This is a genomic window from Staphylococcus coagulans (assembly GCF_022557135.1).
GTDB lineage: Bacteria > Bacillota > Bacilli > Staphylococcales > Staphylococcaceae > Staphylococcus > Staphylococcus coagulans.
In genome coordinates this window covers 1,655,342-1,710,990 of record NZ_CP092966.1, presented here as the reverse complement: position 1 = coordinate 1,710,990, position 55,649 = coordinate 1,655,342, and the positions used below count along the sequence as shown (strand labels likewise).

Genomic DNA, 55,649 nt, shown 5'->3' with positions numbered 1-55,649 from the left:
TCTTACGCAAGATATTGAACCGCCGAGTACGGAACCGTACGCTCGGTGGTGTGAGAGGACGAATAGTCAATTAATGGCTATTCTCCTACTCGATTTTATCGATTCGTTATGGTATCGCTATTATATTCGATACTATAAGGATTGATGGGTTGTATTCATGTATATAAGGAGAGGTATAATTATTTTAAATACCAACGTAAAAATAACCAGCCACCCACAATAATTAAAAGCATTACTAAAAGTGGTATTAATAAATTCATGCTAATCATAAAATGACCTCCAAAAATGATTTAACCTTATTGTAACGGGTTATAATATAGAGTGAAAGTCAAAAGAAATAATCAAGCAAAGTCATAAAGAGCAAATAGTTGTAAAAAGCTATTATCTCATAGGGGAGAGAAAAGGAAAACAGAGTTCGAACAAATTAAGGGTGACAAAGCTCAAATTTAAATGAAAGACGTTGTTACCATTTTAAAATACTAAATTTCCATTTCTCAAATATTGCATGAAGGAGACGATCAAAATGAAAATACCTAAAATTACTACATTTTTAATGTTTAATGGGGATGCTGAAGAAGCCATACAGCGTTATACATCATTATTTCAAGATAGTGAAATTATTACAATGGTGAAATATGATGATACAATCCCTGAGCAGGCAGGAAAGGTACAACATTCTATTTTTACACTCAATGGTCAAGTGTTCATGGCGATTGACAATATGAATGGTGCAGAGATTGAAATGAATCCAGCAATGTCATTGTATGTGACGGTTAAAGATCAATTTGAAATGGATACATTATATAATGGTTTAAAAGATGGTGGGGCTATTCTAATGCCTAAAACAGAAATGCCACCACAATATCGTGAGTTTGCATGGGTTCAAGATAAGTTTGGTGTGAATTTCCAACTTGTACTTCCTGAATCGACACGCTAGAAGTTAGAAGGGTGGAGTTAAACACCATGTGAATGAAAAAGAAAAGTGGCTGAGGCTGCCTCTCGTAAATCAAAGTCATATCATACGTATTTTTCATAAAAAAGAAGCGCTAAGACGATTTTCTATTAAAAGTCATCTTAGCGCTAGTTATTTTGTGATATATGTCAGAGTTTCTTTTAAAATGTCATTGCATTTTTTAACATAAATTATTCTTCGTTTTTAAACCAAGACTTAATTTTTTCAGTAATTTCATCAAGCTTTTTGTTCACTTTTTCTAATTCTTTTTCCATAGCGTCGTTATTACCGTTTTGTCTTTCTTCTTCAGCGTTTTGTAAATTGTCCACGGTATCATCATATTGATTAGCTACTTTATTGGCTTGTTTGTCATTTGTATGATTTTTTAAGTTTTCAATCTCTTGCTTTAATTGATCAATTTTAGATTGTGTATCGCTGTGGTTATTTTTAATACTATCTTTCGTATCTTGAATTTGTTGTTGTAATTCTTTATCTTTTTGTTCCACATATTGATTTTCTGATTTGTTATTGTCAGGTGTTTGTTGAGAATTTGTCGTCGCGTTATTTTGATCAGATGTCTCATTCTGTGTATCGTCACTACTGCAAGACTTTACAATAAAAACAACTAACAGTAATAAAATAATGATAAAGCCGAATAAGAGCCATTTGTTTCTACTTTTACTTTGGTTGAGTGCTTCTCGTTGTTCTTGTTCATAGCGATAATCACGATCAGTATAATATTTATTTTGTTGATCTGCCGTGTTAATCAATATGCCACCAAAAACTTGATGTTGTTGGGCATCTGTTAATGTATGAACATTTAAATCCGTATTCAGTTGATTATACTTATCATAAGCAATAATCGTTCCATCATCTAATATTTTTTCTACTCTAGGATAATCTAAACGCTTATCTTGTCTTTTCATGTATATCCTCCTTCAAAACCGTGGTTACAGTTTCAAGTATGACCGCATTCTTTACTCTTATCTTAACATAACCACGTCCGTCGCATAGCTTCTATGTCGCTGTAACTTGTTTTTACCATTTTATTGATAGCCTATGCAACTGTTTTTGTCTTCAATCCTACTAAGGTCTTACATTAAAGGTGTTTTAAAAGGTGATGAATTAGACTTAACTTAATTCAGTAAGCGTGCATATTTATTTAACTGATATCAAAATCGTGACTTGTTGCAGACGATACATACTGTACAAATAATATAAATTAACTAATGTAATATATTTATACTATTAAAATAAATTTAACTACACATGTAATATTTTTTAGAATGATTGGGTATATAAAATTATAAATTATTTTACTGATATGAAGCATATCATGTGAAATAAATAAAAAACTAAAAAAGGAGCGTGTGTCATGAAGAAAAAACCATTTTTAGTCAGTACTGTTTTAGTCACAGGGTTACTTTTGGAAACGAGTTTTGCAGGATTTGCGCAAGCAGAAACATACAATCATCAAACTCAACAAGCCGAAATCCCAAGTCAAAAGCCAACTGAACCTCCAACAACGGGTCATCTTGAATTAGATCAAAGTAAACTTAAAAGTATCGATGAGAAAAAAGGGAATGTACCTGAAAGAGTTTTTGGTAAAGATGACCGTGTGCGTGTTTCGAACTACAAAGATAGTCCATATCGTCAAGTCGTTCTACTCAATATGACCTTCCCTGATGGTAAAACGTACATTGGTTCAGGTACGATGGTTGGCGATAACGCTGTATTAACTGCTGGTCATAATGTGTATTCAAAAGGCGTAGGTTTTGCGACTAAAATTACTGTTTATGCAGGTGTAAACGGTCAAAATTATGAAATTGGTAAAGCAGAGTCTAAAAAATTAATGACGTTGAAACAATGGCAAGACTCAGAGGATTCGAATTATGATATGGCATTAATAACATTGGATTCGGATTTAGGTAAAAAAACGGGAACACTTTCTGTGACTTCAAACATGAATGTCAATGAACCGATTGAAACATCTGGCTTTCCTGGAGATAAAGGTGGAAATGTGCAATATCGTGCAAATGGTGTGATTAAAGATTTAACTGAACATAATATTCATTATTTAATGGATACAAATCCAGGTCAAAGTGGAAGTAGTGTGAGAAATACGAACCAACAAGTGATTGGTGTACACACTTATGGTAATGTGGACTTTAACGGAGCGACACGTTTAACTGCGCTAAACATTGATTATATTAAACATTGGATGGGTCAACCTGCAGCACATCCGTATCAAAAAAATGTGAAACTGCTAAATTCAAATAGTACGCTCTGGAAAGACTTAAACTTTAAAAATAAAGTGACTGAAAAACATTTGAAACTAAATGGCACATATAAAGCTAAATACTTATATCATCATCCAAATGGAAAAACTTATTTATCTATTTACGATGCTAACAATAAATGGCTAGGTTATTTGGATAGTAAAGATGTCAAAATCTTAAAATAAGTGAGGTTTGAAACATCAAAAGTGGGTCCATACTTGTAAAGTGTCAGTAACCACACCTTAAGATAGTAGATGACTAGGTTGCGCAAATGCTTTTGTGTATTTTGCGCAACCCTAGTCATCTCCGCATGACAATCAATGTACAGATTGAGGACCGCTCAATAAGGTGTTTAAGTTTACAACGATTAAATTTTTTCTGATTCGAGTTGACGAATCATATCATAATCTGGCGTTGCATAAAGCGTCTTTTGACTATCATACGTGACAAATCCAGGCTTGCTGCCACTCGGTTTGTGCACGTTTCGAATCGCAGTATAATCAACTGGAATTTGTCCGGATTGACCTGCTTTAGAATAATAGGCCGCGATCATTGCAGCTTCCTCTATCGTTTTTTGGGAAGGGTCATCATTTAATATGACTACATGACTGCCAGGAATATCTTTAGTATGAAACCACAAATGCTTATTATGAGCCCGTTTATTCGTTAAATAATCATTTTGTTTATTATTTTTACCAACTAAAATCGTATCTCCGTCAGTTGAAAGGTAAGATTGTAACTGAATCTTCTGTTGTTTTTTCTTTCTTTGAAGTTTTTTCTGTTTTAAATAGCCTTGCTCTACTAACTCTTCTCTAATATCATCTATTTCTTGCACTTGAATATGTGCTAGCTGTTGCTCTATATTTTCAAAATAATTGATGTTATCTTTGGTCAATTGGATTTGAAGAGTTAATTCTCTTTCACGCGTTTTTAAACGGTTATATTGTTTATAGTAATATTGTGCATTTTCCGCAGGGGAACGTGTTGGATCTAATGGAATGGTCACGTTTTCACCTGTATAGTAATTCAATGCCTCTAAAGAACTGTCTCCATTTTGAAGTCGATATATATTGGCTGTAATCAGCTCGCCATATAATTGTTGGGTTTCTTTATTTTGTGTGCCAGCTTGTTCGTCAATTAGCTTAGCGAGCTTATTTTGATATTTTTGTAATAATTGTTGGACTAGCTTAACGAGGTCATTTGCACGTTGTTTTACACGCTCGCGCTCGCCTCTTGCATCATAGAAGCGATCAAGCAATTCGTGAAGCGAATCAAATGTCACGATATCATCGTAAAATTGGTGTAACTTCATAAAGTAGAATTCTTCTTTTCCTGTCTCATGATTTTTGTGGAAAACAGGTTGCGACGGCATCGTTGTTTCTGATATCACTTCATCATAAGCTTCTGGTAATGTTTCAGAAGTCATGAAGTGGCGTCTCATCGTAATTTCTTTAGTGATGAGCGGTGAGAATCCTTCAAAAGTTTGTAGCAGCTGTCGATCAATTTTTCCGGCATTAAAATCGATATAAGATAAAACCTGCTGACCTGTAACGTCGTATGGATTGTGCTTGTTTTGACTTGGTGGTGCTTCATATTGGAACCCAGGCATAACAGTACGGTACTGATTTGTATTAGGCGTTAAATGTTTAAAGCCTTCTAAAATTTTTCTATCTTCATTCACTAAAATTAGATTACTATGTTTCCCCATAATTTCTAATATAATTGTGCGATAAATCGTATCGCCAATTTCATCTTTACTTTCAACATCAATTTCAACACGACGGTCATTTCCGATTTGTCGAATGGCATTAATGCGTCCACCTTCTAAATGTTTACGGAATACACGTGCAAACATAGGCGGTTCAAAAGGATTGTCATATTTTTTAGTCGTAATATGAAGGCGTGCGAAATTAGGGTGAATAGATAACAATAATTGATGGTTTTTTCGTTGTTGTCTCACGACCATAATAATTGTATCGTTTTCCGGTTGATTAATTTTATGAATACGCCCAGATACAAGAAATTGTAACGCGTCTACCATTTTCTTTGTAAATAAACCATCAAATGCCATAATCATCTGCCACCTTTAAAATTTTTCGTTACACTATTATAACATGTGCCAACAATGACGTCAGACGTAAAGTTTTTAATTTAACGACTCTATACAATATAACAAAAACTGTGGTAAGATATGTAAATAAATAGAAGAATAGCGAAGAAAGGTCGTACGGCATGGATACTGAAAAAGGCTTACTCATAGTTCTCTCGGGCCCTTCTGGCGTTGGTAAGGGCACAGTCAGGAAACGTATTTTTGATGATCCTCACACATCTTATAAATATTCAATCTCAATGACGACACGTGAAATGCGTGAAGGCGAAGCGGATGGGGTGGATTACTTTTTCAAAACAAGAGAGGCATTTGAAAAATTAATTGAAGAAGATGAATTTATTGAATACGCGGAGTATGTCGGAAATTACTACGGGACACCGGTTCAATATGTAAAAGATACAATGAATGCAGGACATGATGTATTTTTAGAAATCGAAGTTGAAGGGGCAAAACAAGTTCGTAAAAAATTTCCAGATGCATTGTTTATCTTTTTAGCACCACCAAGTCTTGACCACTTGACTGAACGTCTGATTGGTCGTGGTACAGAATCAACTGAAAAGATTCAAAGTCGTGTCAATGAAGCAAAAAAAGAAGTTGAAATGATGAATTTATATGATTACGTTGTAGTGAATGATGAAGTTGATTTGGCAAAAGACCGAATTCAATGTATTGTCGCAGCTGAACATTTAAAACGTGAACGTATAGAAGCTAAATATAGAAAAATGTTATTGGAGGCAAAAAAATAATGTTATACCCATCGCTACATCAATTACAAGATAAAATCAATTCTAAATATTTAATTGCTACAACAGCGGCTAAGCGTGCACGAGAAATCCAAGCCGACCCTGAGCATCTATTACTAGACAGTTACAGCAGTAAAAAAACTGTAGGACGAGCACTTGAAGAAATTGCTGCAAGTAAAATTCATCCACATGTTGATGAGAAAAACTTTTAATTAAGACTTAAATCTCAATATCAAATTATGCGCTTTTCAATAGTCTTCGATAAAGAAGTCATTATTGAAAAGCGTATTTATTATGGAAGTCATATTTGAACGATGCATAGATAAGCTTTGAAAGTGGCGTTAATGAAAGGGAAGGCTAAATATATTATAATGCCTTTAAGAGTGAAAAAACGGGAGTGGAAATGATGAAAAATATTTTGTTAGCTGTAACAGGTGGTATTGCCGCATATAAAGCCATTGACTTAACGAGTAAGCTTACACAGGTGGGTTTTGATGTACGCGTCATGTTGACTGAGCACGCATTACAATTTGTCACGCCACTATCGTTTCAAGCGATTAGTCGCAATGCGGTATATACCAATACCTTTATTGAAGAGAATCCCGAAGAAATTCAACATATTGCACTAGGGGATTGGGCGGATGCAATCGTTGTTGCACCTGCTACTGCCAATATTATTTCAAAATTGAGCCATGGTATCGCTGATGATATGGTCACAACAACTTTGCTCGCAACGAAGACACCAAAATTTATCGCACCGGCGATGAATGTCAATATGTATGAAAATCCACGCATACAAGACAATATCAAAACTTTGACGGCTGACGGCTATCATTTTATTGAACCGGGAGAAGGATTTTTAGCATGTGGGTATGTAGCAAAAGGTCGCATGGCAGAACCATTAGAAATCAAAAATGTTCTTGAAAGAGAGAGGGCAGAGACACCTACATCAACAGAAAAGAACTATTTTAAAGATAAACGTATACTGATAACGGCAGGTCCAACGGTTGAAATCATTGATCCTGTCCGCTTTGTTTCAAATCGTGCTTCAGGAAAAATGGGTTACGCAATAGCTGAAGCATTGGTATCTTTAGGTTCAAAAGTGACATTGGTATCAGGACCCACAACACTAGACGTACCTAACGGTGTTGAGTTTGTGTCAGTGACAACAGCAGATGAAATGTTTCATGCGGTAGTAGAACGCTATGAGACACAAGATATTGTATTTAAATCTGCGGCCGTTTCAGACTATACGCCTGTGACACCTTTACCCCATAAAATGAAAAAACAAGACGGCAATGTGACTGTAGAATTTAAAAGAACACAAGATATTCTAAAGTATTTAGGGGAACATAAAAAAACACAAAAATTGGTTGGCTTTGCAGCGGAAACACAAAATGTAGCGCATTATGCAAAGGAAAAATTAAAAAATAAAAATGCTGATGTCATCATTGCGAATAATGTTGGAGATCAGTCAATTGGATTTAGTTCAGATGATAACGAAGTGACATTGTTCTTTAAAGAAGGTTCAAGCTACCGGATACAAAAAGGACCTAAAAAAGCACTCGCAACAAAGATTTTATCAGCATTAGAAAGTAGTTGGCATCAATGATTGCTCAAGTTGTTGTTGATATCGCTTCAAAAAGCGTAGATAAAACTTTCGATTATCAAATTCCGAAAGACTTAGAAGGGACTATTCAACCTGGTATACGTGTTATCGTTCCATTTGGACCTCGAAAAATACAAGGCTATGTCATGAAATGTGTATCTGAAGCTGAAGCCAACTACGATTTATCTCGGCTCAAATCAATTATCGAAGTTAAAGATATTCAACCTGAACTTACTGATGAATTAGTGCAATTAAGTGAATGGTACAGCCATTATTTTATTTCAAAGCGAATATCGATACTTGAGGCGATGTTACCGAGTGCAATTAAAGCGAAATATTCTAAAGCCTTTAAAATAAAAGACCGCACGCAGCTACCAGATAGGCTAGCACAATGTTTTAATAACGATGGAGTCTACTTTTATAAACAAGCACAAGCGGACCAAAATATTACTGAAATGTGGTCTTATATGAAAAAAGATGTCGTTGAAGGTGTGACGATTTTATCTCAAAACACGTCAAAGAAAACACAGCGTGCAGTACGCGTAAATGATTTTGAAGCAGCAGAAGCGCATTTAGAAACACTCACTAAAAGCCCAAAACAATATGAATTGCTCGCTTTTTTATTAGATGAACATCATAGAGATGTGAGTCTAAAAGAACTAAAGGCAATGACTTTCTCAGAGTCAGCAATCAATACTTTAGAGAAGCAAGGTGTAATTGAAAAATACGATGCCATTGTCGAAAGAGACCCGTATGAAGGACGTATATTTGAGCAAGATCAAAAGCGTATTTTAACCTCTGAGCAACAAGCAGCTTTTGTGAAGTTAGAAGATGCTGTCACAAATCAACGTTCAGAGACGTTTTTACTGCACGGTGTTACTGGCTCAGGCAAAACAGAGGTCTATTTACAAATTATTGAGCAAGTTTTAGCACATAATCAAGAAGCAATGATGCTTGTACCAGAAATTGCACTCACACCGCAAATGGTTATCCGCTTCAAACGTCGCTTTGGGGATGAGGTGGCAGTGCTGCATTCTGGTTTATCTAAAGGAGAACGTTATGACGAGTGGCAAAAAATAAGAGACGGTCGTGCAAAAGTAAGCGTAGGGGCACGTTCAAGTGTTTTTGCGCCATTCAAAAATTTAGGTATTATTATTATTGATGAAGAGCATGAGTCCACATATAAACAAGAAGATTATCCTAGATATCATGCGAAAGATATTGCGGAATGGCGTAGTCGATATCATCATTGTCCACTTGTTTTAGGCAGTGCAACACCAAGTTTAGAAAGTTATGCAAGAGCAGAAAAAGGCGTATATACATTACTTGCCATGCCTACACGTGTAAATCAACAGCCTTTACCTGAAATCGAAATTTTAGATATGCGTGAAGAACTTGCGAATGGCAATCGCTCATTATTTTCAAATGCACTGTCAGATGCGATTGAAGACCGCTTGAATAAAAAAGAACAAGTCGTACTGTTTTTAAATCGTCGGGGTTATGCCTCATTTATGTTATGTCGAGATTGTGGTCATGTGCCTCAATGTCCTAATTGTGATATCTCACTGACATATCATAAATCCTCTGATCAGTTGAAATGTCATTATTGTGGTCACCAAGAACCAGCGCCTACTCAATGTCCAAATTGTGGAAGTGAACATATTCGTCAAATGGGGACGGGGACACAGCGCGTCGAAGAAATTCTCAATCAACGTTTTCCTGAGGCGCGTATTATACGCATGGACGTTGATACAACGACTAAAAAAGGAAGTCATGAAAAGCTGTTGAAACAGTTTGGAGAGGGAAAAGGTGACATTTTATTAGGAACACAGATGATAGCGAAAGGTTTGGATTTTCCGAATATCACATTAGTCGGTGTTTTGAATGCAGATACGATGCTTAATTTGCCAGATTTTCGCTCGAGTGAACGGACTTTCCAAATATTAACACAAGTTGCAGGTCGTGCAGGACGACATGATAAAAAAGGAGAAGTAATTATTCAAACTTATAATCCTGATCATTATGCCGTGTATGATGTCCAACAAAATGATTATGTCAGCTTTTATCAAAAAGAGATGCAGTATCGAAAGCTTGCTCAATATCCACCGTATTACTATCTCATCAATTTTACAATTACCCATGAAAAAATGAAGGAAGTATTACAAGCTGCATCACATGTTCATCAAATTTTGTTACAACATCTTACAGATAAAGCGTTTGTATTAGGTCCATCACCATCAGCATTGTCACGCATCAATAATGAATATCGGTTTCAAGTTTTAGTTAAATATAAAAGTGAACCTGCTTTAATCGATGCCTTACGTTATTTAGACGACTATTATCATGAAATGTTTATTAAAAAGAAATTGGCATTAAAAATCGATATCAACCCTCATATGATGATGTAAGGATTTATATAAAGTGCCTAAACGCAAGGTTTTCAGTGAGTTTGATAATTATTTTAAGATAACTAAAGACAGAAAAAGGGCAAATGGTTACACAAGATATAATTTATCGGTAAGCTGTTTGTCCATTTTTTCTGTTATATGGGTGAATATCGTTTTTATGGAGATGTAACTATTAACTAACGAATACGAGAGTGTATAATCTTTATCACTATTGTAAGTTTATGAAAGTTAATCTTTAATCTTTTATTACATAAGTATATATTTCTAATTCTTATTAAATTATTCAAATTGAGTATATTTTCACCTATATTAGTATAAAAAGGCAAAAAATAATAAGGGTACGCTTGTACCCCTAGAAATTAGTCAATGGGCTGAACTTGGTCTAAAATTTCCTCTTGCCTTTTTTCCATATCTTTATATTCTTCCTCGCTAACATTATCCTCAGCCATTTTATCTGAAAGCTCAAAATACTCTTTTTGCAATGCGGCTTCTTTTTTCTCCTGAGCTAGTTCTTCTTCTTTCATTAATCTATTATACTCATCATAATCTATCAATCCAGCGTCAGTGCCCCCAGAAATTTTTTGTTTGTCCCATTCATAAATTTCTTCTTTAGTAGGCTCATGGTCAAAACTCTGTTGTTGTGAGGGTTGCGGCTGTTGATTATTTTGATTTGTATTTAGTTGTGCTTGCTCGTTAGTTTTATTATCCGTTGTAGTAATTTGTTCTTCATCGTCTTTCTCTAAATCAGCAGGCTTTGTCTCTTTATGTTCATTATTGTTACTCGATTTTTTATTGGATTGAGTATGGGTTTTCTTATCTTCTTTTTTCTCGTTATATCCACATGCAGATAAAAGTAATAAACTTGTTAACAACAAACACACTAACTTTTTCATATAGTTCACTCCTTTAAATAATATAAAACTTACCTGAGAAAATGATTAATGGAATTTCATGCTTAAAACAATGCTGTGCTGATGATCTTAACCTCATTAATGATGGTACATAATTGATATAGAAAACAATTTTTATTTGATTTAGGTAGTTAAACAATTTTGTCATCGCTATTATTAACAAGTTATACTATGCGTTGTGCTATGGTCATTCACTTTTACCACACCAATTTGTAAGTTTTAAATAACATTATCTTTTTTGACAATTACAATAACATCTTCTCCTAATTCCTTATTACATGAACCTTCAGTAAACTTTAATTTTCAATAACTGTTTGTCCCCCTTATCATTTTTATGTTTCAAATACTTCAATTTGACAATTTTAAAGTTTGTACAACGTTGTTAAACACAATATTAATATTATTGCTCGAAATATAGATTGGCGCAATCTTTTTTGAATAGTTTAAAAATGCTAAGATAGTTTTTTAATGGTATCAAAAGTAATTATAATTTTTTTCATCATTTGTCATTAAAAAAGGTTAGATTGTTGTAACATAAGTTAAAATTGAGGATTGTGTTTCATTACCATGTATCGCTTCATTATTTTTGTTATGATGAAAGCGGATAGTTATCGCAATTTTTGACGTAATAAGCTATAATATAATGATAAATTTTTTATGAGGAGCTGGAGCTTCATATGATAAAAAAGATAAGAACGAATATTCATCCAAGTCTCAGAAAAAAGTCAGCCCCTGTGACGAAATTTGACAGCCACGTTGAACGTGTTCTACAAGATCTTGAAGATACGATGTATGATGCAGGGGGACAAGCATTGGCAGCGCCTCAAATTGGTGTGGAGGAACAAATTGCACTGGTCGATATGGAGCAAGATGGTCTTTTACAATTGATTAACCCAGAAGTCATCAGTCAATCTGATGAAAAGACGACAGAACTAGAAGGTTGTTTAAGTGTTCCTGGACGTTTTGGTGAAGTGACGAGAAGTCAAATGATTAAAGTAAAGAGTTTTGATATTAACGGTAATGAAGTCGAGTTAACAGCGTATGATGATATCGCTCGTATGATCTTACATGTGATTGATAATTTAAACGGGATATTATTTGTAGATGTGATGGATCGTGAAATTTCTGATGCAGAATTGGAGGCATATTTAGAAGATGAGTAAAATAATTTTTATGGGTACACCTGATTTTTCAACATCAATTTTAGAAATGCTAATTGAAAAAGAAGAGGTCATTGCGGTGGTTACGCAACCGGATAGACCCGTCGGACGTAAGCGTGTTTTAACACCGCCACCTGTAAAACAAGTGGCCGTTGCACATCAAATTCCTGTTTATCAACCTGAAAAGTTAGTGCATTCAGGCGAATTGGAACAGTTACTAGAAATGGAGTGTGACCTCATTGTGACTGCGGCATTTGGTCAGTTATTACCTGAACAATTGTTGGAACATCCGCGTTTTGGTGCTGTAAACGTACACGCCTCCTTATTACCTAAATACCGTGGCGGTGCACCCATTCATCAATCGATTATTGATGGTGAAGCTGAAACAGGTGTAACGATCATGTATATGGTCAAAAAACTAGATGCCGGTGACATTATCTCTCAACGTGCGATTCCAATTGAAGCGGAAGACAATGTAGGGACGATGCATGATAAATTGAGTCAACTCGGTACAGAATTATTAGAAGAAACGCTTCCATCTCTGTTAAATGGTACAAATTCACGTACACCTCAAGATGAGGCGCATGTATCATTCGCTTCGAATATACAACGTGAAGATGAACGCATACACTGGGATCGTGATGCATCGACAATTTATAACCATATTAGAGGTTTGTCCCCATGGCCAGTCGCATATACGCAATTTGAGGATAAAACAATGAAAATATACGCCGCTGAAATTGTAAAAAATCAAAGTGGCAAAGCAGGTCAAATTATTGGAACGACAAAAAGACAAATCATTGTCGGAACTGGCTCTGAGGATAGCATTGCGTTAACTGAAATACAGTTATCAGGGAAAAAACGTATGCCAGTGTCGCAATTCCTGAGTGGTTATCAAGAAGAGCTTGTAGGAAAGGAATTTATGTAAATGGCAACGGTACGTGAACTGAGTTTGAGGACGATTGAAGCTGTCATTAAAGATGGGGCTTATAGTAACTTAAAAATGAATGAAACATTGCAGTCTTATGCTTTAAATCCAGCAGACCGTGCATTATATACTGAACTTGTTTATGGGACGATTAAACGAAAACTAACTTTAGATTTTTATTTGAAACCTTTTGTTAAAACGAAAATTAAAGGCTGGGTGCGTCGACTTTTATGGATGAGTCTGTACCAACATCTCTATTTGGATAAAATTCCAACACATGCAATTATTCATGAAGCAGTGAACATTGCTAAACAACGTGGAGGTCAACAGACAGGAAACGTGGTCAATGCGATTTTAAGACAAGTGACGACGCAAAATCTTCCTGATATCGATGCGATAAAGAAGAAAGAAATACGTCTCTCTGTAAAATACAGTATTCCTGTCTGGATTATAAAGCATTGGTTAACCCATTTTGGAGAAGCAGTGACGACCTCTATTGCTGAAAACTTATTATTACCTGCTGCGCAAACGGTACGTGTGAATCAAACTCGAATCGCCATTGATGAGGCAAAAGAAGCTCTAGAAAAAGAAGGATTACGCGTTGAAAAGGATGACCATTTGCCTGAATGTTTACATGTATCAGGTCATGGCGTGATGCATACGTCTCTTTTTAAAAATGGGTATGTGAGTATTCAAGACAAAAGTTCAATGTTTGTTGCGCATATGTTAAATCCTCAATCAGGAGATTCGGTCTTAGATAGTTGTAGTGCGCCAGGGGGTAAAGCATGTCATATTGCGGAATTATTAAATGGGACAGGTCAGGTGTTAGCTACAGATTTGCATGACCATAAAATTACGTTAATAGAAAATAATATTCATAAGTTGGGGCTTACGCATATTAAAGCGATGCAACATGATGCAACAAAACCTTACGATCAGATGTTTGACAAGATACTTTTAGATGCACCTTGTAGTGGTTTAGGGGTAATTCGACATAAACCAGAAATCAAGTATACGATGACACCTGAAGTTATAGATGAATTAGTGACAATTCAACTTAAGTTATTAAATAATGTTGCTCAGAATTTGAAACCAGGGGGTACACTTGTCTATTCAACTTGTACAATTGAGCAACTAGAAAATGAAAATGTGATTTATACATTTTTAAAGTCAAATCATGGTTTTGAATTTGATCCTGTGATTGACCCGCGCAATGGAGAATATACTAAGACATTACAACTCTTACCACAAGATATGAATACAGATGGTTTCTTTATCACGAGAGTAAAAAAGAAAGGATAATGGAGAATGATTACGGCTGAAAAAAAGAAGAAAAATAAATTTCTTCCTGATTTTGAAAAGCAATCGATTTATTCGTTACGATTTGATGAAATGAAGGATTGGTTGAAAGAACAAGGGCAACAAAGTTTTAGAGCAAAGCAAATATTTGAATGGTTATATGAGAAAAGAGTCAATAGCTTTGAAGAGATGACAAATCTTTCAAAAGATTTAAGACACTTATTAGACGCTCATTTTTCAATTACCACATTACAAACCGTAGTTAAACAAGAAAGCCGAGACGGTACGATTAAGTTTTTATTTGAATTACAAGATGGCTACACAATTGAAACAGTATTAATGCGTCATGATTATGGAAATTCAGTTTGTGTGACTACACAAGTTGGTTGCCGTATAGGATGTACGTTTTGTGCTTCTACACTTGGAGGGTTGAAGCGAAATCTTGAGGCTGGCGAAATCGTGTCTCAAGTTTTAACTGTTCAAAAAGCATTAGATGAAACAGATGAGCGTGTCTCTTCTATTGTAATTATGGGCATAGGTGAACCATTTGAAAACTATGATGAGATGATGGATTTCTTAAAAATTGTAAATGATGATAATGGTTTGAATATTGGTGCACGTCATATTACAGTATCAACTTCAGGTATTGTACCTAGAATTTATGACTTTGCTGATGAATCATTACAAATTAATTTTGCGGTGAGTTTGCATGCAGCAAATAACGAAATTCGTTCAAAACTAATGCCGATTAATAGAGCATACGATGTCAACAAATTGATGGATGCTATTCAATACTACCAAGAAAAAACAAATCGTCGTATCACGTTTGAATATGGCTTGTTTGGCGGCGTGAACGATCAAATCGAGCATGCACGTGAACTTGCACAACTGATTAAACCTCTCAACTGTCACGTGAATTTAATTCCTGTTAACCATGTTCCTGAGAGAAATTATGTTAAAACACCGAAAGATGATATTTTTAAATTTGAAAAGGAATTAAAAAAATTAGGAATCAATGCTACAATTAGACGTGAACAAGGTTCGGATATTGATGCTGCGTGTGGACAGCTAAGAGCAAAGGAACGACAAGCAGAAACGAGGTAGAACATAATGTTAAATGCAGAATTTTTTTCAGTGACAGGGAATTTTCGTGAAAACAATGAAGATGCAGGTGGTGTGTTTTATAACAAAACAGATCAACAACTTTTAGTCATGTGTGATGGGATGGGCGGACATCAAGCAGGTGAGGTCGCATCTCAATTTGTCGTAGAAGGTTTACAAACACGATTTGAAGCAGAAAATTATATTGAGCCAGAACAAGCAGAACATTGGTTGAAACATACTTTACAAGTTGTGAATCGTGATCTATATGATACAGCACAACAAAATCCTGCTTATCAAGGTATGGGAACAACATGCGTCTGTGCACTTGTGTTTGACCATCATATTGTGGTCGCAAACGTAGGGGATTCCCGTGCTTATCTTACGAATGGAAGACGTATGGATCAAATTACAATCGATCATACATTTGTAAATCAATTGGTGATGCTAGGAGAAATAACTGAGGAAGAAGCTTTTCTACACCCAAGAAGACATATTATCACTAAAGTCATGGGAACAAATCGTTTTGTTACACCAGATATCTTTACGAAGCGAACACAATTTTATCAATATCTGATTTTAAATTCTGACGGTTTAACTGATTATGTCAAATCTCATAAAATACATGATGTTTTAAAACAAGAGCAAGATATTCATGCGACAGGTCAAGCGATTCTTGGTCTTGCTGTCAAACATGAAGCGAAAGATAATATTTCTTTTGTTCTTGCAGAAATTGCAGGTGAGCCTGTATGATAGGGCGTTTGATAGATGATCGCTATGAATTAACCCAAATTCTTGGCGGCGGTGGTATGTCGAATGTCTACGTTGCAATGGACACCATTTTAAATCGTAAAGTGGCAGTCAAGTTGATTCATATTTTGCCGAATGAAAAACAAGCAACAGTGCAACGCTTTGAAAGAGAAGTGCAAAATACGACACGGTTATCACATAAAAATATTGTGAGCGTACTCGATGTTGGTGAAGAAGATGATTGTTTCTTTTTAGTGATGGAATATATTGAGGGACCGACTTTATCAGATTATATAAAAGCACACGGCCCCTTACAGCCACAAAAAGCACTACAATTTATGGAGCAAATTTTAAGTGGTATCCGTCATGCACATGAACAAGGGATTATCCATCGGGATATTAAGCCGCAAAATATGATTATTGATCGTAATCAAACATTAAAAATTGTAGATTTTGGAATCGCCAAAGCGTTAAGTGAAACAGCGATGACACAGACGAATCATGTGGTCGGAACAGTGCAATATCTTTCGCCAGAACAAGCAAAAGGTGAGAAAACCGGAGAGCGCTCTGATATTTATTCTTTAGGTATCGTTTTGTATGAAATGTTAACTGGACAACCGCCATTTAATGGTGAAACGCCTGTTAGTATTGCGATTAAGCAGATACAAGAGACAGTCCCTAATGTAAGTGATAAAAGAAGGGATATTCCGCAAGCATTAAGTAATGTCATTTTAAAAGCGACAGAAAAAGAGCAAAGTAATAGATATCGCTCTGTCTCAGAGATGGCCAGTGATGTCATGTCTACACTAGATCCTAGTCGTAAAAATGAACCCCTTTATGAATCGGATACATCTAAAACGAAAACAGTGCCTATTGATAAAAATGCGCTAAAGATAGAACAAGATAAACAAAATAAATCTGTAAAAGAAACAACACAAATTCCAATCGTTCAAACTGAAAAACAAGCTGAACCTAAACAGTCTAAGAAGGCCTCTTATTATGTGCCAACACAGAAACGCTCTGTCCGCAAAAAAGTGGTCTTTGGTTTTATCCTAGTCCTGTTAGTCGCAAGTTTGTTTGTTTTTATGGCCGCAGCTATGATTGGCAATAAATATAGCCAAGTCCCTGATGTACTTGGTAAATCAGAACAACAAACCGAAAAGTTATTAAAAGATAACAAGCTTAAAATTGGCCACATTTCACACGAATATAGTGACCATTATGATAAAGAACGTGTTATGGCGACTAAACCTGAAGCTGGTTCAAAAGTAGAACAAAACAGTCAGGTTGATATTATTATTTCTAAAGGCCAACATATTGAGAAAATGCCGAATCTCATTGGTATGACTAAACGTGATGCTGAAAATAAATTGAAGTCATTAGGCTTTAGTCATGTGACTTTTACAACTGCATACACACAAAACGATATTGAAAAAGGAAGCATAGAAGCACAAAGTATTACACCAGGGGAAAATGTTGTCGTTACTAAAGATGCAGTACAGATTACTGAGTCACTTGGAAAGCGACAAATCTATGTCGATGATTACACAAATCAAGATTATGATAAGGTCAAACAAGAGTTGGAAGAAAAAGGTTTAAATGTTGAAATAGAAAAAGAGCGTGCAGATCATCATGTGAAAGAAAATCATATCATTAACCACACCCCTAAAAAGACGAACGTCGATGAAGGAGACACTGTAAGATTTATCATCTCTACCGGCAAAGAAGAAGATGATGACAGTGAGGATAAAGCAGATCGTGATTCTAAAACTGTGCGGGAGAAACCTTATTCTGAAAATGTGACAATTCCATATAGTGGCAAAAACAAAAAAGCACAAAAAGTAGAAGTGTATATCCAAGATAAAAATAATGATAGTGATTCACCGGCTGAAACTTTCACTATTTCCAAAAGCATTTCTTATCCTTTAAATTTAACAATACCTAAAGATGATTCAGGTCATTATGAAATTAAAGTAGATGGGAAAACGGTTGACAGAAAAACAATTCATTACGATGATTTATAACTAATCAATACGCCATATGATTCAAATGTTGTTTGAGCATTCGAAATCATATGGCGTATTCTCATATTGTATATATTTAAATAGAGATGACGGATGCGTTCCGCACTTTATAATGTCTTTGTGTGCTTGGCTTTGATATAATAACTAAGGAATCTAAAGGAAAAAATGAGGTGTGAATTTGAAAACAGGTAGAATTATCAGATCATTAAGTGGTGTTTATCGAGTCGATGTTGAAGGTGAAATATATGATGCAAAAGCGCGAGGACTTTTTAGAAAAAAACAAATTTCACCGATTGTTGGTGATATTGTCGATATCGATATTGAAACCCATTCATCAGGCTATATTCAGCATGTACATCCTCGGAAGAATGAATTAAAACGCCCACCTGTGAGTAATATTGACTTGTTGATTGTTGTGATGAGTGCGGTGTCACCAAATTTTTCTAGTCAACTCTTAGATCGTTTTCTCGTCATCGGACATTCATATGGCCTACATCCTAACATCTTAATTACTAAAAAAGATCTTGCGTCTAAAGATGAGCAAATTAAAATTCAAGACACATTAGATTATTATGAGAAAATAGGGTATCAAACACAATTTATTGGTAAAGATGACGATGTGAAAAGTGTCTTTAAAGATTGGGCACCTGGTTTGGCTGTATTGAGCGGTCAGTCTGGTGTAGGGAAATCAACGCTTCTAAATCGCTATGCGCCAGATTTAGCGTTGGCAACGAATGAAATATCACAATCTTTAAATAGAGGTAAGCATACAACAAGACATGTTGAATTATATAAGCGTGAAAATGGGCATATCGCGGATACACCAGGATTTAGCGCTTTAGATTTTGAGCATATCGGAAAGGAAGAGCTTCGAGACTATTTTATAGACATCGCACAATTGGGTGAACTGTGTAAGTTTAGAAACTGTTACCATATTAATGAACCCAAATGTCATGTCAAAGAAAAAGTAGCACAAAATGAGCTACCTGAATTCCGTTATCAGCATTATGTTCAACTTTTTAATGAAATTTCTAATCGAAAGGTAAGGTACTAATGACAAAAATATTTCCTTCTTTATTATCGGCAGACTTTCTGAACTTAAAACAGGAAATGATTGAACTTGAGCGCGCAGGGGTCGATGCGCTGCATTTTGATGTGATGGATGGTCAATTCGTTCCAAACATTTCAATTGGTTTTCCAATCCTTGAAGCTGTCCGATCTGCGACATCTTTACCGATTGACGTTCATTTAATGATTAACAATCCGGAGCAGTATATTGATACTTTTATCGATAAAGGTGCCAATAAACTTTCTGTACATTATGAAGCTACCCCGCATATCCACAGAATTGTTCAAAGAATTAAAAATAGAGGCGTTGAAGCGGGTGTTGTTATTAATCCAGGTACACCCATCAGTGCATTAGATACGCTTTTAGATGAAGTGGATTATGTTCTTATTATGTCCGTAAACCCTGGATTTGGTGGCCAAAAATTTATTCCATCATCATTAAGAAAGATAGCGCAATTAAAAGAACAAAGAAACCAACGTGAACTTGATTTTAAAATCGAAGTTGATGGCGGTGTCAATGCCGAAACAGCAACCCAAGTGATTGAAGCGGGTGCGGATTGGTTAGTGGCAGGTTCTTATTTCTTTAATCAACAAAATTATCAGCAAGCAACACAAATTTTAAAAGGTGAGGCATAAACCATGACAAAAAGCATCTGTTTGTTATGTAGTTCTCGTGATTTACCTGAACAAGTATTAGAATACCATCATAATAAGCAGTGGGCGGGTGTTGATAGAGGCACACTTCTTTTACTTCAACATCAAATCACACCTGTTTTTGCTGTAGGTGATTTTGATTCGATTTCATCTTCTGAACGTGAATGGATAAAATCACATATTACAATTGAACCTGTGCCTGCAGAAAAAGCAGATACAGATTTAGCGCTAGCGGTCCATCAAGCAGTTGCTTTAGGTTACGATGAAATTAAAATCTATGGTGCTACAGGTGGGCGACTAGATCACTTTATGGGCGCGATGGCTTTGCTCCAAAATCCAGATTTTAAAAACAAGAAAATGGTATTAATTGATAAAATCAACGAGGTTGAATATTTAACAGAGGGTCGCTACACTATCGAGAATAACGAGCGTTTTAAATATGTATCTTTTCCTTTAGGAGTAGATCAGGTGAAGTTATCTTTAAAAGGTTTTAAGTATGAATTAGATGAAGTGACTTTACAACGCGGATCCACACTGACGATTTCAAATGAATTTATAGAGGATAAGAGCGAAGTGATTGTCCATGAAGGGGCGGTTTTTCTTATGAGAAGCCGTGACGAATAAAAATTAAAGCAACAAAAAACGAGTCTTCCACATAAAGACTCGTTTTATTTTAATCTATTATGTTAATTATACGCGAGTGACTTTACCTGATTTTAAAGCACGAGCTGAAACCCAAACTTTTTTAGGTTTGCCATCAACAAGGATTCTAACTTTTTGTAAATTAGCATTCCAACGACGTTTTGAAGCGTTTAACGCGTGTGAACGGTTGTTTCCTGTTGAAGCTTTACGTCCTGTAACGAAACATTCTTTACCCATCATCGTACCTCCTTTAAGAAATACAAATACACTTTGCTACTACATACTAACGTAATATACCACATTAAACATTGACATGCAATATTAAATTAGGGTATATTTTCAGATATTACTTTTTGTAGTGGTCGATTTCTGATATAATTTACTGTTGTGATTAAGCGTTGTTTGCTAAGAATGACGAACAAGGAACATCTCCATTGGCATAAGACTTATATGTATAGTAATATAAGGTTTACTAGAAATTGATTTTCTTTACATTTTGTTCATGTAAGTTTTGAAATTGAAAAATGGATGATGACATAAAGCGGACTGATTGAGAATAGGAGGCGTATGATATGGCATTAGAAATTACGAATGATTATGGTAGTATTGACATTTCAAACGAAGTGATAGCATCTATTGTAGGCGGAAAAGCTGTGGAATGTTACGGTATTGTGGGTATGGCATCTCGTCAGCAAGTGAGAGATGGTATTGCAGAAATTCTCGGACATGAAAATTATGCTAAAGGTATTGTTGTGAGAGAAAATGAAGGTATATTAGATGTTGATATGCATATCATTGTTAGCTATGGCGTTAAAATCTCAGAAGTTGCGCAAAATGTGCAATCAACAGTGAAATATACTTTAGAGCATACATTAAAACTAAAAGTAAACTCTGTGAATATTTTTGTACAGGGTGTACGTTTTAATAATGACGGGAATGACAAATAGGAGGATATTTGCATGATTACTAAGATCAACGGCAATTTATTTGCCGAAATGATTATACAAGGGGCTCAAAACTTATCGAATAATGCGGATATGGTTGATGCGTTAAATGTTTATCCAGTACCTGACGGGGACACAGGGACGAATATGAACTTATCTATGACTTCAGGGCGTGAAGAAGTTCAAAGCCATCTCACAAGTCATATTGGTGACTTAGGGAAAGCTTTTTCAAAAGGTTTGTTGATGGGCGCACGTGGTAATTCAGGTGTGATTTTATCTCAAATTTTTAGAGGTTTCTCTAAAGCATTAGAAGATGAAAAAGATATCGATGCCAAGCAGTTTGCGCACAGTTTTGATGCAGGTGTTAAAACGGCGTATAAGGCAGTGATGAAACCTGTTGAAGGAACAATTTTAACTGTTGCCAAAGATGCAGCACAAGCAGCAATTGATATAGCTGAAGAAACAGAAGACTGTTTGGAAATGATGACGCGCGTTTATGAGGCAGCGCAAAAATCACTTGAAAATACACCTAATCTTTTACCTGTCTTAAAGGAAGTCGGTGTTGTTGATAGCGGTGGTAAAGGGTTAACACTTGTTTATGAAGGTTTCTTAAAAGCAATGAAAGGTGAAAAAGTAGAAGCGCACGCGCCTAAAGTGGATACAGAAACTTTCTTTAATGACGATCATGATTTTCATGGTGTAATTAATACAGAAGATATTGTTTACGGCTACTGTACTGAAATGATGGTTCGTTTTCAACCTGGAAAAGAAAAATTTGATGAAACGACTTTCCGTTCAGATATGAGTGAATTTGGTGATTCTTTACTTGTGATTAGTGACGATGAAATTGTTAAAGTTCATGTTCACACTGAGACGCCAGGTGAAGTATTCACGTTTGGTCAAAAATACGGTGAACTGATTAAAGTTAAAGCTGAAAATATGCGTGAACAACATCGTGAGGTATTACGTAAAGAAGCATCGAATGAAAGTGCAAAACAAAAGCAAGAACCTGCTCAAAATGTTGAAACGGCAATCGTTACGATTTCTATGGGTGAAGGCATTACGGAGTTATTTAAATCCATGGGTGCAACACATGTCATTAATGGTGGTCAAACGATGAATCCGTCTACGGAGGATATCGTCAATGTGATTAATGAAAGTGGTTGTAAACGTGCAATTATCTTGCCTAATAATAAAAATATACAAATGGCAAGTCAACAAGCAGCTGAAATTGTTGACGTAGAAGCTGTTGTCATTCCAACACGTACTGTTCCTCAAGGTATCGTAGCCATGTTCCATTATGATGAAAGTGTTGAACTTGATGAAAATGAAACTGCGATGACTGCAGCTTTAGAAAATGTAAAGTCTGGTTCAATTACATATGCTGTTCGAGATACAAAAATTGACGGCATTAAAATTGAAAAAGATGCATATATGGGATTAGTGGAAGATAAAATCATTGCGAGTGATCGTGATGAACAACAAGTCATTCAAAAAACTTTGGAGACTATGTTGGATGAAGATAGTGAAATTCTAACCATTATTACTGGTGATGAAGCAAATTCAGCAACAACTGAATGGATTGAATCATTTGTTGAAACACATTATGAAGATGTTGAGATTGAAGTTCAAAATGGTCAACAACCTATTTATCCTTATTTGTTTGCTGTCGAATAAACCATGGATTCAGTAGCTTAGTGAGAGGTCATTTTATGCATGACTTAGAGTGGTGATAACTATGGTGAAGAGGCGCAATGAAATAGATGGATTACTTTCATATACGATCACGCCTCATAGGGGTGAAATAGTCATTTCTTGCTTAATGTGAGATGACTGTTTTACTCCTATTTTTAATGAGAAATAACATCAACTAGGGGCGTTAAAGAATGATATTGAGTGTTTACATGTAATTAAGAAGATGTTTTAAATATTTATGAAACTTTCTATTTTATATGTTTACAATGTCAAATTTTTAATCAATATGGAAGATTGTTATAATAAAGTTACACTTTATGTGGTCTAAAACGGGGGGAGCAAAAAATGAAATATAAAAGCGTATTTGATATTATAGGGCCAACAATGGTGGGTCCTTCATCATCACATACAGCAGGTGCAGTCAGAATCGGATTGGTTGCTAGAGATTTGTTTGGAAAACAACCGAGTCGTGCCGATATATATTTATATGGTTCATTTATGGAAACGTACAAAGGACACGGTACAGACGTAGCATTGGTCGGCGGTTTGTTAGGTTACGATACAGATGATGATCGAATTGAATCTAGTTTGGAAACTGCAGAATCACAAGGAATGCGGGTACATTTTATAGAAATGACTGAGGAACGCTCGCACCCGAATACGGCAATTATAGATATGACGGATGACGATAAAAATATATCAGTTGAAGGTGTTTCAATCGGTGGTGGCAAAATAGAAATTGTGGCGATTAATGGTTTTCCACTTGCGATTAGTGGTAATTATCCAACCTTACTCGTCTTCCACCAAGACACATTCGGTACGATTGGTAAAGTAGCTAATATTTTAGGTGATTACAGCATTAATGTTGGGAGTATGCAAGTCGCGCGTAAAGAAAAAGGCGACGAAGCATTAATGACCTGTGAATTAGATGATGATATTAGTGAAGATGTGTTAGCGTTGATTAGAAAAGTACCTGGTGTTGTGACAGTATCGTTAATGGGGGATGCGTAAAATGGAAAGCATTAAAATGTTTAAAAGTGTAAAAGAATTAATAGCGAAATGTGAAGCTGAGAATAAAGCGATATATGAAGTGATGCTCGAACAAGAGATGGCTGTTACAGGTTTGTCTGCTGAAGCAGTCTATACACAGATGAATCACAACTTGGAAACAATGGAAAAAGCATTAGAAGAAGGACTCGCTGGCGTAACATCTAAAACAGGCCTAACAGGTGGCGATGCTGTTTTAATGAAAGCGTATATTGAAAAAGGTCAAACGCTTGCTGGAGATCTCGTTTTAGATGCTGTGAGTAAAGCAGTGGCAACAAATGAAGTCAATGCAGCAATGGGGAAAATTTGTGCGACACCGACTGCTGGCTCAGCAGGTGTTGTACCTGGTGTTTTATTTTCGCTTAAAAATCGATTACAATTAACTCGACAAGATATGCTGAATTTTTTACTTACATCAGGCGCATTTGGTTTCGTGGTAGCCAATAACGCTTCTATCTCAGGGGCGGCAGGCGGATGCCAAGCTGAAGTAGGTTCAGCAAGTGCTATGGCAGCGGCTGCTATTGTAGAAGCGGCAGGTGGTACGCCGCAACAATCAGCAGAAGGATTTGCAATCTGTCTTAAAAATATGCTCGGCTTAGTTTGTGACCCAGTCGCAGGTTTAGTGGAGGTCCCTTGTGTTAAAAGAAATGCTGCAGGTGCGTCAAATGCGATTGTTTCTGCTGATATGGCTTTAGCAGGAATTGAATCACGTATTCCTACCGACGAAGTGATTGATGCGATGTACAAAATTGGACAAACGATGCCTTCTGCTCTACGTGAAACGGGTCGTGGTGGCTTGGCAGGTACACCGACCGGTCAACGATTAAAACAACAAATTTTTGGTGATTAAATATGACAAACATCAATCTTATCAATAATCCTTATAGTTTAAAGGAAATTAAAGGCTTAGGTCCAAAGCGACTCGCCATTTTAAATGAAATGAATATTTATACCATTCAAGATCTTGTGCTTTATTTGCCAACGCGTTATGAAGATAATACGTTGGTAGATATCACAACTGCGGAAGATGAAGCCAATGTGACAGTTCGAGGAGAAGTTTATTCGACTCCAACTGTCGCTTTTTTTGGACGTAACCGTTCTAAGCTAACTGTGCATGTAATGGTAAATGGCGTTGCAGTGAAAGCGATATATTTTAATCAGCCATATTTGACGAATAAAATCCAATTACATGAAACAGTTATTATAAAAGGGAAGTGGTCACGACGAAAGCAAGAAATAAATGGAAATAAAATGTTTTTTAGCGCAGATTCTATTTCCGATGCACAGTACACACCCGTCTATCGTGTAAAGGAGGGAATCAAACAAAAACAACTTAGAGATATGATTCGAGAAACATTAAATCATATTACGATTGAAGAATGGTTACCTGAAGCGTTGCGTACTAAATATAAATTAGAAACATTGAGTGATACATTACACGCTTTACATGAAGCAAAAGACCAGCAGTCTCTCATTAAAGCAAGACGAACGTTTGCATTTACAGAATTTTTTATGTTTGAATTACGGATGCAATGGTTGAACAGAATTGAAAAATCAACTGATGATGCGATTGAAGTGGATTATGATTTACAACAAGTCAAAGCTTTTATACAAACGTTACCATTTGAATTAACAGAAGGTCAAAAGCAGAGTGTGAATGAAATATTTAGAGATTTGAAAGCACCGATACGGATGCATCGTCTGCTACAAGGGGATGTTGGGTCAGGTAAAACGGTTGTAGCGGCGATTTGTATGTATGCGATGAAGACTGCGAGTTTTCAATCTGCTTTAATGGTACCGACAGAAATTCTTGCAGAACAACATGCTGATAGCCTTGCACAACTATTTGGGGCGCATATGAATGTGGCGCTTCTGACAGGTTCGGTCAAAGGGAAAAGACGAAAATTGCTTTTAGAACAGCTGGAAAATGGAGAGATTGATTGTGTAGTAGGAACACATGCATTAATTCAAGATGACGTTAATTTTAAAGATGTGGGTTTAGTTATTACAGACGAACAACACCGCTTTGGCGTTCAACAAAGACAGAAGCTGCGTGAAAAAGGGGCTTTGTCCAATGTGTTGTTTATGACAGCGACCCCTATACCTAGAACGTTGGCGATTTCAGTTTTTGGCGAAATGGATGTTTCATCAATAAAGAGTTTACCTAAAGGACGCAAGCCTATACAAACACATTGGATCAAACATGAAAGATATGATCTAGCCATTGAAAAAATGAATAATGAGTTGAAAAAAGGACGCCAGGCTTATGTTATTTCACCTTTAATAGAAAGCTCTGAGCATTTGGAAGATGTGCAAAACGCAATTGCTTTATATGAAAATCTGCAAGTTGCCTTTCCTGATCAACGGATTGGACTATTGCATGGAAGAATGACTTCTGATGAGAAAGATCAAGTGATGCATCAGTTTAGTGCTCATGAACTTGATGTGCTCGTTGCAACAACTGTTGTCGAAGTAGGGGTCAATGTGCCTAACGCAACATTTATGATGATATATGATGCAGACCGCTTCGGATTATCCACCTTACACCAACTCCGTGGACGAGTCGGCCGAAGTAATCATCAAAGTTATTGTGTGCTGATTGCTTCACCTAAAACTGAGACCGGTATCGAGCGTATGCAAATTATGACGCAGACCACGGATGGATTCGAACTGAGTGAGAGAGATTTAGAAATGCGTGGACCGGGAGATTTTTTTGGTGTAAAACAAAGTGGCTTGCCTGACTTTTTGGTCGGAAATCTTGTTGAAGATTATCGAATGTTAGAAGTCGCTAGGGATGAAGCAGCACAACTCATTCAATCGGGTGACTTTTTCACGCCAGCATACGAACGTTTGCGTACATTTATTGAAGATAAAATACTCTATCAAAGTTTTGATTAATCATGACACTTAAAAATAAAAGAGAAAATCGCTGTGTCATCGCACTATACAAGCATATTAAATTGTTTTGAAACTAAGGTTGAACGTGTTAAAATAATGTGGAGTCAATTGAGACTTGGTACTAAATTTTGGGTGGCGATGATGTGAAAAAGACTAAGGATGAGAGACGCACGCTAATTGAAACAACCATCCAACAAAATCCGTTTATTACGGATCAAGCATTAAGCGAGATGTTTGAAGTGAGTATACAAACGATTCGTCTTGATCGTAATCAACTTAAGATACCTGAACTACGTGAACGTGTGAAAAGTGTCGCAAAAGATCAATACCAAAATATTAGTGCTTTGGAGGATCAAGATATTATAGGTGATATCGTTTCGCTTGAACCGAATCATTATGGTAAATCTATTTTGACAATCACAAAGAAGGACGTTTTTTCTAGAAATGAAATAGCGCGTGGACATGTTTTGTTTGCACAAGCGAATTCGTTATGTGTCGCAATGGTTAAACATATCGCTGTATTAACAAAAGAAAGTCATATTCACTTTGTAAAGCCTGTTCATTTAGGTGATGTTGTCATGGCAACAGCAGAGGTTGAATTTCATGATGACAAGTATTATGAAATGAGTGTCACTTCTTATGTTGAAAAAGAAAGAGTCTTTGAAGGAATATTTAAAATGTATTACATAAGTGAGGATGAATAAGATGGTAAAATTAGCTGTAGATATGATGGGTGGCGACGATGCACCGAATATCGTTCTCGAAGGTGTTGAAAAAGCAGTTAATGAATTTGAGGACTTGGAAATCATTTTATTTGGAGATGAAAAGCAGTGTCATATTCAGCACCCTAGAGTAGAAGTCAGACATACGACTGAAGAAATTACGATGGAAGATGAACCAGTTCGCGCGATTAAGCGTAAGAAAGATAGTTCAATGGTGCGTATGGCAGAGGCGGTAAAAAATGGTGAGGCAGATGCATGTGTATCAGCTGGGAATACGGGTGCACTTATGTCATCAGGTCTATTCATCGTAGGCCGTTTGCCGGGTGTTGCACGTCCAGCACTAGTGGTGACGTTACCAACAGTAAGTGGTAAAGGTGTTGTACTCCTAGATGTGGGCGCAAATGCAGATGCGAAAGCTGAGCATTTATATCAAAATGCTGTGCTCGGACATATTTATGCACAAAAGCTAAGAGGTATTGAAACGCCTAAAGTTGCGTTGTTAAATATCGGTACCGAAGCTAAAAAAGGAAATAGCTTAACAAAAGAAGCTTTTAATTTAATGTCAAAAACTGAACAGTTTCATTTTGTCGGTAATATTGAAGCGAAGTCAATCATGGAAGACGAAGCAGATGTCATTGTGACAGACGGTTATACAGGTAATATGATTTTGAAAAATTTAGAAGGTATTGCCAAATCGTTTGGTAAAATCATTAAAAATGATTTATTACATAATATGAAAAATAAACTGGCAGCTTTAATTATGAAAAAAGATATTAAGCATATCGCGAAACAATTAGATTACACTGAGTATGGCGGCTCGGTGTTACTTGGGCTTGACGGAATTGTAGTAAAAGCACATGGAAGTTCAAATGCCAAAGCATTTTATTCAGCGATTCGCCAAGCAAAAATTGCAGCGGATACGCGAATTGTTGAAAACATGAGAGAAAAGGTGGCTGAATAAAGTGGGTAAAACTGTTTTAATGTTTCCGGGACAAGGTGCCCAAAAAGTCGGAATGGCACAAGATTTGTATCAACAAGATCAAGCTGCCACACATATTCTTAATCAAGCACAATCACAAATGCCTTTTGATTTATTAGAAACGATGTTTGAGGATCCAGAGGCGATTTTAGGTCAAACTGAAAATACCCAACCTGCGCTACTCACACACAGTATGGCGCTATATGCGGCTATGGGACAACCTAAAAGTGACTTTACTTTAGGCCATAGTCTTGGTGAATATGCGAGTTTAGTAATGAGTGGTGTTTTAAAATTTGAAGATGCCGTTCAAATCGTTCGCAAACGTGGGGAACTCATGGCACAAGCTTTTCCTAAAGGTGTCGGAAGTATGGCAGCGGTATTAGGTTTGTCTTTGGAGGAAGTCAAAACGATTTGTGATCAAATTTCAACGGAACAGTACGTCGTTGAACCTGCGAATATCAATTGTCCTGGTCAAATTGTTGTTTCAGGTCATAAGGAAGCCATCGATCGCTTTGTAGCTGAAGGTAAAAGTTTAGGTGCCAAACGTGTTTTACCGTTAGACGTGTCAGGGCCATTTCATTCGTCGATGATGCAAGTCATTGAATCAGAATTTACAACTTATATTAATCAGTTTGAATGGCATTCAGCGACAACACCAGTCGTTCAAAATGTGAATGCATCATCTGAAGTAGATGCGACACAAATCAAGCAAAATATGAATAAACAGTTGTATGCTCCTGTTCAATTTATTGATTCTGTAGAATGGTTAATCGAACAAGGTGCAGACCACTTTATAGAAGTAGGGCCAGGCAAAGTTCTATCCGGTTTAGTTAAAAAGATCAACAGAAATGTAAAAATAACTTCGATCCAAACACTCGAAGATGTAAAGGAATGGAAAGCAGATGAGTAAAGTAGCATTAGTCACAGGCGCTTCTCGCGGTATCGGTCGTAGTATTGCTTTGCAATTAGCAGAAGAAGGTTATCATGTTGTTGTTAACTATGCAGGCAATCAAGAAAAAGCAGAAGAAGTTGTTGAACAAATTAAACAAAAAGGCGTTGATGCAGTAGCCATTCAAGCTAATGTTTCAAACGGCGATGAAGTGAAAGCGATGATTAAAGAAGTCGTTAAAACATTTGGTTCAATCGATGTACTTGTAAACAACGCAGGGATTACAAGAGATAATTTATTGATGAGAATGAAAGAGCGCGAATGGGACGAAGTCATTGATACAAACTTAAAAGGTGTCTTTAATTGTATTCAAAAAGTGACGCCACAAATGTTAAAACAACGTCATGGTCGCATTATCAACTTAACAAGTATCGTCGGTGCGGTAGGTAATCCTGGACAAATTAATTATGTCGCGTCTAAAGCGGGAGTCATTGGTATGACAAAAACAGCGGCAAGAGAACTCGCATCACGTAACATTACGGTTAATGCAGTAGCCCCTGGTTTTATCGTTTCTGATATGACAGATGCATTAAATGATGAGTTGAAAGAAACGATGAAATCACAAATTCCGCTAGGTCGCTTTGGACAAGATACAGATATTGCGCATACAGTTGCATTTCTTGCTTCTGATAAAGCGGAATATATCACAGGACAAACGTTACATGTAAATGGCGGCATGCATATGGAATAAAGTTTGAGACATGACTTTGTTTCAGACTAAAAAAGTGCGAAATGATTGTGACAAATAAATGTGAAATAAATATTTTAATGTGTATTAATCAAATATCGATTTCATATGATTTGAATCATGGTATAATAGTTCTCGTAAACGGATGAGTCTTCTCGGAAATGGGTTGTATTTAGGCCAATAAAATGGCAAAATATAACAGTCGAGTGTTTCAATTCGATACGAAGAATCATGCAAAGTGTTGAACTACAGCACAAGCTTTTAAAGGAGGTGAAGGGCTGTGGAAAACTTCGATAAAGTAAAAGACATCATTGTTGATCGTTTAGGCGTAGACGCTGATAAAGTAACTGAAGGTGCATCTTTCAAAGAAGATTTAGGTGCAGATTCACTTGATATTGCTGAATTAGTGATGGAATTAGAGGATGAATTTGGTACTGAAATTCCAGATGAAGAAGCGGAAAAAATCAACACAGTTGGAGACGCTGTTAATTACATTAATACACTTGAAAAATAATTGTTTTCATCTGAGTCGATGTTTCGGCTCAGATTTTTTACTAATCTGATAGGTTTCAAGTGTAACATCACGTATAATAGAAGAGCAATTGTGATTGAAGTGTCAATTGAACGATGAGTCCCACTTTTAGTGAACAACATGACAACGTGTGATGTGCTCACTAAAAGTTTGGGAGCGTGTTCATATTCATATATCACCTCTTGGTACACTTGTGGTGAATGTTGTGTCGAACGGAGAAGACTGTGAAGACGTCATCATGTACTTCATAAACACTTAATACAAGGAGGTCAACTCATGGCGAAGGTGAGAAAGGAAGAACTAGTATTACAATTTGAAAAAAACTTTAAAAATAAAATGAAAGAACTTCATTTAACATATCATGATATTTCGATATATCAACAGGCATTTTCTCATTCAAGTTTTATAAACGATTACAATATGGAACGAATCGAGCATAATGAGCGATTGGAATTTTTAGGGGATGCTGTATTAGAACTAACCGTCTCGCGTTATTTGTTTGATGAATATCCGCAATTGCCGGAAGGGGATTTAACAAAGATGAGGGCAACAATGGTTTGTGAACCTTCACTCGTCATTTTTGCACAGCAAATTGACCTGATGCCATTGATCTTGTTAGGAAAAGGCGAAGAAAAAACGGGTGGCCGAACTCGCCCTTCATTAGTGGCTGATGTGTTTGAAGCATTTGTCGGTGCAATATATTTGGATCAAGGGTTAGAGACAGTTTGGAAATTTGCAGAAGCTGTTATTTTTCCTCATGTGAAAGACCAGCAACATTTAGGTGTGATTGATTTCAAAACGAAATTGCAAGAGTATGTACATCAGAATTATCTTGGTGTGATTACGTATCGTATCGCTAAAGAGGATGGGCCTGCACATAATAAAACTTTTACCTCTGAAATTATAATCAATGGGAAGCCTGTATCTCAAGGTGAAGGACGTACTAAAAAAGAATCTGAACAAAAAGCAGCTGAACAGGCATATTTGCAAATGACACATAAGGAGTAGACAATGGTGTATTTAAAGTCAATTGATGCATATGGATTTAAATCATTTGCTGAGTCAACGCAGATTGAATTTGATGAAGGTGTAACTGCAATTGTAGGACCCAATGGGAGTGGTAAAAGTAATATTACCGATGCAATTAAATGGGTGCTCGGTGAACAATCTGCACGTGTATTGCGTGGGAGTAAGATGGAGGATGTTATTTTCTCCGGCTCAAAACATCGTCATGCACAGAATTTTGCAGAGGTTCAGTTGAAATTAGATAACAGCAAAGGCATTTTGAATATCGATGCCGCAGAAGTTGTTGTAACAAGACGACTTTACCGTAACGGAGATAGCGCTTTTTATCTTAATAATGAAAGACAGCGCCTCAAAGATATTAGAGAGTTATTTTTAGATTCAGGTTTGGGAAAAGAAGCATTTAGCATTATTTCTCAAGGTAAAGTGGATGAGGTTTTGAATGCCAAACCGATTGATCGACGTCAAATTATCGAAGAGTCAGCAGGAGTTCTAAAATATAAAAAGAGAAAAGAAGCGTCACTAGAAAAACTCGATGATACAGAAAGCAATCTGACACGTGTTGAGGATATTTTGTATGATTTAGAGGGTAGAGTAGAGCCTTTAAAAGAAGAAGCGGCAATCGCAAAAGAATATTTGCAACTCAGTCAAACATTAGAACAAAGTGATATTAGAGTCACTGTTCATGATATTCGGTCTTATCAAAAACAAATCGAAGCGCATGATACGACCTTAAATGAATTGAAAAGTACCCAAGCTAAAATCGCCCAGAAAAAGTCTAAAATTACGCATATGATTCAAACGGCTAAAGGGAAACGTTATGAAATCGATCAACAACTTGAAAAGGTCAACCAAAAATTGATTGAATCTACTGAGCAAGTTGAAAAGTTGTCGGGCCAATATCAATTGATTGAAGAAAGACAAAAGAATCAGTCCCAAGCCAATGCACGCATTGAAGAAGAACAAGCTGCGTTAGAACGTCAACAGGCACAACTTGAAAAAGATATGCAAGCGGTAGAAAAAACGATTTCAGATTTGAAAGAAAAACGTAAAACGCTTAACCATCATATCCAAAAGTTAGAGGACCAGTTATATCAATCGGATGCGTCCATTGAAGAAACGCTAGAGCAAAGTAAAGATACTTACTATCAATTAATGACAGAACAAGCGGACGTCAATAATGATATTCGCTTTCTAACACGTACGATTGATGAACATAAAGTGAAGCAATCTCGCTTAGATTCACGTTTGACTGAAGCTTATAATCAGCTAACAGAGGCACAACATCAAATTGAATCCACGAGTCAGCAACGTCATGACAAGCAACAACAAATGCAAGCGGTGCAACAACAAAGTGAACAACTTGAAAATGAATTAGCTCAAATCCAACAAAATCAAAAAGATGATGAATCAAAGCTGTATCAGGCTTATCGATATAATGATAAGCTGAAATCACGAATTGAAAGTATGAAAATACGTGAAGAAGATTTTAGCCATTTTTACCAAGGAGTTAAAGCAGTTTTACAAGCTAAAGATCAATTGACTGGCATTCATGGTGCTGTTGCCCAACAAATCAATGTTTCTAGCGAACATACGACTGCCATTGAAACAGCTTTGGGCGCGACGACGCAACATGTCATTGTTACTGATGAACGTGCCGCACGCGAGGCCATCAATTATTTAAAAACAAAAAGACTAGGTCGTGCTACATTTTTACCGTTATCTGTCATTAAAGGGAAAAAGCTCGATTTATCACTCGTGCGTGTTGCGGAACGGCAAGCAGGATTTATTACCATTGCCAGTGATGCAGTACAAGTCGACGCGCAGTATAGACATATCATTGACAATTTATTAGGTCGAACATTGATTGTAGATACGTTAAAACATGCGAATGAAATTGCACGGGCAATTCAATATAAAACGCGTATCGTAACATTAGAAGGCGAAATTGTTAATCCTGGTGGCTCTATGACAGGTGGTGGGACACAGCAACGCCAAACGATATTAGGACAAAAGGATGAGCTGAATCGTTTGCAAGAACAACTCAAACAATATGTCGCACAAACACAGGCGCTCGAACAAGCTTGTCAAAAAAGAAAAAAAGAGCAAGATGATTTGAGTCAACGTTATGTAGAGGGACAACAACAATACAATCAGTTGAAACACGAACTACATGATTTAGCATTAGCACTTGATCGTTATACTGAAATAGAGCAGCGTTTGAAAAATGAGCATGAAGAATTTGAATTTGAAAAAAATGACGGCTATCAGGCAGATAAAAGTGAAGCGACATTAGTTGCTAAGCAAAAGCGGAAAGATGAGATTAAAAAAGAACTCAATGCTTTAGATGCACAAATTAAAGCAATGACTGAAAAAAATAAAGAAGGTAAAGTACAGACGACACAACTTCAACAACAATTGCATCAATATCAATCAGACTTAGCCGTTATTAAAGAACGTTTAACGACGCAACAACAGCATCTCAAACGTTATGATAAAGAACAACATGACATCAACGCGCATCAGCAAAAATTACTAGATCAATTAGCAGTCATCAACTCTGATGAGGTGAATGACAGTTCGGTTTTAGAAAATATTCAGGTGCAAATCACGCAAAAACAACAAGAAAAGGAAACAGATTTAAATCAACAAAATGAGCTAAGACATGCACGTCAAGATACAGAAGATTTAATAGAATCGAATGAAAAGGCATTAGAAGACACACATCAAAATTTACTGGATATCGAGAGTCAATATCAAGATATTAAATCTGCCCAATCACGACTAGATGTACTCATTGATCATGCGTTAAAACATTTAGACGAAAAATATCACATGACCTATGAACATGCAGCCGCAACGTATCCAAGTCAACCTGAAGAGATTGAGGCATTACGTCAGAAAGTGAAATTAACACAAATGTCAATTGATGAGCTGGGGCCAGTCAATCTGAACGCTATTGAACAATATGAAGAAGTCGAAGCACGTTACACTTTCCTTTCTGAGCAAAGAACCGATTTACGTGAAGCAAAATCAACGTTAGAGCAAATTATTCAAGAAATGGATATCGAGGTGTCTGATCGTTTTAGTACAACATTTCATGCGATTCAAGATCATTTTGCTGAAGTGTTTAAGTCGTTGTTTGGCGGAGGACAAGCAGAACTAACTTTAACTGAAAAAGATTATTTAACTGCTGGCGTCGAAATTAAAGTCCAACCGCCAGGCAAAAAATTACAGCACCTCTCGCTTTTAAGTGGCGGCGAAAGAGCTCTAAGTGCTATTGCTTTATTATTTGCAATCTTAAAAGTTAGATCAGCGCCGTTTGTTATTCTTGATGAAGTCGAGGCGGCATTAGACGAAGCCAATGTGATGCGCTATGCATCATATTTAAGAACGTTATCAATGGAAACACAGTTTATCGTCATTACCCATCGTAAAGGTACAATGGAAATGTGTGACCGTCTCTATGGTGTGACGATGCAAGAAATGGGTGTTTCCCGTTTAGTCAGTGTGAATTTGAATACTATAGATGAAGTGATAAAGGAGGACTCAAAATAAATGAGCTTTTTTAAACGTTTAAAAGATAAGTTTGCCAAATCCGAGCGAGAACAAGATGAACTGTTACAACATGATGAGACAGGGCAAGATGATCATAAAAAGTTAAATGAAGCAGACACTTCATTAAAGTCTCAAGACAACAGGCCGTCTATGGATGATGAGTTCGATGATGGGTTAATATCTATTGAAGAGTTTGAAGAGTTAGAATCTCAAAAAATTGGTGCGAAATTCCGTGAAGGTTTAGAAAAATCACGTGAAAACTTCCAAAATCAATTAAATAACCTATTAGCGCATTATCGAAAAGTGGATGAAGATTTCTTTGAAGCATTGGAAGAAATGTTAATTCAAGCCGATGTTGGATTTAATACTGTAATGGAGTTAGTTGATGAATTACGTTTAGAAGCTAAGCGACGCAATATTACAGAAACTGAAGATTTACGCGAAGCTATTGTAGAAAAGATTGTTGAAATATACCAACAAGATGACGATCAATCAGAAGTCATGAATATTGAAGATGGACGTTTAAACGTTATTTTAATGGTCGGTGTCAATGGTGTAGGGAAAACGACAACGATTGGTAAGTTAGCGCATCGCTATCAATTGCAAGGTAAAAAAGTCATGCTTGCAGCAGGTGATACTTTCCGAGCAGGTGCCATTCAACAGCTTGAAGTATGGGGTGAACGCGTTGGTGTTGACGTCGTTCGTCAAGGAGAAGGATCTGATCCTGCTGCTGTCATGTATGATGCAATTAATGCCGCTAAAAACAAAGGTGTCGATATTTTAATTTGCGATACAGCAGGACGACTTCAAAATAAACAAAATTTAATGAATGAACTTGAAAAAGTTAAGCGTGTTATTTCGCGTTCAATTCCTGAAGCGCCACATGAAGTTTTACTTTGCTTAGATGCAACGACAGGTCAAAATGCTTTAGCACAAGCGAAGGCGTTTAAAGAAGTTACAAATGTGACTGGTATCGTTCTAACGAAATTAGATGGTACAGCTAAAGGGGGTATTGTGTTAGCGATACGAAATGAATTGCATATACCAGTTAAATATGTAGGACTTGGTGAAAAAATGGATGATTTACAGCCGTTCAATGCTGAAAGTTACGTTTATGGGTTGTTTGCTGACATGATCGAACAAAATGTGCCAGAATCTAATGATGATGATTCTGAGAATGAGGCATAGGCTATGCATGAAAATGACTTGATCAAAACAATTCGTATGAATTACTTATTTGATTTTTATCAATCACTCTTAACAGAAAAGCAGCGAAATTATTTACGACTCTTTTATTTAGAAGATTATGCATTAAGTGAAATTGCAGAGACATTTGAAGTGAGTCGTCAAGCAGTGTATGATAACATAAGAAGAACTGGCGATTTGGTAGAAGACTATGAAGCAAAATTGGGTTTATACCGTCGCTTTAAACGAAGACAAGAAATTTATCAATTAATGCATCAAAATATTAATGAACCAGAACGTATTCAATCATATATTAAAGAACTTGAAGAACTAGAATAAGGAGGGTCACTTTATGGCTTTTGAAGGATTATCCGATCGACTGCAAGCGACAATGCAGAAAATAAAAGGTAAAGGTAAAGTGACTGAAGCTGATATCAAAGCGATGATGCGGGAGGTACGTCTTGCTTTATTAGAAGCGGACGTAAACTTTAAAGTCGTCAAAAACTTTGTTAAGACAGTTTCAGACCGAGCTTTAGGCTCTGACGTCATGAAGTCATTAACACCAGGCCAACAAGTGATTAAAATCGTACAAGAGGAGCTCACTGCTTTAATGGGCGGCGATAATAGTACGATTACGATGGCTAAAAAACCACCTACAGTTGTGATGATGGTAGGTTTACAAGGGGCAGGTAAAACGACAACTGCAGGGAAACTCGCTTTATTAATGCGTAAAAAATATAATAAAAAGCCGTTGCTCGTTGCAGCTGATATTTATCGACCTGCCGCTATTAATCAATTACAGACTGTTGGAAAACAAATTGACATCCCTGTGTACACTGAGGGGGATCAAGTTAAACCTCAACAAATCGTGACGAACGCATTGCAACATGCAAAAGATGAGCATTTAGATTTTGTTATTATTGATACAGCGGGTCGTCTGCATATTGATGAAGCGCTAATGAATGAGCTACAAGAAGTGAAAGAAATTGCTAAGCCGAATGAAATCATGTTAGTCGTGGATGCAATGACAGGTCAAGATGCTGTAAATGTGGCAGAGTCATTTGATCAACAGTTAGACGTTACGGGTGTTACATTAACTAAACTAGACGGTGACACACGTGGTGGGGCAGCGCTTTCTATTAGAGCAGTAACACAAAAACCGATTAAATTTATAGGTATGAGCGAAAAGCTAGATGGCTTAGAATTGTTCCATCCTGAACGCATGGCATCACGTATATTAGGTATGGGTGACGTTTTAAGTCTGATTGAAAAAGCACAACAAGAAGTGGATGAAGAAAAAGCTAAAGACTTAGAAAAGAAAATGCGCACATCGTCATTCACGCTGGACGACTTTTTAGAACAGTTAGATCAAGTGAAAAATTTAGGGCCACTTGATGATATTATGAAAATGATTCCAGGTATGAATAAAATGAAAGGCTTGGATAAACTTAATATGAGCGATAAACAAATCGATCACATTAAAGCAATTATTCAGTCTATGACACCGACAGAAAGAGAAGACCCTGCTAAACTAAATGTTTCTAGAAAACGTAGAATTGCGAACGGTTCTGGACGCTCGATTCAAGAGGTCAACCGTCTGTTAAAACAATTCAACGATATGAAGAAAATGATGAAACAATTTACAGGCGGTGGAAAAGGTAAAAAAGGTAAGCAAAATCAATTACAAAATATGCTTAAAGGCATGAATCTGCCATTCTAAAATGAGTTCGGGGCATAAAATTTTTGATAACCTTGCCACAATGAACGTGTTTGCTTAGGCGCTGAAAACTACAGGTCAGGCTGAGGCTTGCGACGTCATATTATACGTAGATTTATAATAGCGCTCAGGCGATTTTCTATTCAAAATCATCAGAGCGCTATTTATTTTGGAATTGATGCCTCAGACTTATTCAAAGTATATTTTCTATATTTGTATATCAAGCACGAGTATAGTAGATTGTTTGAAAGTTTTTGCGTAGCTTCAGTAGCATCTTTATTTCAATATGTATGTTGGTAAAGAAATTTCTCTTTACAAACGTTATATGACCTGTTATTATAGTTTCTTGTAGATAACAAAACTTAATGAGAATTAAAGGAGAGAATAATAAATGGCAGTTAAAATTCGTTTAACACGTTTAGGTTCAAAAAGAAATCCATTTTACCGTATTGTAGTAGCAGATGCACGTTCACCACGTGATGGTCGTATCATCGAGCAAATCGGTACTTATAACCCAGCAGCAGTAAATGCGCCAGAGGTTAAAATTGATGAAGAATTAGCACTTAAATGGTTAAAAGACGGTGCAAAACCAACAGATACAGTTCATAATATTTTATCACGCGAAGGTATTTTAAAAACTTTCGATGAGCAAAAAAAAGCAAAATAATTTTGCTTTAACATTGAGCGGTCAAAGTAATCATAAAAAGGCCCACAATATGCTTTTTTTATGATGCCTTGAACCCAATGACAATGTTAATGAAATAGCCGTTGTTCAAGTCAAAGCACGGACGCGCATTTGATTATATAATGCTTTGCTATTTGAAATATAAAGTCATCTACATTGACTTTATAACTTTAGTGTTTTCATAGGCGAGACGTAAATAGGATTCAAACCCTATGACAAATTGAATCATCGGTGTTAAGGGTGAGACGAAATGTTACTGAGATGTAACCGAGTCTCACCCTTTTTATACATAACAATAAGAAATAGGAGGTGCACATCATGAAAGTAGAAGTGGGTAAAATTGTAAATACGCACGGCATTAAAGGTGAGTTAAAAGTTCAATCACATTCTGATTTTACAGATATTCGCTTTCAACCAGGTGAAACATTACAAATTGATACGCCAACGGGAACAATGAATGTGGTTGTTAAATCACATCGCATGCATAAAGGTTTGCATATGCTCACATTTGAAGGCTATACCAATATTAATGAAGTTGAACATTTAAAAGGTTCTCATTTATTTCAAGAAAGAGATCATAAAGATATTGAACTCGGTGCGCATGAATACTACTATTCTGATATCATTGGTTGTACGGTTTTTGATGAAGATAGACCAATCGGACGTGTCACAGAAATCTTTGAGACAGGCGCAAATGATGTTTGGGTTGTTAAAGGAGAGAAAGAACATCTCATTCCTTACATAGCGGATGTCGTAAAAGAGGTTGATATTGAGAATCGTAAAATTATGATTACACCACTTGAAGGGTTGTTAAACGAATGAAGATCGATTATTTAACATTGTTTCCAGAAATGTTTGACGGTGTGTTGAATCAATCTATTTTAAAACGTGCGCGTGAAAAAGAAATTTTACAGACAGAGACGATTAATTTTCGAGATTACGCAGATAATAAGCATCATCAAGTCGATGATTATCCATTTGGTGGCGGGCAAGGTATGGTGTTAAAACCTGAACCTATCTTCAATGCAATGGATGCGATTGATGTCACGGATGAAACACGAGTGATATTGATGACGCCACAAGGTAAACCGTTTGATCAAAAATTGGCAGAGTCTTTATCGAAAGAAAAGCATCTCGTTTTTATTTGCGGTCATTATGAAGGCTATGATGAAAGAATAAGAGAAAAATTGGTCACGGATGAAATTTCAGTCGGTGATTTCGTGTTAACTGGAGGCGAATTGCCTGCGATGGTCATGACAGACGCCATTGTTAGATTGATACCTGGTGTATTAAGTAAGCAGGCATCACATGAAGATGATTCATTTTCAAGCGGTTTGTTGGAATTTCCTCAGTACACGCGCCCAAGAACGTTTAAAGATATGTCTGTTCCAGATGTATTACTTTCGGGAAACCACGCCCATATTGAACAATGGCGTCACGAACAATCATTAAAAAGAACTTTTGAAAAGCGCCCAGATTTATTAGCATCTTATGATTTAAGCGAAAAAGATCAAAAGTATATTGAATCTTTAAAAGAACATTGAAAAACAAATTGATTTATGCTAGTATATTCTGAGTGTGGAAGCACAAAAATCACTATGATCCGCTGCTATATTTTGTCGAGGCAAGAACATAGTTTGAAGGAGAGAATAAAAAATGACAAATCACAAATTAATTGAAGCAGTGACTAAGTCACAATTACGCGATGATATCCCAGCATTCCGTGCAGGTGACACTTTACGTGTACACGTTCGTATTATTGAAGGTAGCCGTGAGCGTATCCAAGTATTCGAAGGTGTTGTTATCAAACGTCGTGGTGGCGGTATTTCTGAAACATTCACAGTTCGTAAAATTTCATCTGGTGTTGGTGTTGAACGTACATTCCCATTACACACACCAAAAATTGAAAAAATCGAAGTGAAACGTCGCGGTAAAGTACGTCGTGCGAAACTTTACTACTTACGTAGCTTACGTGGTAAAGCAGCGCGTATTCAAGAAATTCGTTAATTTCGAAGCGCAAAGTAACAAAATAAACATAAAACAAAAACCGGAAATTATGAATTTCCGGTTTTTTATATTTCAATTTTTATATATTTTCTCACATGAAGCAATCATCTGTGGTTTCGTACCTTGATCTTGATGAAGTCACGAGGCTCATTTGGGATATTGGAACACGAGTAATGTAGATTTACAGCAATCTAGAAATGAGGTCTGTCTCGTAAATCATTTATATGTCCCATCAATATGATTATTAAAAATATTGCCAATATCACGAAATTCAAGTAATACCTTCTCTTTGTAGTTATATTTAAGATCATTGAATTCTTAATGAGTTTTCCCCGTTTTTCTTAACCATTTTCGATATAACAATGCGCTGATGAGGCCGATAAGTGTGAGTCCTGTTAATGTTTTCCAATAAGGTAGCGCATAGTGTAGTGTTACCTCAGTATCTCCTTTTTGTACAGGAATGACCGTCATTAGCCCATTGCCTTGTTTGACTACTCTTGATTCTCCATGCGCTTCTGCTGACAATCCTTCTCGATAAGGCATAGGTAATACAAGGTACTGTGCTTGATTCGAATTAAAATGTGCTTTCAATTGTTGTGCACCGCGTTCAATTCGAACGGGCTGTACACTTTTTTGAGCTTTTTTAAGTGTTTGATAGTTTTCTCCATATATGCCTTTAATACGGAAACGGTACTTTCCTTGCTTAAGTTTGACTTGAACTGTATCTTTGGCGGGTACTCGAACGGTAACTGGTGTGACAAAACGACGATAGGCATAATTTAATGATGTACGTCTTTGATAGAAATCATCCACTTTTAAGTAATGTGGCTGACTAGGGCTCAGTAATTCAACATCCATCTCAATATAATAATCTTTAAATGCAGAATGTTGTTGGTGGGGAATTTGAATATTTACGCCTCCGTCTTTTTTATGAACTGATAAGTGATCTTTATTTAATGTTGCATCACGAGGTTGTATGGTTGCTTTGGAAACGAAATTAGTATTCGGTTCAAAAGAATGATTTGCTTTTGTATCTGGCATAACGACGCCTTGTAACATGGCTTGCTCGCGATCTAGAGGCGATTTTAAGTCATCAGGATTATATACTTTATTTGTTAAGTGCGCACTCGGGTATTGGATAAGATTTTTAGCATGTGCCCATGTTGTTTTGCCATCTTTAATATCGTTTTCAGGTTGCATACCATAGGGTAGAAGTGTATCCGGCGCTTTTTTGATACGATCTGAAACACCCCATAAAGCATACAAGTTTGCACGATCACCTAATAACCGATAAGTACTATTACTATCATATTCCATATTAATCTGCATTTCTTTATCGTAATATTGAAGAATACGACCATCAAAAATGCTAGAGTAGAGCGCTACACCATTAAACCTATAAATGAGACTTGAATTTACTGCATAAGGATCCATATAGTCTATCCGTCCAATAGATGTTTGATGTTGTTTAATTTGGTTGATTTCTCGTTGTAATGTAGGACTATGATATTTTGCAGCTTGCAAATCTTTCATTGTCGACTGATAAGGTGCGATATTATTATGATGATAATCGATAAGTAGGACAAATTGTTGTACTACAAAGAGGATTAGAATTATCCACCGCATATTTTGTGTTAATTTCTTTTGTTTAAGTGCATAATGACTCAAAATGATTAGGATGATGATACTGACAATCATCCACCACATGGCACCTCTTGAAAAGAGCAGGGTTGTGATAGCTAAAAGAATAATCGGTATGAGTGACTGTAAAAAGTCTCTGCGTGTCAATTCATTGAAATATTTAATCCATAGCGTGATGAGTGCACTTGTTGTCAGTGCAAGGAAATAAACCCAGCGTCGTTGTGGAAAGGAAAACCCGTTAAACATACTATCAAAATAAGGCGATAAAGAACCAATTAAAAGAAGCCATGTTAAGACAGCAAACATTTTATATTCATAATGACGATAGAGTTTAAATGAACATAACGCAACTAATGCAATAAATGTAACTGTAATATAAAATCCATTTGTAAAGATATGATATTTCTGAGAAAAATCTATGATGGGAGAAATCATGACATCATTCGATTCTCGATCATTATTTAAAAACGAACGTACACCTGTGATAAATCCAATCGAAGCGATGCAAAAGCTGATGATGGTAGCCGGTATCAACAGGTAGAGTTTTTGCCATCTTGTGACACAATCTTTGGGATGTGTATGTATCATACGATATATTAAATAGACTGTAAGACCAATTAATTCGTAATAACTAAAATAAAAGTTCGAATATAAAGTTAAAGTAATCGCGATTATAAACAAACCGATTTTACGGCTTCTAAAAAAACGCTCCATACCCCAAATAGATAAAGGTAAATAAATTAAAATATCTCCAAAGAATGACCACGTAAAATTAAAATAGTAAACGACGGAAGAACTTGCGTAAAGAAATGCCCCTAAATAGCGTTCATAACGTTTAAAATTAAATGCTCTAAACATCCCGTATGCAGCGATAAAAGTCATGATACAACGTAAATAAGCCGTAAATATTTGGTTTCCAGGCCAAAAAGCAATCCCTTGAGGGTGCATATGAAATAGCCATTGTCCTAAAGCGACAAATAAGAAATTAAAATACATCATAGGAGAAGTAGCATAATAATAGGCTAAATCAGTAAAGTAATCACCGCCAAGTCCTAAAGATAAATCATAAAAGGACTTAAAATGAGAAAACCGATCATACAAAAACATTTGGAATGGCATCATTTGCTTAAATCCATCTCCGTTACCACTATAAATGATTCCATGAACAACAAAGCGATAGAGGACAGGTAAATAAACAATCAATCCCACAAAACTTGCAACGATCATAAGTTTAAGCCCTTTTTTAAAGGACAACGTTTTAGTTTGCTTTTTCAACTTTTTCACTCTTTCTTTTTTGATAATGTTGTCGACACCAACGGCTAAACATGAAACTGAGTCCGACACTGAATATCGAAATAATAATCATTGTTATAAAATAAGGTGGACGATAAGTCAATTGGATTTCCTTTGCATGCGCTGAAACTGGGACGCCTGTCATCATATAGTTCACTTTTTCAACCTTTACCTTTTTACCATCAACTTTAGCGGACATGCCTAGGCGATAAGGGATGTTTATAACTGCCATACCCCCCTGATGTGCTCTTAAACGAATAAAGAACTTCCCTTGTTTTTCAACCAAATGATGCTTCATGTGATGATTGGCTTTTTTGAGAATTTGATAATTTTCTCCATATAAACCACGTAATTGGAAATGATAAATACCTTGAGGAGAAAATTGAATACGAATATTGCCATTTTCGTCTGGTTGAGTCCGATATAATAATTCATTTTGACCAGTGCGATAAATGGAATCATTAAACAAACGATTGTTTTGATAGTCATTCACGATAATCGTACTGTTACTATCAGGCAATCCTTTTTTAACATAAACAATAAGATAAAAATCTTTATTATTTTTTCGAATTGTATACGGAACATGAATGCGCAAGCCGCCCTCTGGTTGGGAGACTTTAATTTTATTTCTACCAATTTTATGTGCATGAATATATGAGGGATAGACCTTATTAATAAGATTGCTTGTTTTTGTCGGATAAGGGTCTCCTTTATTATCTAAAACAACACCTTCGATCATGGCATGTTCACGATCTAGAGGGTGTTTTAAATCACTTGATCGATAGTAACGCGCCATGACACGAACTGGTGGAAGGATATCCTGATTTTCATATATTTGATATTGACCTTGCTGTTTAACCCATTGAAAGTTTGCAGGTAATTCATGTTGGTAATCTTTCAACATTTGATAACGAACAGAAAATAAACTCGCGATATTGGAGCGGCTTCCTGTCGATTGATAACGGCTTACAGATTCTTCTTTTAAATTAATCATCAATTCGTGATAATAAAGTGCTACAAGATGATGATCAAAAATACTCGAATATAGACTCAACCCTCTAAAATTCTGGTACATTGGTGTGTTATCTTGCGCATTTACTCGCCAATCGATACGTTCTCCGGCCCTTAACTGCGACTTCATGTCGTTAACAAGTTCTTGTTGAAGTGGTGTATTGTAAAGACTTGCTTCTACATAAAATCGATTTGCCCTTTTTTCATGGTCTTGATGAAAGATTTGGTACTTTGTAAAAACAAGAGAGACAAGTAAGTTCAATACGAATAACGATATCAAATAAATACTGAACAGAAATGAGAAAATATACTTTGTCTGTGTATTTTTTAATAATAAGGCTAATAGCCCGATGAAAAAGACAGCGGGCAACATATATATCCAAGTGACATAGCGCTCATAAAAATAAGCGCTTATCCATACTACCAATATTGCAGGAATAGAAGTAAAGATATATGTTCTATAGTCTATAGATTTGAAGTGATGGAGATAGCATGCAATTAAACCACTTGAAGCAAATGCGAGTAAATAGTGCCAGCGTTTTTGTGGCGCAGAAAAGCCGTTAAAGAGACTGTCAACATATGGGATAAATGCGCATACAATCGTGATTAAGCTTAGAATAGCAAAGAGTCTAAAGTAAAAATGACGGTATAATTTAAAGGTCAGCAAAGCTTGAATCGTAATGAATAATATAACGATTAAATAATTATCGTAAAATAAATTTGAGCCAGAATTGAATGGCTCAACGAATGGAATACGGCCACTATAAGGAACTCTGCTATTATTTAAAAAGCTGTGAACACCATGAAAGAAAAAGAAAAGACTTGCACCTACGCCTAAAATGGCTCCAACAACAAGCGGAACAAATGATTGCTTTCGATGTATTAAATCTTCATCGTGCCGATAAATTAGACGCGAAAGATAGTAAATGATACCCATTAACACTTGATAATAAGCAAAATAAAAATTATTGATGAACGATATGGCGACGACGATTACAAAAAGTCCTATTTTTCCAGTTCTAAAAAAACGCTCAATACTTAAAAATAGGAGAGGCATCCAAATAAATACATCACTGAAAAATGGCCAATAGACTGTAAAACGAAAATATATCGGTGAAGTTGCAAATAAAAACGCAAATAAAATTGCAGCGTGGTGTTTTAAGTGTATGTATCTTGCATAAGCGTATGTCGCAAGGATAATGCATGCACATTTTAAAATTGAAACAATCAGTGCGAGTTTTAACCAATACATCATTTGAGTTGGATCGATAAGTCCCCAATGATGTAATAACCATGTTATAAGTGCAGTAATGATGAAAATGATATTCGTTGAAAAGTAGTAAGATAGATCTGTAAAAAAATCTCCCCCTAATCCGAAATCGGTCGTATAAAAAAAGGTACCCTCAGACCATTTTTGATATAAAAACATCTGAATTGGTACCATTTGTTCTAGACCATCATTAGGGCCAGTGAACAATAAACCATCTACACTAAAGCGATAAATGATATACGCGTGACCTATTAAAGATAAAATCAATGCTGTGATAATCATGTTTACAGATTGAAAAAAGCGCTTCATCATTGAACCCCACTTTATATATTATCGATCTTTAAGGATGTATTTAGATAAGACATAAGTGATTGGAATCGTTACAATTAAACCGATAAAAGGTGCAATCGATTCGTTAAAACTTAAATATTGTACAAAAATAAAAATAAGCAACGTTTGAGTGCCCATATTCACAACTTGTGTTAGCGGAAAAGCTAAAAACTTTTTTAAGGTTGGTTTGACTTTATAAACAAAGTAACAATTTAAATAGTAAGAAATAACAAAAGCAATAATAAAGCCAACGATATGGCTGATAAGATAATGAATATGAAGTAAGTTCAAAAGGATAAGGTATACGACGTAATAGTTCAATGTATTAATACCACCTACGAGAACAAACCTAAAAATTTCAGCAATTCTTTCTATATTATACATCAAAAAATACCTGCTTTCATGAAATCAAACGTTGTGTGATTAATAGCTATTGACGTTCAAGTTAATTATACTTAAAGTAATGTAGGTACCTCATAATATTCTAAGATAAATCATACATGTGATTCATGTACGGGTAGGTTGAAGAACATTTTGATGAATGCACAACTTAAAATGATATTTCTACCAAAATCAATAATTAATATAACATAGATAAATTGAAAAAACGATGTCTAGCGTATTATTTAAAGGAGTTTAAAATTTATGGTGATTCAGTGGTTTCCCGGTCACATGGCCAAAGCGAAAAGAGAAGTAACAGAGCAATTAAAAAAAGTGGATGTTGTATTTGAGTTAGTAGATGCACGAATTCCATTAAGTTCAAGAAATCCGATGATTGATGAAGTGATACAACAAAAGCCACGCGTAGTCATTTTTAATAAAAAAGATATGTCTCATTTAAAAGAAATGGAAAAGTGGTATACATTTTTTAAAGAAAAAGGGGCCTATCCTGTTGCGGTCGATGCTAAGCACGGTAAAGGTTTAAAGCAGGTCGAAGTCGCAGCTATAGAAGTAACGAAAGAAAAATTTGAACGTGAAAAAGCTAAAGGGTTAAAACCAAGAGCGATTCGCGCGATGATAGTGGGTATCCCAAATGTAGGTAAATCAACGCTAATAAACAAATTGGCAAAACGCACAATCGCGCAAACAGGAAATAAACCAGGTGTAACGAAGCAGCAACAATGGATTAAAGTGGGTCAATCATTGCAATTATTAGATACACCAGGAATTTTATGGCCTAAATTTGAAGATCAGTTGATCGGTAAAAAGCTAAGTTTAACAGGTGCCATCAAAGATAGCATTGTGCATTTGGATGAAGTTGCCATTTATGGGTTAGAGTTTTTAATTGAACATGATTATGAAGGCTTATTGGCACATTACAAAATTGATGTGCCACGTGATGCAGACAATATTGAATGGTTTGACGCAATTGGGCGTAAAAGAGGCCTATTACAACGTGGAAATGAAGTGGACTATGAAGCTGTAATTGAATTAATTATTCATGAAATTAGAAATGCGAAAATAGGAACATATTGTTTCGATATTTATGATGAATTGAGTGCGCAATAAATGAAACCATCAAAAACTATTGCTCAAATCAAAAAAGAAATACAAGCCATTCAAAATATCCAAAGTTTAAAGGCACACCCGGATTATCATGATACTCGAAAGGGCGTACAACGTATTTTTTTAAGCCGTGAAAAGCAAATCGGAAAAATACAGGCACAGCTATTAAAATATGAGGAAATGTGCCAATTTGAAAATGAAATTTTAGCGCATCATCCGGAAGCATTGATTTGTGGAATAGATGAAGTGGGTAGAGGACCTTTAGCAGGGCCTGTCGTCGCGAGTGCGGTTGTTTTACAACCCGAACATCACTTTATTGGTATCAATGACTCTAAACAACTTTCTTCGGCTAAACGCAAGAACTTGAATACACAGTTACAAGCGAATGTACGTGCATGGCAAATTGGAGTGGTCACACCACAGGAAATTGACGAACTCAATATATACGAAGCAACCAAATTAGCCATGTATCGCGCAATTGAAAAGTTAACTGTGGTGCCTACGCATTATTTAATTGATGCGATGACATTAGATAAAATCGCTGCACCACAGCAGTCCATTATAAAAGGGGATGCTCGAAGTGTTTCAATAGCAGCAGCGAGTATTATTGCGAAAGAATATCGGGATGATTTGATGGCGTCTTATGATCAACAATACCCTGGCTATGATTTTTCAAATAACGCCGGTTACGGGACGAAAAAACATTTAGATGGTTTGGAAGCGTATGGTGTGACAGATATTCACCGCAAAAGTTTTGAACCGATCAAGTCAATCATCGCAAAGAAGCTGTAAGATTTAGTTGCTGATTTGATCCTATTTTGAAGGTCAATTAATCGTATTCGTTTGCAAATTTGTGAATCTATGTTTTACTATAATTAATTTCCAATTAAAGAAAGGAATTTGAAATTTATGGATGAAACATTACAGAAATTGTATAAAGTACTCGTTCACTTTGAAGAAACAGAAGTGGAGATTACACATGATGAAAAGAAATTAGAAAAAATAAAGCAAGAAATTGAACAAAATTTAAATATCTCTATTGAAGAAGAACAACAAGCTGACTTGATTCGTCTATTGAAAGACCATAATTTTGCTGTGGAATCAACAGAAGATGAACAAAAAACGATTAATGTCCCAATGGATGATGACACGCAAGTTACTTTCCAAGCAGACAAGTAATTTGATGAAATCATCCATCCGCTTCTCTGAATAATAAACTTTAAAAATGGCCGGAAGCGAGGTTGCCATATCACATGTATGGTAAACTCATTTCCGGCCTTTGTTTTATGCATTTTTTATGCTTCAAAACAATACATCTTATATCAATGATCTTTGCGGTGGATTGAATCTTGATGGTTAAAACCATTTGGATAACGACGCTCAAGTTTTTCTATGTTTAACTGTGCAATTTCATTCAAATCTGTATCAATGACAGATGCACATGTTGAGAGATACCACAATACATCTCCAAGTTCCTTCTTAAAAGCCGCTTTATCAAAATCGTGTCCATGATACAAATGCTTTTTGATGATATCCGCGACTTCGCCAGATTCTCCATTAAGTCCCAATACGGCCATCTGAATATGTTTATGAAAATCGGGCTGATCTTTTAAAGTTCGCATTGCTTTTTGTTGATATGTATTAAAATCCATTAAAGATACCTCCTATTTTTCAGTCTATTAATGTATAAGGAAAGCTAAGTTTATATTATCATAATCAACTACGATAAAAGTGAAATTTAATGCAATACGGAAAGATGCGTCCATCATAAGCTTCTTTCTGTGACATCCTTTTATCATTCATGCCCATTAAAAAGTGGGGCGCTTAAATTAAATGGATTAAATCAGTGTTAAAAGTCTGATAAATAGTGAGAACTCTATGTCTATCTGTTTACAATAGCGCTTACATTTCCTATAATTGAAATTGAACTTAACCTTAAGAAACAGGAGGATGGAGTATGAATATCCATGAGTATCAAGGAAAAGAAATTTTTCGCTCAATGGGCGTAGCAGTACCAGAAGGGCGCGTGGCTTTTTCAGCTGAAGAAGCTGTAGAAAAAGCGAAAGAGTTAGATACAGATGTTTATGTTGTAAAAGCACAAATTCACGCTGGGGGACGTGGTAAAGCAGGCGGTGTAAAAATTGCTAAGTCTTTATCAGAAGTTGAAACATACGCGAATGAATTGCTAGGTAAAGTGCTCGTTACACATCAAACGGGTCCAGAAGGTAAAGAAGTAAAACGCTTATACATCGAAGAAGGTGCAGATATTCAAAAAGAATATTACGTTGGCTTTGTGATTGATCGCGCAACAGATCGCGTAACTTTAATGGCATCTGAAGAAGGCGGAACTGAAATTGAAGAAGTTGCAGCTAAAAGTCCAGAAAAGATTTTTAAAGAAACAATCGACCCTGTCGTAGGTTTATCACCTTATCAAGCGCGTCGAATTGCGTTTAACATTAACATTCCTAAAGCATCAATTAATAAAGCAGTAAAATTTTTAATTTCTTTATACAATGTGTTCATTGAAAAAGATTGTTCTATTGTTGAAATTAATCCACTTGTTTTAACAGGTGAAGGGGAAGTTTTAGCGTTAGACTCTAAAATTAACTTCGATGACAATGCGTTATTCCGTCATAAAGATGTGGTGGAACTACGTGACTTGGATGAAGAAGATCCAAAAGAAATCGAAGCTTCTAAATATGAATTGTCCTATATCGCTTTAGACGGAAATATTGGTTGTATGGTTAACGGTGCCGGCTTAGCAATGGCAACAATGGATACAATTAACCATTTTAACGGTACACCAGCCAATTTCTTAGACGTAGGTGGCGGTGCTACTAAAGAAAAAGTGACTGAAGCTTTTAAAATTATTTTAGGGGATGGCAACGTAAAAGGTATTTTTGTAAATATCTTCGGGGGAATTATGCGTTGTGATATCATCGCTGAAGGTATTGTAGCTGCTGTTAAAGAAGTTGAGCTTACATTACCATTAGTCGTTCGTCTTGAAGGAACAAATGTAGACCAAGGTAAAAAAATCTTAAAAGAATCAGGTTTAGCAATTGAACCCGCTAGCACTATGGCTGAAGGCGCTCAAAAAATCGTTAAACTTGTAAGTGAAGCGTAAGGAAAGGATGGGACAACTAAAATGAGCGTATTTGTAGATAAGAATTCAAAAGTTATCGTACAAGGTATTACAGGGTCAACTGCCCTTTTCCATACTAAACAAATGTTAGAATATGGGACACAAATCGTCGCAGGTGTAACACCAGGTAAAGGTGGACAAGTGGTCGAAGGTGTACCGGTCTATAATACAGTGGAAGAAGCTAAGAAAGAAACAGGCGCAAACGTTTCTGTCATTTATGTACCTGCACCATTTGCTGCAGATGCTATTTTAGAGTGCGCGGATGCAGAATTAGATTTAGCTATTTGTATTACTGAGCATATTCCTGTTATTGATATGGTTAAAGTGAAACGTTATCTTGAAGGTAGAAAAACACGTTTAATTGGACCAAACTGCCCGGGTGTCATTACATCTGATGAAACAAAAATTGGTATTATGCCAGGTTATATTCATAAAAAAGGACATGTTGGTGTTGTTTCACGTTCAGGTACATTAACTTATGAAGCTGTTCATCAATTGACTGAAGAAGGCATCGGTCAATCTACAGCGGTAGGTATTGGCGGAGACCCAGTTAATGGTACAAACTTCATTGATGTTTTAGAAGCTTTTAATAACGATGATGAAACAAAAGCTGTAGTAATGATTGGTGAAATTGGCGGTACTGCTGAAGAAGAAGCGGCAGAATGGATTAAAGCCAATATGACTAAACCGGTTATCGGCTTTATCGGTGGTCAAACAGCTCCTCCAGGGAAACGTATGGGACACGCAGGTGCTATTATCTCTGGTGGTAAAGGAACTGCAGAAGAAAAAATCAAAACGCTTAATGATTGTGGCGTTAAAACAGCTGCAACACCTTCTGAAATTGGTGCAACGTTAATTGAAGCAGCTAAGGAAGCTGGCATTTATGAATCATTATTAACAGTGAAGGCATAACAGCATAACTAAAAGTTAAATATTAAAAAGGGTTGGCTCGCGTCAGCCCTTTTTATGCTTGATTTATAAATGAGCCGAATTCTTTGTGTTAAACCGCTCAATGAACAGGTATATTGAGCGCTGTTTGATAGAAATAATAAATATTTAATTCGTTTTAGACATACATGGCAGGACATAAATACCTTATAATCTTAATGAGGTGACTAAAAGATGATGAAACAACTGTTACTTTTACTATTGTATGCCGGTTTTACAACACAACAGCTTCAAAAAATGTATCCTATCTTACTCGCTTTAAAAGGTAATGTCGACGGCGTTAGCAACTATCTAAATGAAATGTTAAAAATGACGTCCTCTCAAAGCATTGTGCAAAAAATTAGGCGTTTTCGTTCATTAGAAATCGATACAATAGAATCTGATTTAAAACGACATCGTATTATTCCTATAGCGATTCATGACCCTCTTTATCCTTCCCAATTAAAAGAAATTCATGACCCTCCTTTTATCCTTTTTTGTAAAGGTAATCTCCAAACATTTAAAACGATGAAACATACTCTAGCAATTGTTGGCGCAAGACGCTGTACGAACTATACGCCACAAGCACTTTCGTATTTATTTAAAGACTTAAGCGAATACTCAATCACTATTATTTCTGGCTTAGCACATGGAACCGATGCACTTGCACATCAATTTGCGCTTGACTATCATATGCATACTATTGGTATTCTTGGATTTGGTCATCATCATCATTATCCTACAAGTACATTACAGTTGCGACAAAAAATCGAAAACCAGTTTCTTACAATAAGTGAATACCCACCACACACACCTATCGCAAAATTTAGATTTCCTGAAAGAAATAGATTGATTAGCGGATTATCTCAAGGGGTATTAATTACAGAAGCTCGGGCACGGAGTGGGGCACTCATTACCTTGGATCAAGCATTGGAACAAAATCGTAATGTTTATGTATTACCAGGTGATATTTTTAATCAGAACACAAGAGGTAATTTATTGCGTGTAAAAGAGGGGGCAGAAGTGGTTTTATCCGCACAAGATATTCTTAAAGATTATAAAAATTAAATGTTAATGCTTTGTGAAATAATTATAAAAGATTGACAAATATAAAATTAACCGTTTATCATTTATCTTTGTAAATAGAAAAAGCAAGGGGGTAACTACTTTGGCAGATAATCTTGTCATAGTTGAATCGCCTGCAAAAGCGAAAACGATAGAGAAATATTTAGGTAAGAAGTATAAAGTCATTGCATCTATGGGGCACGTAAGAGACTTACCACGTAGCCAAATGGGTGTGGATGTTGAGGACAATTATGAGCCTAAGTATATCACTATAAGAGGAAAGGGACCTGTCGTAAAAGATTTGAAGCGACATGCGAAAAAAGCTAAAAAAGTTTTTCTCGCGAGTGACCCCGACCGCGAAGGTGAAGCAATTGCATGGCACTTAGCAAATATACTTGAGTTAGAAGATAGTAAAGAGAATCGAGTTGTATTTAATGAAATCACTAAAGATGCTGTGAAAGAAAGTTTCAAACATCCACGCGGCATTGAAATGGATCTTGTGGATGCGCAACAAGCGCGCCGTATTTTGGACCGTTTAGTGGGTTATAATATTTCACCAGTTTTATGGAAAAAGGTAAAAAAAGGGTTATCAGCTGGACGTGTGCAATCCGTTGCATTACGCCTCATCATTGATCGTGAAAATGAGATTCGTAATTTTAAGCCTGAAGAATATTGGTCAATTGAAGGCGAGTTTCGTTATGGAAAATCAAAATTTAATGCCAAGTTTCTACATTATAAAGGTAAACCTTATAAATTAACGAATAAAGATGATGTCGCTGTGATCACTAAAGCATTGGATGGGGACCGTTTTACCGTTTCAAATGTTTCGACGAAAGAAAAAACGCGTCGGCCTGCATATCCTTTTACGACGTCAACCTTACAACAAGAAGCTGCACGTAAGTTGAACTTCAAAGCGCGTAAAACCATGATGATTGCACAACAATTATATGAAGGAATCGACTTAAAAAGAAAAGGTACAATAGGTCTGATTACTTATATGAGAACAGACTCTACACGTATTTCTAAAGATGCACAAAATGAAGCAAAACAATATATCGAGTCTCAATATGGCGCTGATTATTTATCAAAATCAACACAAAAAGGAAAACAAGGGGATCAGGATGCCCATGAAGCGATTCGTCCAACGAGCACACTTCGAACACCTGCTGAGATGAAAGATTTCTTAACTCGGGATCAATATCGCTTATACAAATTAATTTGGGAAAGATTTGTAGCAAGTCAAATGGCACCTGCGATTTTAGATACTGTTTCTGTTGATTTGACACAAAACGATATTAAGTTTAGAGCGAATGGCCAAACAATTAAATTTAAAGGCTTTATGACGTTATATGTGGAAACAAATGATGATAAAGGTAAAGAAAAAGAAAACCGCTTACCGAAATTAGAAGTAGGTAATGAAGTTATTGCTACTAAAATAGACCCAGCTCAACATTTTACTCAACCCCCACCACGATATACTGAAGCACGTCTTGTTAAAACGTTAGAAGAATTAAAAATTGGGCGTCCATCAACTTATGCTCCTACAATTGACACCATTCAAAAAAGGAATTATGTTAAAAATGAAAGTAAACGCTTCGTGCCAACTGAACTGGGTGAGATTGTGCATGAACAAGTGAAAGAGTACTTTCCTGAAATCATTGATGTGGAATTCACAGTAAATATGGAAACGTTACTCGATAAAATTGCTGAAGGCGATATTGCTTGGAAAAAGGTTGTCGGTGATTTTTACAACAGCTTTAAACAAGATGTTGCACGCGCAGAAGAAGAAATGGAAAAAATTGAAATTAAAGATGAGCCTGCCGGTGAAGATTGTGAAGTCTGCGGTAGCCCGATGGTAATTAAAATGGGGCGTTATGGTAAGTTTATGGCATGTTCAAATTTCCCAGATTGTCGAAATACAAAAGCAATTACGAAACCGATTGGTGTTAAGTGTCCTAAGTGTAAAACAGGTGATGTCGTCGAACGTAAATCTAAGAAAAACCGTGTCTTTTATGGTTGTTCAAATTATCCAGAATGTGATTTTATCTCGTGGGATAAACCTATCGGCAGAGATTGTCCGAAATGTAACCATTACCTTGCTGAACACAAAAAAGGACGTACAACGCAAGTCGTTTGTTCGAACTGTGATTATAAAGAAGAAGTTCAAAAATAATGTTTTAAAGAGAGGAAAATAATA

At 36.1% G+C, this 55,649-nt stretch carries 49 protein-coding genes; 41 read left to right on the top strand and 8 right to left on the bottom strand.

The genetic code is table 11. From position 1 onward, the window contains the following. Positions 1-523: 523 nt before the first annotated feature. Complete coding sequence (locus KM149_RS08155; protein WP_214970333.1) at positions 524-937, top strand: VOC family protein; 414 nt, start codon at positions 524-526, stop codon at positions 935-937. Positions 938-1,143: 206 nt separating this feature from the next. Here the strand turns inward: KM149_RS08155 and KM149_RS08150 are convergent, their stop codons facing one another. After that, positions 1,144-1,878, bottom strand: coding sequence for a hypothetical protein (locus tag KM149_RS08150; RefSeq protein ID WP_182280442.1), 735 nt, complete (start codon positions 1,876-1,878; stop codon positions 1,144-1,146). Positions 1,879-2,327: 449 nt separating this feature from the next. Here KM149_RS08150 and KM149_RS08145 point away from each other — a divergent pair, with 449 nt between their 5' ends. Next, positions 2,328-3,416, top strand: a complete 1,089-nt coding sequence (locus tag KM149_RS08145; protein ID WP_214970337.1) for a trypsin-like serine peptidase — start codon at positions 2,328-2,330, stop codon at positions 3,414-3,416. A gap of 182 nt (positions 3,417-3,598) precedes the next feature. On the opposite strand, the gene KM149_RS08140 is transcribed toward KM149_RS08145, so the two are convergent. Then, entirely contained in the window at positions 3,599-5,302 is a 1,704-nt protein-coding gene (locus tag KM149_RS08140) for an Rqc2 family fibronectin-binding protein (protein WP_214970338.1), read from the bottom strand. A 161-nt stretch (positions 5,303-5,463) separates the two neighbouring features. On the opposite strand from KM149_RS08140, the gene gmk reads away from it, so the two are divergent. From gmk to priA, 4 genes are all read left to right on the top strand, one after another. Continuing rightward, positions 5,464-6,087: a guanylate kinase gene (gmk, locus tag KM149_RS08135; RefSeq protein ID WP_016424858.1), complete on the top strand. Its 624-nt coding sequence runs from the start codon at positions 5,464-5,466 to the stop codon at positions 6,085-6,087. Continuing rightward, on the top strand, positions 6,087-6,296 hold the full coding sequence (gene rpoZ / locus KM149_RS08130) for a DNA-directed RNA polymerase subunit omega (protein ID WP_016424859.1): 210 nt from the start codon (positions 6,087-6,089) through the stop codon (positions 6,294-6,296). The genes gmk and rpoZ overlap by 1 nt, the downstream gene beginning before the upstream one ends. 194 nt (positions 6,297-6,490) lie before the next feature. Then, the gene (gene coaBC / locus KM149_RS08125) at positions 6,491-7,696 is read left to right on the top strand and encodes a bifunctional phosphopantothenoylcysteine decarboxylase/phosphopantothenate--cysteine ligase CoaBC (RefSeq protein ID WP_214970340.1); all 1,206 of its coding nucleotides are present in this window, start codon (positions 6,491-6,493) and stop codon (positions 7,694-7,696) included. Continuing rightward, complete coding sequence (gene priA / locus KM149_RS08120) at positions 7,693-10,101, top strand: primosomal protein N' (protein WP_214970342.1); 2,409 nt, start codon at positions 7,693-7,695, stop codon at positions 10,099-10,101. The genes coaBC and priA overlap by 4 nt, the downstream gene beginning before the upstream one ends. Before the next feature lie 359 nt (positions 10,102-10,460). On the opposite strand, the gene KM149_RS08115 is transcribed toward priA, so the two are convergent. Continuing rightward, positions 10,461-10,994 (bottom strand): hypothetical protein, encoded by a 534-nt coding sequence (locus tag KM149_RS08115; RefSeq protein WP_241415282.1) that lies wholly within the window; start codon positions 10,992-10,994, stop codon positions 10,461-10,463. Positions 10,995-11,689: 695 nt separating this feature from the next. Between KM149_RS08115 and def the strand changes: the two genes are divergently transcribed. From def to KM149_RS08070, 9 genes are all read left to right on the top strand, one after another. Next, complete coding sequence (gene def, locus KM149_RS08110; RefSeq protein ID WP_050331247.1) at positions 11,690-12,175, top strand: peptide deformylase; 486 nt, start codon at positions 11,690-11,692, stop codon at positions 12,173-12,175. Then, complete coding sequence (gene fmt / locus KM149_RS08105) at positions 12,168-13,100, top strand: methionyl-tRNA formyltransferase (RefSeq protein ID WP_214970344.1); 933 nt, start codon at positions 12,168-12,170, stop codon at positions 13,098-13,100. Before def ends, fmt begins: the two co-directional genes overlap by 8 nt. After that, positions 13,101-14,402 (top strand): 16S rRNA (cytosine(967)-C(5))-methyltransferase RsmB, encoded by a 1,302-nt coding sequence (gene rsmB, locus KM149_RS08100; protein WP_214970346.1) that lies wholly within the window; start codon positions 13,101-13,103, stop codon positions 14,400-14,402. 6 nt (positions 14,403-14,408) lie between these two features. Beyond that, entirely contained in the window at positions 14,409-15,503 is a 1,095-nt protein-coding gene (gene rlmN / locus KM149_RS08095; protein WP_165545730.1) for a dual-specificity RNA methyltransferase RlmN, read from the top strand. 6 nt (positions 15,504-15,509) lie between these two features. Further along, positions 15,510-16,253, top strand: a complete 744-nt coding sequence (locus tag KM149_RS08090; protein WP_214970348.1) for a Stp1/IreP family PP2C-type Ser/Thr phosphatase — start codon at positions 15,510-15,512, stop codon at positions 16,251-16,253. Continuing rightward, a complete protein-coding gene (gene pknB / locus KM149_RS08085; protein ID WP_214970351.1) occupies positions 16,250-18,274 on the top strand; it encodes a Stk1 family PASTA domain-containing Ser/Thr kinase in 2,025 nt (674 codons plus the stop codon). Before KM149_RS08090 ends, pknB begins: the two co-directional genes overlap by 4 nt. A gap of 178 nt (positions 18,275-18,452) precedes the next feature. Next, positions 18,453-19,328 carry a ribosome small subunit-dependent GTPase A gene (gene rsgA, locus KM149_RS08080; protein WP_050331242.1) on the top strand — a complete coding sequence of 292 codons (876 nt, stop codon included), beginning with the start codon at positions 18,453-18,455 and terminating at the stop codon, positions 19,326-19,328. Further along, entirely contained in the window at positions 19,328-19,978 is a 651-nt protein-coding gene (gene rpe, locus KM149_RS08075) for a ribulose-phosphate 3-epimerase (RefSeq protein ID WP_060830040.1), read from the top strand. Before rsgA ends, rpe begins: the two co-directional genes overlap by 1 nt. A 3-nt stretch (positions 19,979-19,981) precedes the next feature. Continuing rightward, positions 19,982-20,620, top strand: a complete 639-nt coding sequence (locus KM149_RS08070; RefSeq protein WP_165545732.1) for a thiamine diphosphokinase — start codon at positions 19,982-19,984, stop codon at positions 20,618-20,620. Positions 20,621-20,686: 66 nt separating this feature from the next. Here KM149_RS08070 and rpmB read toward each other — a convergent pair whose 3' ends face one another. After that, the gene (gene rpmB / locus KM149_RS08065) at positions 20,687-20,875 is read right to left on the bottom strand and encodes a 50S ribosomal protein L28 (protein ID WP_016424873.1); all 189 of its coding nucleotides are present in this window, start codon (positions 20,873-20,875) and stop codon (positions 20,687-20,689) included. Between the two features lie 335 nt (positions 20,876-21,210). On the opposite strand from rpmB, the gene KM149_RS08060 reads away from it, so the two are divergent. The 19 genes from KM149_RS08060 (at position 21,211) to rplS (ending at position 41,267) form a co-directional block, all read left to right on the top strand. Continuing rightward, positions 21,211-21,585 (top strand): Asp23/Gls24 family envelope stress response protein, encoded by a 375-nt coding sequence (locus KM149_RS08060; protein ID WP_165545733.1) that lies wholly within the window; start codon positions 21,211-21,213, stop codon positions 21,583-21,585. Between the two features lie 12 nt (positions 21,586-21,597). After that, positions 21,598-23,259 carry a fatty acid kinase catalytic subunit FakA gene (fakA, locus tag KM149_RS08055; RefSeq protein WP_182280450.1) on the top strand — a complete coding sequence of 554 codons (1,662 nt, stop codon included), beginning with the start codon at positions 21,598-21,600 and terminating at the stop codon, positions 23,257-23,259. 363 nt (positions 23,260-23,622) lie between these two features. Next, entirely contained in the window at positions 23,623-24,288 is a 666-nt protein-coding gene (gene sdaAB / locus KM149_RS08050) for an L-serine ammonia-lyase, iron-sulfur-dependent subunit beta (RefSeq protein ID WP_050331236.1), read from the top strand. Positions 24,289-24,304: 16 nt separating this feature from the next. Continuing rightward, positions 24,305-25,174 carry an L-serine ammonia-lyase, iron-sulfur-dependent, subunit alpha gene (sdaAA, locus tag KM149_RS08045; protein ID WP_050331976.1) on the top strand — a complete coding sequence of 290 codons (870 nt, stop codon included), beginning with the start codon at positions 24,305-24,307 and terminating at the stop codon, positions 25,172-25,174. 2 nt (positions 25,175-25,176) lie between these two features. Next, a complete protein-coding gene (gene recG / locus KM149_RS08040) occupies positions 25,177-27,222 on the top strand; it encodes an ATP-dependent DNA helicase RecG (RefSeq protein ID WP_241415281.1) in 2,046 nt (681 codons plus the stop codon). A gap of 143 nt (positions 27,223-27,365) precedes the next feature. Next, positions 27,366-27,926, top strand: coding sequence for a transcription factor FapR (gene fapR, locus KM149_RS08035; protein WP_050331233.1), 561 nt, complete (start codon positions 27,366-27,368; stop codon positions 27,924-27,926). A gap of 1 nt (position 27,927) precedes the next feature. Beyond that, a complete protein-coding gene (plsX, locus tag KM149_RS08030; protein ID WP_060830036.1) occupies positions 27,928-28,905 on the top strand; it encodes a phosphate acyltransferase PlsX in 978 nt (325 codons plus the stop codon). Between the two features lies 1 nt (position 28,906). After that, entirely contained in the window at positions 28,907-29,833 is a 927-nt protein-coding gene (gene fabD / locus KM149_RS08025; protein ID WP_241415280.1) for an ACP S-malonyltransferase, read from the top strand. Beyond that, the gene (gene fabG, locus KM149_RS08020; RefSeq protein WP_214970357.1) at positions 29,826-30,563 is read left to right on the top strand and encodes a 3-oxoacyl-[acyl-carrier-protein] reductase; all 738 of its coding nucleotides are present in this window, start codon (positions 29,826-29,828) and stop codon (positions 30,561-30,563) included. Before fabD ends, fabG begins: the two co-directional genes overlap by 8 nt. 277 nt (positions 30,564-30,840) lie before the next feature. After that, positions 30,841-31,074, top strand: coding sequence for an acyl carrier protein (locus KM149_RS08015; RefSeq protein ID WP_016424883.1), 234 nt, complete (start codon positions 30,841-30,843; stop codon positions 31,072-31,074). A gap of 294 nt (positions 31,075-31,368) precedes the next feature. Further along, on the top strand, positions 31,369-32,100 hold the full coding sequence (rnc, locus tag KM149_RS08010; protein ID WP_050345746.1) for a ribonuclease III: 732 nt from the start codon (positions 31,369-31,371) through the stop codon (positions 32,098-32,100). 3 nt (positions 32,101-32,103) lie between these two features. Next, on the top strand, positions 32,104-35,673 hold the full coding sequence (smc, locus tag KM149_RS08005; protein WP_214970360.1) for a chromosome segregation protein SMC: 3,570 nt from the start codon (positions 32,104-32,106) through the stop codon (positions 35,671-35,673). Further along, entirely contained in the window at positions 35,674-36,861 is a 1,188-nt protein-coding gene (gene ftsY, locus KM149_RS08000; protein ID WP_214970363.1) for a signal recognition particle-docking protein FtsY, read from the top strand. A gap of 3 nt (positions 36,862-36,864) precedes the next feature. Next, entirely contained in the window at positions 36,865-37,197 is a 333-nt protein-coding gene (locus KM149_RS07995) for a putative DNA-binding protein (RefSeq protein ID WP_050331226.1), read from the top strand. 13 nt (positions 37,198-37,210) lie between these two features. Beyond that, entirely contained in the window at positions 37,211-38,578 is a 1,368-nt protein-coding gene (gene ffh / locus KM149_RS07990) for a signal recognition particle protein (protein ID WP_165545741.1), read from the top strand. Positions 38,579-38,966: 388 nt separating this feature from the next. Then, entirely contained in the window at positions 38,967-39,242 is a 276-nt protein-coding gene (rpsP, locus tag KM149_RS07985; protein ID WP_016424889.1) for a 30S ribosomal protein S16, read from the top strand. Positions 39,243-39,578: 336 nt separating this feature from the next. Beyond that, on the top strand, positions 39,579-40,082 hold the full coding sequence (gene rimM, locus KM149_RS07980; RefSeq protein ID WP_050331223.1) for a ribosome maturation factor RimM: 504 nt from the start codon (positions 39,579-39,581) through the stop codon (positions 40,080-40,082). After that, complete coding sequence (gene trmD, locus KM149_RS07975) at positions 40,079-40,804, top strand: tRNA (guanosine(37)-N1)-methyltransferase TrmD (RefSeq protein ID WP_182280456.1); 726 nt, start codon at positions 40,079-40,081, stop codon at positions 40,802-40,804. Before rimM ends, trmD begins: the two co-directional genes overlap by 4 nt. 112 nt (positions 40,805-40,916) lie before the next feature. Next, complete coding sequence (rplS, locus tag KM149_RS07970) at positions 40,917-41,267, top strand: 50S ribosomal protein L19 (protein WP_016424892.1); 351 nt, start codon at positions 40,917-40,919, stop codon at positions 41,265-41,267. Positions 41,268-41,585: 318 nt separating this feature from the next. Here rplS and KM149_RS07965 read toward each other — a convergent pair whose 3' ends face one another. Genes KM149_RS07965 through KM149_RS07955 form a run of 3 tightly spaced genes read right to left on the bottom strand, consistent with a single transcriptional unit; the run spans position 41,586 to position 47,196 of the window. Further along, positions 41,586-44,192, bottom strand: a complete 2,607-nt coding sequence (locus tag KM149_RS07965; protein ID WP_425353675.1) for a YfhO family protein — start codon at positions 44,190-44,192, stop codon at positions 41,586-41,588. Further along, positions 44,167-46,791, bottom strand: a complete 2,625-nt coding sequence (locus KM149_RS07960; protein WP_214970366.1) for a YfhO family protein — start codon at positions 46,789-46,791, stop codon at positions 44,167-44,169. Before KM149_RS07960 ends, KM149_RS07965 begins: the two co-directional genes overlap by 26 nt. 21 nt (positions 46,792-46,812) lie before the next feature. After that, positions 46,813-47,196 (bottom strand): GtrA family protein, encoded by a 384-nt coding sequence (locus KM149_RS07955; protein WP_060830030.1) that lies wholly within the window; start codon positions 47,194-47,196, stop codon positions 46,813-46,815. Between the two features lie 261 nt (positions 47,197-47,457). Here KM149_RS07955 and ylqF point away from each other — a divergent pair, with 261 nt between their 5' ends. From ylqF to KM149_RS07940, 3 genes are all read left to right on the top strand, one after another. Further along, positions 47,458-48,321, top strand: coding sequence for a ribosome biogenesis GTPase YlqF (gene ylqF / locus KM149_RS07950; RefSeq protein WP_165545744.1), 864 nt, complete (start codon positions 47,458-47,460; stop codon positions 48,319-48,321). Beyond that, the gene (locus tag KM149_RS07945; protein ID WP_214970369.1) at positions 48,322-49,110 is read left to right on the top strand and encodes a ribonuclease HII; all 789 of its coding nucleotides are present in this window, start codon (positions 48,322-48,324) and stop codon (positions 49,108-49,110) included. A gap of 117 nt (positions 49,111-49,227) precedes the next feature. After that, on the top strand, positions 49,228-49,497 hold the full coding sequence (locus KM149_RS07940; RefSeq protein WP_016424899.1) for a hypothetical protein: 270 nt from the start codon (positions 49,228-49,230) through the stop codon (positions 49,495-49,497). Between the two features lie 143 nt (positions 49,498-49,640). On the opposite strand, the gene KM149_RS07935 is transcribed toward KM149_RS07940, so the two are convergent. Then, entirely contained in the window at positions 49,641-49,970 is a 330-nt protein-coding gene (locus tag KM149_RS07935) for a nucleoside triphosphate pyrophosphohydrolase family protein (protein WP_050331215.1), read from the bottom strand. A gap of 305 nt (positions 49,971-50,275) precedes the next feature. On the opposite strand from KM149_RS07935, the gene sucC reads away from it, so the two are divergent. The 4 genes from sucC (at position 50,276) to topA (ending at position 55,625) form a co-directional block, all read left to right on the top strand. Continuing rightward, positions 50,276-51,442: an ADP-forming succinate--CoA ligase subunit beta gene (gene sucC, locus KM149_RS07930; RefSeq protein WP_050345739.1), complete on the top strand. Its 1,167-nt coding sequence runs from the start codon at positions 50,276-50,278 to the stop codon at positions 51,440-51,442. Positions 51,443-51,463: 21 nt separating this feature from the next. Next, complete coding sequence (gene sucD, locus KM149_RS07925; RefSeq protein ID WP_016424902.1) at positions 51,464-52,372, top strand: succinate--CoA ligase subunit alpha; 909 nt, start codon at positions 51,464-51,466, stop codon at positions 52,370-52,372. A gap of 210 nt (positions 52,373-52,582) precedes the next feature. Continuing rightward, positions 52,583-53,455, top strand: a complete 873-nt coding sequence (gene dprA, locus KM149_RS07920) for a DNA-processing protein DprA (RefSeq protein WP_182280460.1) — start codon at positions 52,583-52,585, stop codon at positions 53,453-53,455. 100 nt (positions 53,456-53,555) lie between these two features. Continuing rightward, positions 53,556-55,625, top strand: coding sequence for a type I DNA topoisomerase (gene topA, locus KM149_RS07915; protein ID WP_050331212.1), 2,070 nt, complete (start codon positions 53,556-53,558; stop codon positions 55,623-55,625). The last annotated feature ends 24 nt before the right edge of the window (positions 55,626-55,649 follow it).

Coding starts and splice junctions, on each gene's coding strand:
- sdaAA (WP_050331976.1), top strand. CDS start 24,305: ATGTTTAAAAGTGTAAAAGAATTAATAGCGAAATGTGAAGCTGAGAAT.
- KM149_RS07960 (WP_214970366.1), bottom strand. CDS start 46,791: ATGAAGCGCTTTTTTCAATCTGTAAACATGATTATCACAGCATTGATT.
- KM149_RS07940 (WP_016424899.1), top strand. CDS start 49,228: ATGGATGAAACATTACAGAAATTGTATAAAGTACTCGTTCACTTTGAA.
- KM149_RS08155 (WP_214970333.1), top strand. CDS start 524: ATGAAAATACCTAAAATTACTACATTTTTAATGTTTAATGGGGATGCT.
- dprA (WP_182280460.1), top strand. CDS start 52,583: ATGATGAAACAACTGTTACTTTTACTATTGTATGCCGGTTTTACAACA.
- KM149_RS07995 (WP_050331226.1), top strand. CDS start 36,865: ATGCATGAAAATGACTTGATCAAAACAATTCGTATGAATTACTTATTT.
- rpmB (WP_016424873.1), bottom strand. CDS start 20,875: ATGGGTAAAGAATGTTTCGTTACAGGACGTAAAGCTTCAACAGGAAAC.
- KM149_RS08140 (WP_214970338.1), bottom strand. CDS start 5,302: ATGGCATTTGATGGTTTATTTACAAAGAAAATGGTAGACGCGTTACAA.
- KM149_RS08150 (WP_182280442.1), bottom strand. CDS start 1,878: ATGAAAAGACAAGATAAGCGTTTAGATTATCCTAGAGTAGAAAAAATA.
- smc (WP_214970360.1), top strand. CDS start 32,104: ATGGTGTATTTAAAGTCAATTGATGCATATGGATTTAAATCATTTGCT.
- recG (WP_241415281.1), top strand. CDS start 25,177: ATGACAAACATCAATCTTATCAATAATCCTTATAGTTTAAAGGAAATT.
- KM149_RS08090 (WP_214970348.1), top strand. CDS start 15,510: ATGTTAAATGCAGAATTTTTTTCAGTGACAGGGAATTTTCGTGAAAAC.
- fabG (WP_214970357.1), top strand. CDS start 29,826: ATGAGTAAAGTAGCATTAGTCACAGGCGCTTCTCGCGGTATCGGTCGT.
- fmt (WP_214970344.1), top strand. CDS start 12,168: ATGAGTAAAATAATTTTTATGGGTACACCTGATTTTTCAACATCAATT.
- rlmN (WP_165545730.1), top strand. CDS start 14,409: ATGATTACGGCTGAAAAAAAGAAGAAAAATAAATTTCTTCCTGATTTT.
- rpe (WP_060830040.1), top strand. CDS start 19,328: ATGACAAAAATATTTCCTTCTTTATTATCGGCAGACTTTCTGAACTTA.
- sdaAB (WP_050331236.1), top strand. CDS start 23,623: ATGAAATATAAAAGCGTATTTGATATTATAGGGCCAACAATGGTGGGT.
- KM149_RS08070 (WP_165545732.1), top strand. CDS start 19,982: ATGACAAAAAGCATCTGTTTGTTATGTAGTTCTCGTGATTTACCTGAA.
- KM149_RS07955 (WP_060830030.1), bottom strand. CDS start 47,196: ATGTATAATATAGAAAGAATTGCTGAAATTTTTAGGTTTGTTCTCGTA.
- fakA (WP_182280450.1), top strand. CDS start 21,598: ATGATTACTAAGATCAACGGCAATTTATTTGCCGAAATGATTATACAA.
- ffh (WP_165545741.1), top strand. CDS start 37,211: ATGGCTTTTGAAGGATTATCCGATCGACTGCAAGCGACAATGCAGAAA.
- rnc (WP_050345746.1), top strand. CDS start 31,369: ATGGCGAAGGTGAGAAAGGAAGAACTAGTATTACAATTTGAAAAAAAC.
- KM149_RS07945 (WP_214970369.1), top strand. CDS start 48,322: ATGAAACCATCAAAAACTATTGCTCAAATCAAAAAAGAAATACAAGCC.
- pknB (WP_214970351.1), top strand. CDS start 16,250: ATGATAGGGCGTTTGATAGATGATCGCTATGAATTAACCCAAATTCTT.
- trmD (WP_182280456.1), top strand. CDS start 40,079: ATGAAGATCGATTATTTAACATTGTTTCCAGAAATGTTTGACGGTGTG.
- sucD (WP_016424902.1), top strand. CDS start 51,464: ATGAGCGTATTTGTAGATAAGAATTCAAAAGTTATCGTACAAGGTATT.
- ftsY (WP_214970363.1), top strand. CDS start 35,674: ATGAGCTTTTTTAAACGTTTAAAAGATAAGTTTGCCAAATCCGAGCGA.
- rpoZ (WP_016424859.1), top strand. CDS start 6,087: ATGTTATACCCATCGCTACATCAATTACAAGATAAAATCAATTCTAAA.
- plsX (WP_060830036.1), top strand. CDS start 27,928: ATGGTAAAATTAGCTGTAGATATGATGGGTGGCGACGATGCACCGAAT.
- rplS (WP_016424892.1), top strand. CDS start 40,917: ATGACAAATCACAAATTAATTGAAGCAGTGACTAAGTCACAATTACGC.
- priA (WP_214970342.1), top strand. CDS start 7,693: ATGATTGCTCAAGTTGTTGTTGATATCGCTTCAAAAAGCGTAGATAAA.
- rsmB (WP_214970346.1), top strand. CDS start 13,101: ATGGCAACGGTACGTGAACTGAGTTTGAGGACGATTGAAGCTGTCATT.
- gmk (WP_016424858.1), top strand. CDS start 5,464: ATGGATACTGAAAAAGGCTTACTCATAGTTCTCTCGGGCCCTTCTGGC.
- rimM (WP_050331223.1), top strand. CDS start 39,579: ATGAAAGTAGAAGTGGGTAAAATTGTAAATACGCACGGCATTAAAGGT.
- coaBC (WP_214970340.1), top strand. CDS start 6,491: ATGAAAAATATTTTGTTAGCTGTAACAGGTGGTATTGCCGCATATAAA.
- rpsP (WP_016424889.1), top strand. CDS start 38,967: ATGGCAGTTAAAATTCGTTTAACACGTTTAGGTTCAAAAAGAAATCCA.
- KM149_RS07935 (WP_050331215.1), bottom strand. CDS start 49,970: ATGGATTTTAATACATATCAACAAAAAGCAATGCGAACTTTAAAAGAT.
- KM149_RS08115 (WP_241415282.1), bottom strand. CDS start 10,994: ATGAAAAAGTTAGTGTGTTTGTTGTTAACAAGTTTATTACTTTTATCT.
- sucC (WP_050345739.1), top strand. CDS start 50,276: ATGAATATCCATGAGTATCAAGGAAAAGAAATTTTTCGCTCAATGGGC.
- ylqF (WP_165545744.1), top strand. CDS start 47,458: ATGGTGATTCAGTGGTTTCCCGGTCACATGGCCAAAGCGAAAAGAGAA.
- KM149_RS08060 (WP_165545733.1), top strand. CDS start 21,211: ATGGCATTAGAAATTACGAATGATTATGGTAGTATTGACATTTCAAAC.
- KM149_RS08145 (WP_214970337.1), top strand. CDS start 2,328: ATGAAGAAAAAACCATTTTTAGTCAGTACTGTTTTAGTCACAGGGTTA.
- def (WP_050331247.1), top strand. CDS start 11,690: ATGATAAAAAAGATAAGAACGAATATTCATCCAAGTCTCAGAAAAAAG.